This is a genomic window from Salinispora goodfellowii (genome assembly GCF_059570675.1).
In genome coordinates this window covers 56,924-102,864 of sequence record NZ_JCANTD010000009.1, presented here as the reverse complement: position 1 = coordinate 102,864, position 45,941 = coordinate 56,924, and the positions used below count along the sequence as shown (strand labels likewise).

Genomic DNA, 45,941 nt, shown 5'->3' with positions numbered 1-45,941 from the left:
GCTGCGCCCGGCCACCGCGTCGGGCGAGGATCGCAACACGGTCCCGCACGCCGACCTGCGTCTGCTGGGCCGTAGCTGCGCCCGGCTACCGCGTCGGGCGAGGATCGCAACGGCGAGACGCCAACCGAGGCCGCCGTGTGATCCGTGGCGCTGCGCCCGGCCGCACCGCGTCGGGCAAGGATCGCAACTCCCTGTGACGTGAGGCCATCGATGACATGCGTGGCGCTGCGCCCGGCCACCGCGTCGGGCGAGGATCGCAATCGTGCTGTGAAGCGATATGCGTCAGTGCTTCGGCACGCAGCCTTGAACGGGCAATCCGGGTGGCGGATCTTGGAGCCGGTGGCGAATGAAGCTTTCGGTTTCCCGCGTCGGGCCGCGCCAGCGGATGTAGGCGTCGGTCGCGGCTTCCTGCTCGGTGGGCGTGGTGGCCGGTGCGGGGAGGGCGAAGTGCCGATGGCGGCGAACTGGGTCTCGAAGTCAGGTACGCCTTCTGCGCGAGGCCGGGTGGGGTTGTTCACTGACCTCCTTCGAAAGTTTCGAGGTGTCAGGATCCATCCCGTGGTGACCCCGGCGCGCTCTCGGGAGGTCCGTTCGGTTCTCGACCTGGTCGTCGGATGGGCGGCTGAGCGTGAAGATGTACGCGGTGTGGTGGTGGTCGGCTCGTGGGCGCGTGGGGCCGCCCGGGTGGACTCCGATGTCGACATTGTGGTCCTGACGGACCAGGTCCGTTATTCCGTGGCGGGAGTGTGGACGGGTCTGCTCGGCGGTGAGGTGCTCCGATTGGCCGAGTGGGGCCCGCTCCGGGAGGTTCGCGTACGACGTCCATCGGGGTTGGTGGTGGAGATCGGTGTCGCGCCGGTGAGCTGGGCGGACACCGGCCCGGTTGACGCGGGCACCCGCCGGGTCGTCGGTGCGGGGCACTGCATTGTGCACGATCCGGCCGGTGTGCTGGCCCGGCTGTCGGTCGCGTGCGGGAGCTGAGCGGCGGCCACGATGCTCGGCTCTCTGCTAGCTCTCCTCCGGCGGTGGTGGCGAATTCAGGCAGGTAGACCGCTATCAGTCGAGATGGGGCTTGATGAATATTCATGTATGCGCAAGGATGAGATGACCTATCGCTCTTGCCCACTTTCAGGAGGTTTGGTCAGTGAAACCCTCAAGCTCCTCGCGTAAGCGGGCTGCTGCTGCCGTCGCCGCGGCCGGAACCCTGGTCGCCGGCGTGCTGCTCGGCGTGCCCAGTCAGGCCGCCCCCGCGCCCCCGTCTCCCGACGCCTCCGCACTCGCCGCGCCCTCGTCTCCGGAGGCCGCCGAGCGTCTGGTTGATCTCCTCGGGGACCGGGCCCCCGGCATGTACCTCGACGACGACGGCGAGTTTGTCGTCACGGTCACCGACGACGCGGCGGCCCAGCAGGTCAATGCGCAGGGGGTGCAGGCGAAGCGGGTGAACCGGGATGGGAGACAGCTCCGTGACATCCGGGCCACGCTGAAGGAGGTGGGGATCCCGGGCACCTCCTGGTGGGTCGACCCGGTCGCCAACCAGGTCGCGCTCGGTTACGACACGACTGTCACCGACGACGAGCTCGAGACGCTCCAGGGCGTGGCCGACGATGCCGATGGCGCGCTCCGCCTAGAGGCAATGAACGGTGACCTGAGCGCCCTGGCGCTGGGCGGGGAGGCGATTTACAGCTCCGACTTCAGGTGCAGTTTAGGGTTCAACGTCACCAATTCTGACCGGTCTGCTTTCTTCTCCCTCACTGCCGGCCACTGCACCAACGGAAACTTGGCCGGGTGGTACACCGACGTCCCGGACCCCTACAATCCCGTCAAGAATCTGCTGGGTATCGACCTCGACAGCAGCTTCCCAGGAAACGACTACGGCCTCATCTGGACCGGGAGGAAAGCGCAGGACTGGAGTATGGTCACCCTCGGTGACGGTGATGTTCGGCCCATCCACGACCACGGTGAAGCGTACGTTGGCCAGTCGGTTGAGCAGTTCGGCAGCACCTCGGGGCTGCTCAGCGGCGAGGTGACCCAGGTGGACGCCACCGCCGTCTACCGAGGTGCAGACGGCGAGGAAGATGTGGTGGAAGGTCTGATCGGCACGGACATCTGCAGCCAGAAGGGCGACAGCGGTGGCCCGCTCTTCGCCGGCAACACCGCACTCGGCATGACTTCCGGTGGCGTCCTGCTGTGCCTGTTCCCGACCGCCAGTTGGTCCTACTACCAGCCGATCGGAGAGGTGCTGGACGAGTACGGCGTGGAGTTCTACTGATCGGTGGAGCGGGCCGCCAGGACACCTGGCGGCCCGCTCCTCGCGCCGGCTACGGTCGCGAGATGGACCTGGTCGCCGTAGCGTGACCCCAGGTCAGTACGACTTCTCCTGGCCGAGGACGTGCTGGGCCACGAAGTTCAGGATCATCTCCCGGGTGACCGGGGCGATCCGCCCGGCCCGGGAAGCCCCGAGCAGCGTCGCCACCCCGTACTCGGTGGTCATGCCGGCCCCGCCGTGGGCCTGGATCGCCGTGTCCACGGCCAGCGCCGCCGCGTCCCCCGAGGCGTACTTGGCCATGTTGCCGGCGACCCCCGCCTCCAGGTCCCGCCCGGCGTCGTAGAGCACCGCCGCCTTCTGGACCATCAGCCGGGCCAACTCCACCTGCACCGCCGCGTGCGCCAGAGGATGCGACACCCCCTGGTGGGAGCCGATCGACCGCCCACCCCACACCTTCCGGGTCGCCGTGTACTCCGAGGCACGTTCGAGCGCGTACCGGCCGGAGCCGACACTCATCGCGCCGATCGTGATCCGCTCCGGGTTCAGCCCGGCGAAGAGCGCCGGCAGGCCGGCGTCCAGGGACTCGCCGACCAACGCCTCCGCCGGCACCCGTACGTCGTCGAGGTAGAGCAGGAACTGGTCCTCCGGGGAGAGGATCTCCATGTCCAGCTTGGAGTAGGTCAACCCCGCCGCGTCCCTCGGTACGAGGAACAGCGCTGGCTTCAGTTTGCCGGTCGTGGCGTCCTCGGACCGGGCCACCACAAGTACGTGCCCCGCCTGGTCGACGCCGGAGATGTAGCACTTGCGGCCGGAGATCAACCAGTCGTCGCCGTCCCGGCGGGCCACCGTGCCGAGCCGGTGGAAGTTCGACCCGGCCTCCGGCTCGGTGATCGCGAAGGCGATCCGCTGGGAGCCGTCGGCGATGCCGGGGAGGTGGCGTTTGCGCTGCTCCTCGGTGCCGTGCCGGTTGATGATCGTCGCGACGATAGCGGGGGAGACCACCAGCAGCAGCAGCGGGCAACCGGAGGCGGCGAACTCCTCGCAGACGATGGCGAGTTCGGTGATGCCGCCGCCCCCGCCGCCGTACTCGGTCGGGATGTTCACGCCGAGGTAGCCCAACCCGCCGGCTTCGTTCCACAGTTCGGTGGTGCGTTCGCCGGCCTTGGCCTTCTCGACGAAGTACCGGTGGCCGTACTGCTTGCCCAGCGCCCGTACGGCGTCGCGGAGCTGCTCCTGCTCGGGGGTGGGGTCGAAGTTCATGACTGTGTCTCCTCGTCGGGGTTGACCACGGCCAGTACGGCGCCGGTCTCGACCTGGCCGCCGGTGGACACCGGTAGCTCGGCGACGACGCCGTCGGTGGGGGCGAGCACGGGGTGTTCCAGCTTCATCGCTTCCAGGGTCAGCAGCAGGTCACCGGCGGCGACCCGCTGGCCGAGCTCGACCTGCACCCGGGTCACCGTGCCGGGCAGCGGCGCGAGCAGCGACCCGGCCGCCAACTCCGCGCCGGGTAGCGGGAAGCGGGGCAACTCGGTGAGGCTCACCGCCCCGTCCGGGCCGTCCACGAAGACCTCCGCGCCAACCCGGTGTACGCGGTAGGTCCGGCGTACCCCGGCGACCTCCAGCAGCACCCGGTCCGGGTGCGCCTCGACCAGGGTGAGGGCCGGCGTGACATCCGGCCCGGGCGGTGGTGCGTCCGGCCCGGCCGGGGCGGCGGCGCCGACGGTGGCCGGACAGCCATCCACCGTCCATTCGACGAGCGCCCCGCGGCGGTCCAGGCGGTAGCGCACCTCGATCTCGGCGCCGTCCGCGCTGGCGTAGCGGGTGACCTGCGCGAAGGCGGGCACGTTGCGCCAACCCGAGGGGAGCCCGGCCAGCACCGGGGCGGCGGCCCGGCGGTCAGCGGCCGAGGCGAGCGCCGCCGCCACCGCGACCACCGGCAGCTCCCCGGCGGAGACCAGCGGCGCGAGCACCTCGGGGTGCCGGTCCAGGAAGCCGGTGTCGAGCTCGATGGCGGCGAAGTCCGGGCTGCGCAGGATGCGGACCAGCTGATCCCGGTTGGTGGCGACCCCGTGCAGCTCGGCCCGGGCCAGCGCGCCGGCCAGCGCGCGCGCCGCCTCGCCCCGGGTGGGTGCCCAGGCCATCACCTTCGCGAGCATCGAGTCGTAGTGGACGCCCACCACCGAGCCATCCGTGACGCCGGAGTCCAGCCGCAGGCCGGCCCCGGTCAGCGGCCCGAACTCGGCCGACACCCCGGGGACCGTGAACCGGTGCAGGGTGCCTGTCGCCGGCCGGTACCCGTGGGCGGGCTCCTCGGCGCAGAGGCGTACCTCGATCGCGTGCCCGGTAGCCGGTGGGGTCGTGTCGATCGGCAGCGGGTTGCCCTCGGCGACGAGTAGTTGCAGGCGGACCAGGTCCAGGCCGGTGGTCAGCTCGGTCACCGGATGTTCCACCTGCAGGCGGGTGTTCATCTCCAGGAAGTAGATCTCCCCGTCCGAGGCGAGCAGGAATTCGACGGTGCCCGCACCGAGGTAGTCGACCGCCCGGCCGGCAGCCACCGCCGCCGCGTGGAGCCGCTGGCGTACCTCGGGCGCGAGTACGCCCGGCGCCTCCTCGACGATCTTCTGATGCCGGCGTTGGATCGAGCAGTCCCGCGCCCCCAGGGCCACCACCGTCCCGAACTGGTCGCCCAGGATCTGTACCTCGACGTGCCGGCCGCGTTCGACGTACCGCTCGATGAAGACGGTGCCGTCGCCGAACGCGGAGGCCGCCTCGCGGCGGGCGCTGGCGATCGCGTCGGCGAGACCGTCGGCGGCGCGGACCACCCGCATGCCCCGCCCGCCGCCTCCGGCGGCCGCCTTCACCAGTACCGGGAAGCCGTTGACCTGGTCGGCGTCGGTCCAGCTGGGCAGCATGGGGACGCCGGCCTCGGCGAGCAGCGTCTTCGCCGCCAGCTTGTCCCCCATCGCGGCGATAGCCTTGGCCGGTGGCCCGACCCAGGCCAGCCCGGCGTCGGTGACCGCCGTGGCGAACTCGGCGTTCTCGGCGAGGAAGCCGTAACCCGGATGGACGGCGTCGGCGCCGGCCCGCCGGGCCGCGGCCAGGACGAGGTCGATCCGCAGGTACGTCTCGGCGGGTGTGTTCCCGGGCAGCCGGACGGCGTGGTCGGCCTCGGCGACGAAGGGCGCCTCGGCGTCCGCGTCGGAGTGCACGGCGACCGTCTCGATCCCGAGTGCCCGGCAGGTGGTGAAGATCCGGCGGGCGATCTCGCCCCGGTTGGCGACCAGAAGTCTGCTGATCATCCGCGCTGCGTCTCCTTCGTTCGCGACTACGGACCGGCCTGACTGTGCTGTGTGGCTGTCACATTCGGAAGACACCGAAGCCGTCGGCGCCCCGCACCGGTGCGGTGTGGATCGCCGACAGGCAGAGCCCGAGGACGGTACGGGTGTCCCGCGGGTCGATGACGCCGTCGTCGTAGAGCCGGCCGGAGAGGAAGAGTGCCCCGGACTGGGACTCGATCTGCTGCTCGACCATCGTCCGCATGGCGGCGTCGGAATCCTCGTCGTACTCCCGGCCCCTCGCGGCGGCGGCCTGCCGGGCGACGATGGAGAGCACCCCGGCGAGCTGGGTTGGGCCCATCACCGCCGACTTCGCGTTCGGCCAGGTGAACAGGAACCTCGGCTCGTACGCCCGGCCGCACATGCCGTAGTTGCCGGCGCCGTAGGAGGCGCCGAGGTTCACCGTCAGGTGCGGCACCGTCGAGTTCGACACCGCGTTGATCATGAGGGCGCCGTGTTTGATGATGCCGCGCTGCTCGTACTCGGTGCCGACCATGTAGCCGGTGGTGTTCTGGAGAAAGATCAACGGGGTGTCGGCGGCGTTGGCGAGCTGGATGAACTGGGCCGCCTTCTGCGCCTCCGCGTTGAACAGCACCCCCCGGGCGTTGGCGAGTATCCCGACCGGGTAGCCGTGCAGCTCGCCCCAGCCGGTGACCAGCGCGGTGCCGTAGGTCGGCTTGAACTCGTCGAACTCGCTGCCGTCCAGTACCCGGGCGATGATCTCGCGTGGGTCGAACGGCACCTTCAGGTCGGCGCTGGCGATGCCGAGCAGCTCCTCCGGGTCGTACCGGGGTGGCCGGGGGTCGGCCGTACGGGGTGCGGGTCCCGCCTTGCGCCAGTTGAGCCGACGTACGCACTGCCGGGCCAGCCGGATGGCGTCGCGCTCGTCCTCGGCCAGGTAGTCGGCGAGCCCGGAGGTGGTGGCGTGCATGGCCGCGCCGCCCAGCGACTCGTCGTCGGCGTCCTCGCCGGTGGCCATCTTCACCAGCGGCGGACCGGCCAGGTAGACCTGCGACCGGTCCCGAATCATGATCACGTGATCGGACATTCCCGGCACGTACGCGCCGCCGGCCGTGGCGTTACCGAAGACCACAGCGACCGTGGGGATCCGCTCCGCCGAGAGCCGGGTCAGGTCGCGGAACACCCGCCCACCCGGGATGAAGATCTCCGCCTGGGTGGGGAGGTCCGCCCCGGCCGACTCGACCAGGTTGATCATCGGCAGTCGGTTGGCCAGGGCGATCTCCCCGGCCCGCCGGCTCTTCGCCAGCGACCACGGGTTGACCGCGCCGCCGCGTACCGTCGGATCGCTGGCAATGATCATGCACTCGACGCCCTCGACCGGGCCGATGCCGGTGACCACGCTGGCGCCGACCGGGAAGTCCGTGCCGTACGCGGCGACCGGTGACAGCTCCAGGAACGGGGCGTCCGCGTCGAGCAGCAGTTCGACGCGCTCGCGGGCGAGCAACTTGCCGCGCTTGTGCTGCCGGGCGCGATACTTCTCGCCGCCACCGTCGCGCGCCTGGTCCAGCGCGGAGTCCAGTTCGGTCAGTCGGGCCAGCAGCGCCTCCCGGTTCTCCCGGAACGTCGTCGCAGCGGGATCGATCACGCTGTCGAGTGTGGTCACAGCCCCATGCCCTTCGCGATGATCTCGTTCATGATCTCGGTGGCACCGCCGCCGATGCCGAGGATTCGTTGATCGCGGTAGTGCCGCTCCACCTCGGAGTCGCGCAGGTAGCCGAAGCCGCCGTGCAGCTGCAACGCGGCGTCGACCACCTCGGCGCAGGCGGCGACGGCGGTGTTCTTGGCCATCGCCACCTCGGTCATCACCATCTCCCCGGCGGCGACCCGGGCCGCCACGTCGAGCACGTGGGCGCGGGCCGACTCGGCGCGGGTGTGCATCTCGGCGAGCCGGTGCCGGACGAGCTGCCGGCTCGCCAGCGGGCGGCCGAAAGTCTCCCGGTCCCGGCACCAGCCCAGCGTCAGCTCCACGCAGCGCTGTGCCGTCGCGTACGCCTGGGTGGCCAGGGAGACCCGCTCGGCGGCGAAGTTCTGCATGATGGCGAGGAAGCCGGTGTTCTCCGCGCCGACCAGATTCGTCACCGGCACCCGGACATCGGCGAAGGAGAGCTCGGCGGTGTCCGAGCAGTGCCAGCCGAGCTTCTCCATCCGGCGGCCGACGGTGAACCCCGGTGTGCCCTTCTCGATCACCAGCAGGGAGACGCCCTCCGCGCCCGGCCCGCCGGTCCGCACCGCGGTGGTCACGAAGTCGGCCCGGTGCCCGCTGGTGATGTACGCCTTGGCCCCGTTCACCAGGTAGTGGTCACCGTCCCGGCGGGCCGTCGTGCGTAGCCCGGCCACGTCCGAGCCGCCCTCCGGTTCGGTGACCGCCAGTGCGCCGATCGCCGCCCCGGCGAGGGTCGGTCGAACGAAGCGCGCGATCAGGTCGGCGTCGTCGTCCGACGCGGTTGCCGCCCCGGAAGGGTCGCTGGCGGCCACCAGGTGCGGCAGGGCGATCCCGTGCGTGAAGAGCGCCGCCACCAGCCCGGAGGAGCCGCCGGAACGGATGATCTCCTCGGTGACGACGACCGAGTCCAGCAGGTCGCCGCCGCTGCCGCCGACCTCCTCGGTGAAGCCGATGCCGAGCAGACCGACCTTGGCGGCGGTGGCGTGTAGCTCGCGGGGGACCTCGCCGGCCCGCTCCCAGTCATCGAAGTGTGGTAGTACCTCTTTGTCCATGAACGCCCGGGTCAGCTCGCGGAGCTGCCGACGTTCCGGGGTGTCGAGGATGGTCATGATGCCTCCTCCGGGATCAACTCGGCCGGAATCTGAACCATGCGGGAGCGGAGTAACTCCCCCAGCGCCTTCGCCTGCGGATCGAAGCGGGTCGTGGCCGCCACCCCCAGCCCGAGCAACCCTCGGATCATGAAGTTGACCGCCCGCAGGTTCGGTAGCTCGTGCCGTTCGACGGTCAGCGGGGCGGTCTCCGGCAGCAACTCGGCGAGGCGCTCCACGGTCAGCCATCCCCGCAGCCACTCCCAGCTCGCGTCGGTTCGCGCCCAGACCCCCAGGTTGGCGTCGCCCCCCTTGTCCCCGGACCGCGCCCCCACCAGCTCCCCGAGGGGCCGGCGTCGGGTTGGGTACGCGGCGGGGCCCGCGCCCGACACCGCCGTCCCCGAGGAGGGCGGGGCCGGCCGGGTCCGCGGCGGCGGGGGGATCGGTACGCGGGTGCCGTCGGGCAGGACCGCCACGTGCTCGACGTCGTCCTGCGCGACCGTGTCGGCGGTGAAAACCCCGTACGGGGACGCGTCGCCGGGCAGCGTGGTCAGGGTGCATCCCGGGTACGAGGCCAGGGCCAGCTCCACCGCCGCGGCGGAGAAGGCCCGCCCGGCCCGCGCCTTGTCCCCGTCCCGCAGGTGGACGTGGAGCAGGGCGCTCGCCGCCTCGGTGTCCGCGGTGTCGGGGTGGTCGGTGCGGGCGAGGACGAACTCCAGCCCCTCCTTGCCGACCGTCTCCTCCAGCTGCCCGCGGACCAGGGCCGCCTTCGCCGGGATGTCCAGCCCACAGAGGACGAAGGTCATCGAGTTGCGGAAACCGCCGAGGTTGTTGACGCCGACCTTGAGCGTCTCCGGTGGTGGCGTCCCCCGGACCCCGGACACCCGGACCCGGTCCGGCCCGTCCGGGGTGAGGTGCACCGAGTCCAGGTGGGTGACCACATCCGGCCCGAGGTAGGCCGGCGCGCCCACCTCGTACAGGAGCTGGGCGGTGACCGTCTCGACGGTGACCGCACCCCCGGTGCCCGGGTGCTTCGTGAGCACCGACGAGCCGTCGGCGTGCAGCTCGGCGAGGGGGAAGCCGGGCCGGTGCCCGCCGTCCGGCAGCTCGGTGAAGAAGCTGAAGTTGCCCCCGGTCACCTGCGCGCCGCACTCGAGGAGATGCCCGGCGACGGTCGCACCGGCGAGGGCGTCCAGGTCGTCGCGGTCCCAGCCGAACCGGGCGATCGCCGGCCCGACCACCAGGGAGGCGTCGGTGACCCGCCCGGTGACCACCACGTCGGCGCCGGCGTCGAGTACGGCGGCGATCCCGAACGCCCCGAGGTACGCGTTCGCGGTCAGCGCGTCCGGCCGGGAAAGGGAGTCGCCCTCGACGTACCCGACCTTGAGGTCGAGCCCGAGCCGTTGGGCGAGGGAGCGGACGGCGGCGGCCAGCCCGGCGGGGTTCAGCCCCCCGGCGTTGGTGACGATCCGGACGCCGCGTTCCCGTGCGGTGCCGAGGGTTCCTTCGAGTTGACGCAGGAAGGTCCGCGCGTAGCCGAGGTCGGGGTCGCGCATCCGGTCCCGACCCAGGATGAGCAGGGTCAGTTCGGCGAGGTAGTCCCCGGTGAGTACGTCCAGCTCGCCACCGTCGAGCATCTCCTGCCAGGCGGAGAAGCGGTCGCCGTAGAAGCCGGAGGCGTTGCCGACCCGCAGCCGGGTGCGCGTGCGGTCGCCGGTGCCGGTGCTCGGGCTGTCGCCTGCGCTCACGCCGTCGCTGGTGCTCACGCCGTCGCTGGTGCTCACGCCGTCGCCGGTGCTCACGCCGTCGCCTGCGCTTGGGGCGTCCGGCCAGCACCGGGCGGGCCGGCGAAAGCCTGGGCCACGTCCAGCCAGGCGTCGGCAACCGGCCCGGTCGCGGTGAGGGTGAGATCGGCGCGGTGCCGGCGTTGGGTCACCAGCAGGCAGAAGTCCAGTGCCGGTCCGGTGACCCGGTCGGCGGCGTCCGCGGGACCGTAGGCCCAGGTCGCGCCGGCGGTGTCGGTGCTGGTCGGTGGTGCGGTCAGTTCTATTCGGACCGGTGCGGTCGGCAGTGGGCGACCGTGCGCGGCGAAGGAGTGCGGCAGTGTCCGGAAGCCGAGGTGCGCGATGTGCCGCAGCCGTGCCGTGGCCGGTCGGGTGGCCCCGAGCGCGTCTGCCACGTCCGCGCCGTGTGCCCAGGTTTCCATGATCCGCGCGGTAGCCATCGACGCGGGGGACATCCTGGTGCCGTACCAGGGGAGCTTCTCGCCGGCCGGGGTGGCCGTGAGGGCGGCGGCGAGCGCCGCCCGGCCGGAGCGCCAGCGGGGCAGCAGCTCGGCCGGTGGGGCGAGGAACTCCTCCGCGCCCGCGTCCACCAGCCGGGTCGGGTCGGGCGCGGTGGCGACGGAGGCATAGAACGCGTCGGCGTCCGTCGCGGCGAGCTGCGCGACGTGATCGGTCCAGGCCAGGTGCGCGATCTGGTGGCCGATCGTCCAACCGGGTGCGGGCGTGGCGCGGGCCCACTCGGCGGTCGACAGCGGTGCCACGAGCGCGTCCAGGTCGGCTGACTCGGCGGCCAGATCGGTCAGCAGGTCCGTCAGGTTGACCATGGTGCCTCCGGGGGAGTCGGCGGTGGTGCGGGACGGGTCAGGGGGCGAGGAGCTCGGTGAGTTGGCGTTTCCAGGCGGTGAGCAGTGTGGTGCGCCGGGCGGAGTCGTCGTTGAGCAGGTTCGCCACGCCGAGGCCGCGGAGCAGGTCGAGGGTGGCCTGCACCGCCTCCCGCACGCCGGGTTGGCGCTCGTCAACCTCGAGCAGGGCGACGGTCAGCCGGTGCATCTCCCGACCCAGGCGGGCCTCCAGCGGCACCAGCGCCGTCCGTAGTTCGTGGTCGGTGCGGGCGGCGACCCACAGCTCCAGGGCGGCGATGAAGAGCGGCCCGGTGAAGGCCGCGGCGAGCAGGTCCACCACCCGGTCCAACCGCTGTGGGCCGGCGGGCAGGGCCTTCGCCTCGATGCGCAGCTCCTCCGCGCGTCGTTCGGCGAGGTGCGCGACCGCGGCGGTGACCAGGGCTGCCTTGGTGGGGTAGTGGTGTAGCTGGGCGCCCCGGGACACCCCGGCCCGGTTCGCTATGACGGTCGTCGTGGTGCCGGACCAGCCATGCTCGACCAGGCACGCCACGGTGGCCTCGAGCAGTCGGGCCTGAGTGGCGCGGCTGCGTTCCTGTTGGGGGACGCGGGTCGATGTTCCGGACACGGCCTCAGCGTGCCGTCCCAAAAACAAACAGTCAAGCCTGACTTTTTTGGGCGAGCAAAACGGCGGCCGGCTCGCCGGCCGCCGTTGCAGCGGTAACACCATCCCCCGTGGATTCCGGATCGACGGGTGGGTGGGCGATCAGACGCGGGCGCGGCGAGCCAGGCGCTCCGGGTCGAGGATGATGATGCTCTTGCCGTCCAGGCGCAGCCAGCCCCGCGAGGCGAAGTCGGCGAGGGCCTTGTTGACCGTCTCCCGGGAGGCGCCGACGAGCTGGGCGATCTCCTCCTGGGTCAGGTCGTGGGTCACCCGCAGTACCCCGCCGTCCCGGGTGCCGAAGCGTCCCGCCAACTGGAGCAGGTTCTTTGCAACCCGACCGGGCACGTCGGTGAAGATCAGGTCGGCCAGCGAGTCGTTGGTCCGGCGCAGCCGGCGGGCGAGCACCCGCAGCAACTGCTCCGCGATCTCCGGCCGGTTGGTCAGCCAGGGGCGCAGCGCCTGCTTACGGAGCCGCACCAGGCGGGTGTCGGTCACCGCCGTCGCCGTCGCCGTCCGGGGCCCCGGGTCGAAGAGCGACAGCTCGCCGACCATGTCCGACGGGCCCATGACCGCGATCAGGTTCTGTCGCCCGTCGGCCGCCCGACGCCCGACCTTGATTTTGCCGGAGAGGAGGATGTACAGACTGTCACCGGGCTCGCCCTCGTTGAAGACGACATCGCCCTTGCGGACCTCGATCGTCTCCATCTCCTTGGCCAACGCCTCGGCAGCCTCCGGGTCGACCCCCTGGAAGATCCCACTCCGGGCCAGTACCTCGTCCATCGCGCACCTCCGCCTGCGCGTGCCGTCCGTCGGCGGGTCCGCCGTCCGCTTCTCCCTCGCGCTCGGTCAGTCTAGGCGCACGTGCGCAGATATTCCGAGGTGCACCCCGGGAAACGTGAGCGTTGGGCGTAACCCGCCGGCCGTCCTTGCCGTTACGTTACCGCGCCGCAGCAGGTGAGATGTGCCGGGCGCCAGATCGCGCCGTAGGGTCGCCCAGTGCTGAACGAACCGTCACTGTGTACCCGTCGCGAGGACGGGCGGAACCTCCCGGTGTTGGTCTGGTGGGCTGAGCGGCCGTTACTCAGCGCGAGTTCGGCGGCGCTCGGCGGCGGGCTGGGCGTCCGGAACTGGGTGATCAACGCGACCGTCCCGATGTCGTACGACCGGGACGACCCCGTCGAACACCTGGCCGAACTGGCCGCTGGGTTCGGCCTCGACAGCCCTGGAGTGGGGCTGCTGACCGGGGTGGACGTCGCGGAGGTGGTGGCCCGAACCGACACCGGGGTACGGGTCTGGGCGACCGTCGGGCTCGGCGTTCCGATCTGGGCCGCCGCTGCACCCGAGTGCGCCCCGGCCGTGCTCGCCCCGGCCGTGCCCGCCCCGGCCGGGCCCGCCCCGGCCGGTCATCCGGTCGGCACCGTCAACATCGTGGTGTACGTGCCGGCCCGGCTCGGTCCCGCCGCACTGATCAACGCGGTGGCGACCGCCACCGAGGCGAAGGCGCAGGCCATCGCCGAACTGGGCGTGCCCGGCACCGGCACCCCGACCGACGCGGTCACCGTCTGCTGCCCGACCGAGGGCCCCGAGGCGCCGTACGGTGGTCCCCGCTCCACCTGGGGCGCACCGCTGGCCCGGGCGGTGCACCGGGCGGTCCTGGCCGGTGGCGCCCGCCCGGTGCGGCCGTGGTCGCAGCAGTCAGTCGGCTGAGCGACCCCACCCGGAGCCGGCCAGGTGTTGACGCTGAGCGGTTGCCCAATCGGCCTCGTCGGCAGGACGCGGGCCCGGTAGGGTCTCGGGCGATGCGCGCCCACCCAAAGACATTCACGTTCGCGACCCGTGCGCGTCGGCTCCGGTCAGCCGGCGCGTTGCTCGCCGTGCTGGTTGTCGCCGCTTGCGGCGCGGTCGACTCCGATGCGGTCAGGTCCGGCGGGGCCTGGCAGCCCGGCCCCGACGACAGCGCACCCTCCGCCTCCCCGACCGAGGCTGCGGTGGTCTCTCTCAGCGCCACCGGCGACATCCTCCTGGGCAACGCCCCGGACCGGCTGCCCCCCAACGACGGCGAGGGTTTCTTCGACGAGGTGCGCCCGGAGCTCGATGCCGACCTGGTGATGGGCAACCTGGAGGAGCCGCTCACCGTCGACACCGGGACCGGCAAGTGCGGCGACTCCACCAACTGCTACCAGTTCCGGGCCCCACCGGAGTACGCGGCGCACCTGCGCGATGGCGGGTTCGACCTGCTCAACCTGGCCAACAACCACGGGAACGACTTCGGCGCGAAGGGCCTGGAGAACACCCGGCAGGCACTTGAACAGTACGAACTGGCGCACACCGGGGCGCCGGATCAGATCACCCTCATCGACGTACGTGGCGTCCAGGTGGCGGTGGCGGGCTTCTCGTCGTACGCGTGGTCGAACCCGCTGACCGACATCCCGGCGGCGGAACAGGTCATCACCAAGGCCGCGGAGCAGGCGGATCTGGTGGTGGTGCAGGTGCACATGGGCGCGGAGGGCGCCGACAAGACCCAGGTCAAACCGGGCACCGAGCAGTACCTGGGGGAGAACCGGGGCGACCCGGTCCGGTTCTCCCGGGCCATGATCGACGCCGGCGCGGATCTGGTCGTCGGGCACGGACCGCACGTCCTGCGCGGCATGGAGTTCTACCAGGGCCGGCTGATCGCCTACAGCCTGGGCAACTTCGCCGGTGGCGGCAACACGTTCAACCGCAGCGGCAAGCTCGGCTGGGGCGGCGTGCTCAAGGTTTCGCTGCAGCCCGACGGCACCTGGGCCGGTGGGTCGTTCGCCTCGACCTACCTGAACGAGTCGGGGCTGCCGGCAACGGACCCGGATGACCGGGGGCTGGGGCTGGTGCGGGAGCTCAGTGCCGCGGACTTCCCGGAGACCGGTGCGGTCTTCGACCACCTGGGACAGATCAGCCCGCCGTAGCCGGGTTGAGGGTCGGCTCCATCGCGCGGGCACGAATGGGGACCGCCGGCCGGCGACGTAGGCTGGCCAGCGTGACCATCAGCCTCAGGGAGACCGACCTCGGTCGGACGCGCCGCGCCCGGCGGATCGGGCGGGTGCTGGCCGACACCCACCCGGACGCGCACTGCGAACTCGACCACTCCAACCCGCTGGAGCTGGCGGTCGCGACGATCCTCTCCGCCCAGTGCACGGACAAGCGGGTCAACGAGGTCACCCCGAAGCTGTTCGCCCGCTACCCGCAGGCGGCCAGCTACGCCGGCGCCGACCGAGCCGAGTTGGAGGAGCTGATCCGCTCCACCGGCTTCTACCGCAACAAGGCCGATTCCCTGATCCGGTTGGGCCAAGGGCTGGTCGAACGACACGACGGTCAGGTTCCAGGGAAACTGACCGACCTGGTGTCCCTGCCCGGAATCGGCCGCAAGACGGCGAACGTCATCCTCGGCAACGCGTTTGACGTACCGGGAATCACCGTCGATACGCACTTCAGCCGGCTCGTACGGCGGTGGGGGCTGACCGTCGAGACCGACCCGGTCAAGATCGAGCACGCGATCGGGGCGCTCTATCCGAAGCGCGACTGGACGATGCTGTCGCACCGGATCATCTTCCACGGGCGCCGGGTCTGCGCGGCCCGAAAGCCGGCGTGCGGCGCCTGCACCCTGACGAAGCTCTGCCCGTCGTACGGGACCGGGCCGACCGATCCGGCGGTGGCCGCGCGGCTGCTCAAGGGCCCCCGGACCCGGGAACTCGCGGTGGCCGCCGGCGTCGATCCGGAGCTGGTGCCAGCCCAGGACGGGGCGGGGGAGGCGCCGTGAGGAAGCGGCTCGTCGCCCTACTCGTCCCGGCGTTGCTGGCGGTGGCCGGCTGCACCGACGCCGGGCCGGAGAACGCCTCCCGCACCCGGGACGAGGCGGCCCAGCGCCGGCCGTCCCCGTTCGCGGACTGCTCCGGTCTGACCACCGACCGGCCCAGTGCCCCGCCCGCTCCCCCGGCCGCCGCCGGCACGGCCTCCGCTCCCCCGGCCCCCGCCGGCACGCCCCTGCCGGAGCTGACGTTGGCCTGCTTCACCGGTGGCGCCCCGGTCGATCTGCACCAGATCCGGGGCCCAGCCGTGCTCAACCTATGGGCCTCGTGGTGTGCCCCCTGCCGGGCCGAGCTGCCCGCGTTCCAGCGGCTCAGCGAGCGGGCCGAAGGGCAGCTGACGGTCGTCGGGGTGAACATGCGGGACACCCGCAGCGGCGCCCAGTCGATCGGCGAGGACTTCGGGGTCCGCTTCCCCAGCCTGATCGACCAGGGCGAGGCGCTGCAACGGTCGTTGGGACGCAAGGCCATTCCGATGACCGTCCTCGTTGATGCGAACAGCCAGATCCGGCACGTCGATGTCTCCGGGGCGCTCGACGACGCCCGCCTCGCCGAGTTGGTCCGGGTACACCTGGGCGTGGCGGTGCCGGAATGATCCGCCCGCATCTCGGCCGCTGCCCGGGCGCGGCGGTGGTGGGATGAGTCGGCAGCCGCCATCCTGGCTCGACCCGCTGCGGACCCGGCTGGGCACCGCCCGGACGGAGGACTTCACCCGGCTGGCCACCCCGAGCAGCGGTGGGCGGGAGAGCGCCGTGCTGGTGCTGCTCGGCGAGGACCCCGGCACCGGTCCGGACGTGCTGATCCTTCAGCGAGCCGCCACCCTGCGTAACCATGCGGGGCAGCCGGCCTTTCCCGGTGGTGCCGCCGACCCAGAGGACGCGGACGCCCCCGCGACCGCGCTCCGCGAGGCGAACGAGGAGGTCGATCTCGATCCGAGAACCGTCACCGTCCTCGCCGAACTGCCGAAGTTGTGGATTCCGGTCAGCGACTTCGTGGTGACCCCGGTGCTGGGCTGGTGGCACGCCCCCCACCCGGTGCACCCCCGGGAGCCGGCCGAGGTGGCGCACGTGGCCCGGATGCCGATCACCGAACTGGTTGACCCGGAGAATCGGCTGCGGGTACGCCACCCGAGTGGCTGGATCGCCCCGGCCTTCTCCGTCCGCGGCATGTTGGTGTGGGGCTTCACCGCGGCGGTGCTCTCCACCCTGCTCGACATGGGGGGCTGGGCCCGCCCGTGGCGCCCGGGACGGGTGCTGGACCTTCCCGCGGTGGCCGCCGACCCGGCGCCCTCCGCCGGGACTGACGAGGCAGACGAGAGCGCCCTGCGCTGACTCCCGTGACCTTGCGTAGCGGCAGCAGCGGTCCGGTGGGACCGAGCCCCGTAGGCTGGACCCGTGTCCGCCGTGGATCTCGTACTGCTCCTGCTCATGCTCGTGTTCGCGATCAGTGGATACCGCCAGGGCTTCGTCACCGGCGTGCTGTCGTTCTCCGGGTTCTTTCTCGGAGCGCTGGCCGGCCTGCAACTCGGCCCCCGGCTCGCACAGCAGTTCCTGGACAGCGGCACCCGGGTGCTGGTCTCCCTGGTGGCGATCTTTGGGCTGGCGGTGGTGGGGCAGGCGCTCGCCGGCTGGCTCGGTACGCATCTGCGCCGCACGATCAGCAGTGACCTCGGGCGGCGGGCGGACGACATCGGCGGCGCCTTCGTCTCGCTCTTCGCCGTGCTCCTGGTCGCCTGGCTGGTCGCGGTCCCACTGGGCTCGTCGTCACTGCCCTGGCTGGCCTCCGCGGTACGCAACAGCGCGCTGCTCACCGTGGTGGACCGGGTTCTGCCCGACCAGGCGCAGGAGCTCTCCACCGCGCTGCGGGAGACCGTCGACACCAACGGCTTCCCGGACGTCTTCGGCGGTCTGGCACCCACCCGCGCCCGGCAGGTCGCCCCGCCCGACCCGGCCCTCGCCGGTTCGCAGGTGGTCGCCAACAGTGAGAAATCCGTGGTCAAGGTGCTCGGCTCCGCCCCGAGCTGCTCCCGCCGCCTGGAGGGCTCCGGCTTCGTCTACGCCGACGACCGGGTGATGACCAACGCGCACGTGGTGGCCGGAACCCGCTCCACCGTCGTCGAGCTCAACGGCGAGCGGTACGACGCCCAGGTGGTGGTGTACGACCCGGACCGGGACCTGGCAGTCCTGCACGTCCCGGGCCTGCCCGGCCCGTCGATGCGCTTCGCCGCCGGCAACGAGGACAGCGGCGCGGACGCGATCGTGCTGGGCTTCCCGCTCGACGGCCCGTACAACGCGCAGTCGGCCCGGGTCCGGGAGGTGGACGAGATCACCGGCCCGGACATCTACTCCAGCGGGAACGTGACCCGGGAGGTCTACACGATCCGGGCCCTGGTGCAGAGCGGGAACTCCGGCGGCCCGTTGGTTTCCACGAACGGCCTGGTGCTCGGGGTGATCTTCGCGGCGGCGGTCGACGACCCGAACACCGGCTTCGCGGTGACCGCGGCCGAGGCCCGCTCGGTCGCCCTGGCCGGGGCCGAACGCGTGCGCGGCGTCAGCACCGGTGAGTGCACCTGAGCGCCTCAACGACGGTGCGGTGGGGCAGCCCGCCAGATCGTGAAGACCGCGGCGGTCGCGGCCACCACGGCGGTACCCAGCAGCCACCCGGCAACCACGTCGCTGCTCCAGTGCACGCCCAGCGCCACCCGACTGAACCCGGTCACCACGGCGAGGAGAAACGCGGCTGCCCAGACCGCGTACCGTTTCGCGGCGCGGCCCGGTCGGGGTCGGCAGACCACCAGCAGCACGCCGGCGGCGAGCGCCGCGTTCAGCGCGTGCCCGGACGGAAAGGCGAGCCCGACCGCCTGGGCCAGCGGCTTCGGGAACTCCGGCCGGGGCCGCCCGACGAGCAACTTGAGCAGGGGGCTCAGCAGCCCGCCGACAGCCATGGTGACGGCGACCCAGAGTGCCAACTGCCGGGCCTGGCGTCGGGCCAGCCAGCCAACCACCACCAGCGCGGCCAACCGTAGCGGCATCGGCGCGAAGACCTCGGTCCACACGTTCAGCGCCCTGGCCCATTCCGGATGCCGTAGGCCGTAGTCGACGAGCGCCGCGGTCACCGCCCGATCCAGCCGGCGCAACGGCGACCAGGACGTCAACACCAGCAGCGCGAGCAGGAACGGCACCAACACCAGGAACGCGGAGACAACGGCGAGGGTCAGCCGCAACCCCAGCCCGTGGTCGCGGTGCAGGCGGCGGTGGCGCCACGATGGCCGGGCGGCCGTGCCGGGGCCGAGCGCGCACATGGCCTCCGGCTACCCGGATCGCGAGCGGGCATTCCGGTGCGGCGGACCGGCCCGGTGCGGCGTCCCTACCGGCGGAACCGGCGGTGGCGGGGAAGAGCGAGCGCACCGCTCACCCCTGGCGAACAGCGCGACGGGAAACGCCAGCCCGGACCGGGGCCGTTCCGACGTGGCGCCGCCCCCACCAGCTCCCGTCGACCACGGCTCCCACGGTGCCGACGGGACGGGGGCGGCCGGGAGGAATTCGAGCCCGGCACCCTCGGTAGGCGCGCCGGGGGTGGTCGGTGCCGGACCGAAGCCGACCACCCCCGGCGAGGACTGGTCGTCCAGCGGGTTGAGCCCGACCGGCTGCACCTCGGCGGTCAGCGCCGCGACCGGGTCGACCAGCCCGTATCCGAAGCTGTCGTCCCGGCCGGCGGGACCGATGTCCGAAGCGGTGCGCAGCATACGATTGATCACATCGCCGGCGGGCATCTCGGGATACCGGGCGCGAATCAGCGCGGCAGTGGCCGAGACCAGTGGCGCGCCGAAGCTGGTGCCCTGAACCCGCCAGTACCCGTCCGGCGGCCGTGCGCCCACCAGGCCGGTCGCGGGCGCGGTGAGCACCGTCTCCTGGCCGGTGATCGCGCCGGACCAGAGCTTCCTACCCTCCTGGTCCAGCCCGGAGACGGCGACCACCCCCGGCTCCCGGGCCGGGTACCAGACCGTGCTGGAGTTCGAGGCGGTCTGGTTGCCGGTGCAGGCGACGACCACCACGTCCCGGGCGAACGCGTAGTCCAACGCGGCGGCCAGCGCCGGGCTGGCGCTGCTGCCGCCGAGCGACAGGTTGATCACCCGGGCGCCATTGTCAACGGCCCACCGTACGCCGTTCGCCACGATCAACGCGTCGTCGTAACGGTTCTCCGCGTCCAGGACCCGGACCGGCAGGATCCGGGCGTCGGGCGCGAGGCCCACCACTCCGCTGCTGTCGTCGTGGCGACCCGCGATCAACCCGGCCACCGCCGTACCGTGGCCCACCGGATCCGGGCCGGCGGTGGGCAAGGGCTCGACCAGGTCGAGACCGGGTAGCACCCGTCCAGCCAGGTCCGGATGCGCGCCATCCACACCGGAGTCGATGACCGCCACCACCACCCCGGCCCCGGTCGAGTGGCGCCACGCCGTATCGGCGCGCAACACGTCCAGCTGCCACTGGTCATCGCGAACCTGGTCGGCGGAGCTCTCGGTCAGCTTCACCAGGGCCCTGCTGGCCGAGTGGCCGGGGCCCACGGCGGCGACCTGCCCCGGGCCGGGGAGGGCGGTGCTGACCGGCACGATGGCGGCGACCGGCACGACGAGGGCGACCGACGTCAGCGAGCGCAACACCCGCCCAGCAGGCCCCCGCCGGGCGGCGGACCTGCTATCACGCCGTACCCCGGTCACGTCCTTGATCCCTCGCGTTCGACCCACCTAGTCATAACGTTCGGAGATTACCGGTTCCGGCGGCCCCGATGGTGTATCCGGCACTTCTCGGACACCGCGGCGGCAGCTGGCGAGCTGAGGTGGTCAGATGATGCTGCCGGAGACGACGAGTACCACCGGCGACGACGGGCCGGAGCGCGCCGAGCTGGCCATTGCCGCCGCGGTGGTCTCGGTCGCCGGGTGGGTTCAACCGGTACGAACAGGACCGAGGGCTGCTCGGATGAGCGCCCCCGGCCCGCCGGGTGTGGGTCAGTGCGCGGAGTCGCCGTGTTCCGCGGCCTCCCGGCCGCGCCGGATCGACGCGACGATCTCCTCCTCCGCCTCCTGCCGGCCCACCCAGGTGGCGCCCTCGACGGACTTACCGGGCTCGAGGTCCTTGTACACCTCGAAGAAGTGCTGGATCTCCAGGCGGTCGAACTCGCCGAGGTGGTGGATGTCGCGGAGGTGTTCCTGACGCGGGTCCTCGTACGGGACGCAGAGAACCTTGTCGTCGCCACCCTTCTCGTCGGTCATCCGGAACATGCCGATGGTGCGGCACCGGATCAGGCAGCCCGGGAAGGTCGGCTCCGGGACCAGCACCAAGGCGTCCAGCGGGTCGCCGTCCTCGCCCAGGGTGCCCTCGATGAAGCCGTAGTCGGCGGGGTACTGCGTGGAGGTGAAGAGGGTACGGTCCAGCCGGATCCGACCGGTCACGTGGTCAACCTCGTACTTGTTGCGGTGACCCTTCGGGATCTCAACCGTGACGTCGAAATCCATCTGCACGCTCCTCGTCTGCCCACGCTGGCATTGACCGGCGGTATCCGTCGCCGGACAGGCGGAACTCCCGCCTGGCGGTCCGGTGGCCGCATAGTCTTCGGACCGAAGTAGTGTCACCCAAGCAGGTTCCGCGGGGCGAGGAGGGGGCCGTGGGGAGGGAAGATTCACACTACCGTCCGGAGCAGAGTACTGGACGGGAGACCGGCAGATCTGCTCGCGGCGGCGCGGTCGGGCGGGTGCCGGTACCGGACGCCCACCCTGATCATCGGCCTCCCGCCGGGCCGGCGCCGGGAACGCCGCCGGATCGACCCAGCCCGACCGGACAGCCATCGGTGGCTGCCGACAACGGCGGCACTCGCGCCCCCGTACCGGCCGGGTCGACCTCGCCCGGACGGCCCCGGCGTTGGCTGTTGCCGGCCGTACTGGCCGCGGTGCTGCTCCTCGCGCTGGCCGCGGTCGGGGTCGCCGTGACGCGGTCGGGCCCGGCGGCCGAGTGGCGCGCCGGTGACACCGCCGCGGAGCCGCCGCCGGCGGTGTTGGCCACAGCTGACGGGAACGCGCTCGAACCCGCCGCCGCCGGGGTGCGCGCCGCGCTCGACCCGCTGGTCAGCTCCGCCGCGTTGGGTGAGGTGGTCAACGTCTCGGTCTCGGATGTCGCGACCGGGTCGGTCCTGTATGACCGGGGTGCTGCCGACGGCACCGTGCCCGCCTCCGTGACCAAGCTGGTCACCGCCGCGACCGTGCTGGCGGCACGCGGCTCGGGGCACCGGATCCCCACCCGGGCTGTCGCCGGTGCGGCTCCCGGTGAGGTCGTGCTCATCGGCGGGGGCGACCCGACGCTTGCGGTGGACGGCACCGGTTTCTATCCGGGCGCGGCGCGCCTTGATGAGCTGGCCGCGCAGGTGAAGGCCGCGCTCGGCGACGTCGCGCCGGCGCGGGTCGTGGTCGACTCGTCGCTGTACTCCGGGCCGGTGCACGCGCCCGGCTGGGACGACGACATTCCCACCGGCGGGTACGGCTCAGCGATTACCGCGCTGATGACCGACGGCGCCCGCGGTGACCTGGAGCAGGCGAAGCGGGACCACGACGACGGCACCCACGCCGCCGAACGGGTGGCGGAGCCGGACCTGCACGCCGGCGAGGCGTTCGCCCGGCTGCTGGGGGTACCGGCGGACGCGGTCGAGCGGGGCCGGGCACCCGAGGCCGGAGCGGGTGCGACGGCGGGTACGCCAGGCGCCGAGCTGGGCGTGGTGCAGTCGCTGCCGATGGTGCGACTGGTCGACATCATGATCGCTGACAGCGACAACGTGGTGGCCGAGGCCCTGGCCCGGCAGGTAGCCCTGGCCCGGGGGCAGCCGGCGTCATTCTCCGGTGCGGGGGAGTCGCTGGAGGCGGTCGCGGGGGAGCTGGGGTTGCCGGTCGACGCGCTCACGCTCACCGACGGCAGCGGCCTGTCCCGTGCCAACCGGATCAGTCCGGCGCTGCTCACCGACCTGATTCGGCTCGCCGCCGACGGGAGCCGTCCGGAGCTGGCGACGCTCTTCGGCGGCCTGCCGGTCGCCGCCTGGTCGGGCACCCTCGCCGACCGCTACACCGATGTCGCGGCGCAGGCCGGTGCCGGAATGGTCCGTGCCAAGACCGGCACGCTGACCGGAGTGCACGCGATCGCCGGCTTGGTGACCACCGCCGACGGGCGCCTGCTCACCTTCGCGGTGCTCACCGACCAGGCGCCCGGCGACGGGCTGACGGCGGCCCGGATGACGTTGGATCGGATCGCCGCGGCCCTCGCCGCCTGTGGCTGCCGCTGAGCCCAGCTGGTGCGCTTCGAGGTGGAGGGCGGAGGGGCGCGGTGGGGATCGGGGCCCGGCCGGGACGTCGTGGCCCCGGCCGGCGGGCGACCGCGCGGGTACGGTGGGCCCATGGCGCAGTTCGTGGACTGGGATCTGGCCGCGGCGACCGCGGGGACGCTCGGCAAGACGGGCCCGCGCGTCTCCTATGTCGAGGCCACGGAGGTGGTCGGTGAGCTGCGACGGCTGACCGACGAGGCAGCCGAGCACGTCGGCGACTTCACCGGGCTCCGCTCGCAGGTGTCGCACCCGCCGGTGCAGGTGGTGGACCGGCGGGACTGGGCGGCGACCAACATCGCCGGTCTGCGCGAGGTCATTGGCCCCCTCGTCGGTCGCCTGGCAGGAGACAAACAGCCCGGTGTGTTGACCGAGGCGATCGGTTCGCGGATCACCGGCGTGCAGGCCGGCACGGTGTTGGCGTACCTCTCCGGCCGGGTCCTCGGCCAGTACGAGGTCTTCTCCGGCGAACCGGGCCAGCTACTGCTGATCGCGCCGAACATCGTCGAGGTGGAGCGGAAGCTGGCGGCCGATCCCCGCGACTTTCGGCTCTGGGTCTGTCTGCACGAGGTCACCCACCGCACCCAGTTCACCGCGGTGCCGTGGCTACGGGCGTACTTTCTCGGCGAGGTGCAGGCGTTCGTGGATGCCGCCAGCAGCGGCGCCGCCCCCCTGGTCGAGCGGCTGCGTCGCGGTGTCTCCCTCCTCGCCGACGCGGTACGGGAGCCGACCGGTCACACCAGCGTCCTGGACATCGTCCAGACCCCGGCCCAGAAGGCGGTGCTGGACCGGCTCACCGCGCTGATGACGTTGCTTGAGGGGCACGCCGAGTTCGTGATGGATGGCGTGGGGCCGCAGGTGATCCCGAGCGTGGAGCGGATCCGGGCGTCGTTCAACCGCCGTCGGGAGTCGGGCAACCCGGTGGAGAAGACGCTCCGTCGGCTGCTCGGGGTGGAGGTCAAGCTGCGCCAGTACGCCGAAGGACGGCGGTTCGTGCACGGTGTCGTCGAGCGGGTCGGCATGGCGGGTTTCAACCGGGTCTTCGCCTCACCGCTGACCCTGCCCCGGCTCGCCGAGCTCAGCGACCCGGACGCCTGGGTGGACCGGGTGCACGGGCCGGCCGGTTCGCTTCCGGCCGGCGACTGACCGGCGACCCGTGGCCGCACTCGCCCCACCGGTCGCCGCGATCCGCCGCGCGATCCGGCACGCGCTGGCCGAGCTGCCCGGTCGGGGGCCGGTCCTGGTGGCCTGTTCCGGGGGAGCCGACTCGCTCGCCCTCGCCGCCGCGACCGCCTTCGTGGCGCCCCGGCTCGGGCTCTCCGCCGGTCTGGTCACCGTTGACCATGGTCTGCAGGAGGGCTCCGCGCGGCGGGCGGCGGCGGTGGCCGCCTGGGCCCGGACGACCGGCCTCGCCCCCGTTGCGGCAGTCCGGGTTGACGTGTCCGGCCAGCCCGGTGGCCCGGAGGCCGCTGCCCGGGCAGCCCGCTACCGGGCCTTGACGGAGGTGGCCGAGGGGCTTGGGGCGGCGGCGCTGCTGACCGGACACACCCGCGACGACCAGGCGGAGACGGTGCTGCTGGCGTTGGCGCGCGGCGCCGGCCCGCGCGGGCTGTCCGGGATGCCGGCTCGGCGGCGGCTCGGCCCGGTGTTGCTGCTGCGTCCGCTGCTGGAGGTGAGTCGGGAGCAGACCGGGGCGGCCTGTACGGCGCTGGGGCTCGAACCCTGGGTGGACCCGCACAACGCTGACCCGGCGTACGCCCGGGCTCGGGTTCGGGCCGAGGTGCTGCCGGTGCTGGTGCGGGCGCTCGGGCCGGCGGTGCTGGACAATCTGGCCCGTACCGCCCGGCTGGTCGCCGTCGACACGGCGGCGCTGGACGAGCAGGCCGGCACCGCGCTGGACGGGGTGCGGCACCCCGATGGCGGGCTCCGCGTGGCTGGGCTCGCGGAGCTGTCGCCGGCGATCCGGGGACGGGTGTTGCATGCCTGGGCCCGGGAGTTGGGGGCTCGCCCCGCCGCCCTGTCGCACCGGCATGTGGGCGCGTTGGAGGCCCTGGTCACCGACTGGCGTGGGCAGGGGGCGGCGTACCTGCCGGGCGGGCTTCGGGTGTTCCGCCGGGCGGGTCGGCTCGCCGCCGTCAACTCGGACGCGCAGGTGTGCCCGGAGGAAGTGTCCTGGTAGCGGTGCGGGGATCGGTCCCGTTTGCTGGTCTTTGCGGAGAAACCCGGCCTGGGTCGGATAAAAGGAGCGGCCCCGCCGACGGAGACCATCGTGCGTACGGCAGGCTAGGAGTCATGGCTGACGGCTCCTGGTACGACGCCGATATCGACCACGTGATTATTTCGGAGGCGCAGATCCGCGACAAGACGGCGGAGTTGGCCAAGCAGATATCGGCGGACTACGCCGACGTCGAGGACGGGCTGCTGCTCGTCTGCGTCCTCAAGGGCGCGGTGATGTTCATGGCCGACTTCGCCCGGGCGCTGGGCCGGCAGGGCCCCCCGGCGGAGCTGGAGTTCATGGCGATCTCCTCGTACGGGCAGGGCACCACCTCCTCCGGCGTGGTGCGGATCCTCAAGGACCTGGACCGGGACATCGCCGGCCGGCATGTGGTCGTGGTGGAGGACATCGTCGACTCGGGGCTGACCCTCTCCTGGCTCCTGCGCTATCTGGAGTCCCGCTCGGCGGCGAGCGTCGAGGTGGTCGCGCTGTTCCGCAAGCCGGAGGCGGTGAAGGTGCCGGTCGCGGTCAAGTACGTCGGCTTCGACATCCCGACCGAGTTCGTCGTCGGCTACGGGCTCGACTTCGGTGAGCGCTACCGGGAGTTGCCCTTCGTCGGCGTACTCCGACCCGAGGTCTATGCCCGGTAGGAGCGCTTGCTTCGACGCTCAGCGGACTCTCAGCCGGACGGACTAGGGTTGAGGTCGGTGGCGTGGAGGTAATCTCCAGGCCTGACCTCCGTAACCGCGAGACCGGGCGGTTGGGTGGCCGGGTGCGGAGCTCGCGTCCCGCCGGCGGAAACCCGGTTCGCCCTACGCGTAAGTGCTGGGGCTGGCATGCTCGCATCCGGTACGAACGGTGTACCGTCGAGTGACCGTGGCGCGATGTGGTGCCCCGGGGGTCAGACCGACCCGCACGGCGGCTCAGCCGCCGCGCTGGCGGCGACACTATTCAGACGGTCCGGACGTCGATCAGGAGGATGCGAGCGTCTCGGCGCTCGACAATAGTATGGAACGTACGCGTTTCTTCCGCCGACCGTTGGTCTGGGTCCTCCTGGTCGGCCTCGGCGCCTTTTTGCTATACAACTTTGCCTTCAATGAGCCCGACTACCACCAGGTGGAAACCTCCGTTGCGCTGGAGCAGCTCAACGAAAAGGGCGGCATTGAGGAGGTCGTCTTCGCCGACAAGGAGCAGACGCTCCAGCTGAAGCTGGCCGAGCCGGCCAAGTTCGGAGACACCACCACCGACCAGATCGAGGCGCAGTTCCCGTACGAGGTTGGGGACCAGATCTGGAACGACGTCCGCGAGGCCGAGGCGAACAATCGCGTCACCGGCCCGGTCGACGCCGATGTCTCCCGCGACAGCATCTGGACGACCCTGCTGGTCAGTCTGCTTCCCATTCTGTTGCTGGTGGCCCTGCTGGTGTTCTTCATGTCGCAGATGCAGGGCGGCGGCTCCCGGGTGCTCAACTTCGGCAAGTCCAAGGCCAAGATGATCACCAAGGACACGCCGAAGACGACCTTCGCCGACGTGGCGGGCTCCGAGGAGGCCGTCGAGGAGCTGCACGAGATCAAGGACTTCCTGCAGAACCCGGCGAAGTACCAGGCGCTCGGCGCCAAGATCCCGAAGGGCGTGCTGCTCTTCGGCCCGCCCGGCACCGGTAAGACCCTGCTGGCCCGCGCGGTTGCCGGCGAGGCCGGGGTGCCCTTCTACTCCATCTCCGGCTCGGACTTCGTCGAGATGTTCGTCGGTGTCGGCGCCAGCCGGGTCCGGGACCTCTTCGAGCAGGCCAAGACGAACGCACCGGCGATCGTCTTCGTGGACGAGATCGACGCGGTCGGTCGGCACCGGGGCGCCGGCATGGGTGGCGGTCACGACGAGCGGGAGCAGACCCTCAACCAGCTCCTCGTCGAGATGGACGGCTTCGACACCAAGGGCGGGGTCATCCTGATCGCCGCCACCAACCGGCCGGACATCCTCGACCCGGCGCTGCTGCGGCCCGGCCGCTTCGACCGGCAGATCCCGGTGGACGCGCCGGACATGGAGGGCCGCAAGGCGATCCTGCGGGTGCACGCCAAGGGCAAGCCGTTCACCCCCGACGTTGACCTCGACGCGGTGGCGCGGCGTACCCCCGGCTTCAGCGGCGCCGACCTGGCCAACGTGATCAACGAGGCTGCGCTGCTCACCGCGCGCCGGGACAAGCGGGCGATCACCGACGAGTCGTTGGAAGAGTCCATCGACCGGGTGATCGCCGGTCCCCAGCGCCGTACCCGGGTGATGAGTGACAACGAAAAGAAGATCACGGCGTACCACGAGGGTGGGCACGCGCTGGTCGCCTGGGCGCTGCCGCACGCCGCTCCGGTGCACAAGGTGACGATCCTGTCCCGGGGCCGCTCGCTGGGGCACACCCTGGTCCTGCCGACCGAGGACAAGTACACCCAGACCCGGGCCGAGATGGTCGACACCCTGGCCTACGCGCTCGGTGGCCGGGCCGCCGAGGAACTGGTGTTCCACGAGCCGACCACCGGCGCCGGCAACGACATCGAGAAGGCCACCCAGCTGGCCCGCGCGATGATCACCCAGTACGGGATGAGCTCCAAGCTCGGTGCGCTCAAGTACGGCAGCAGCGGTGACGAGCCGTTCCTCGGCCGCAACATGGGCAACGAGCGGGGCTACTCCGACGCCGTCGCCGCCGAGATCGACGCCGAGATGCGGGCCCTGATCGAACTGGCCCACGACGAGGCATGGGAGATCCTGGTCGAGTACCGCGATGTCCTGGACAACATCGTGCTCGAGTTGATGGAGAAGGAAACCCTCTCCACGGCCGACATGGCCCGCATCTGCGACCGGGTGGCGAAGCGCCCGCCGATGGCCCCGTACAACGGGTTCGGCAAGCGTCAGCCCTCCACCGAGCCGCCGGTGCGCACCCCCGCCGAGAACGAGGCCCTCAAGGCGCAGGGCTCGGCCGACACCGCCGCCATCAGCGGCGCCGCCTCGAACAACTCGGACGGCTCGCACTGAACAGCGACGAGGCGACCAACCCCGTGCCAGGGGACCAGGCGGCCAACCTCCCGTCGGGGTTGGCCGCCTCCGCCACCGAGCTCGACGGCGACCTGGACCATGTCGCCGCGCGGCTGGTCAGCGGTCGGCTCGCCGGCCGTCCGGTCGAGGAGAGCGTTGACCTCGGCCGGCTGGAGAAGGCGGTCCGCGAGATCCTGATCGCGGTCGGCGAAGACCCGGACCGCGACGGGCTCCAGCAGACCCCGGCCCGGGTCGCCCGGGCTTACGCCGAGTTGTTCGCCGGGCTCCGGGTCGACCCGGCGCAGGTGCTCAGCACCACCTTCGAGGCCAGCCACGACGAGCTGGTGCTGGTCCGGGACATCGATGTGATGAGCCTCTGCGAGCACCACCTGCTGCCGTTTCGGGGCAGCGCTCACATCGGGTACGTTCCCGGCGCGGACGGCCGGATCACCGGGCTGTCCAAGCTGGCCCGGCTGGTAGAGGTCTTCGCGCGCCGTCCCCAGGTGCAGGAGCGGCTCACCGCGCAGGTCGCCGACCTGCTGATGGCGCAGCTCCAGCCGCGTGGCGTGATCGTCGTCCTGGAGTGCGAACACATGTGCATGGCGATGCGTGGCATCCAGAAGTCCGGGGCCCGCACGATCACCTCCGCCGTACGCGGCAGCCTGCAGGCGGATGCGAGGACCCGCGCCGAGGCGATGGCGTTGATCAACTCACGTTGACCTCGCCCGCCCGGCGGGTCACCAGCCACCCCGCGACACCGCTACGCCTCCGCCGAGCTCAGCCCAGCAGGGCGAGCAGGAGCACCGCACTGGCCAGGACCGCCGGGACCAGGCAGACCAACGCCCCGAGCCGGGGAGTGCGGTCCGGTTGCCCGCCCGCGTCCGGCGCGGCGAGGCGCCCCACCCACCACCAGCCCGCCGCGAACGCCGCCGCCGGTGTCGCCAGCCCGACGACCAGCGCGGCGGCGCTCACCGTGCCGGGGCCGGTGACGGTGAGTAGGATCAGCTGGACCAGCGGCATCAGCAGGGCCAGCGGGGCGTAGCAGAGCAGGTTACGGGCGACGACGGGCCAGCCGGCCAGGTTGACCAGCCCACGGGCGGCCAGCACGGCGTCCGCCGACTCCACCCGGTCGGCCGCCCCCCGCAGCGCGGCCAGCACCGGCGTCGGCCCACTCGCCATCGACCGGTTCGCCGCCGAGAGCTCCGGTGGCGTCGGCGCCAGCGAGATCGGCGGTACGCCGGCCTCGCGCAGCCGCGCCTCCTGCCCAGCCAGCCGGGCCCGGACCGTCGCCAGCTCCTCCCGGGCGGCCGCGACCGCGCGGGCCTGCTCGCCCGCGGCGGTGGCCGCACCGCGGCGTACCTCGTCGAGCTGCCGGGTCGCCGCGAGGTACTCGGCCCATGCCGCCTCGGCCGGCTCGTGGCCCGGCTCGAGCTCGAGCTCGGGCTCGGGGGTCGGCTCGGTCGCGTGGCCCGACTCGGGCTCGGGGGTCGCCTCGGGCGGCGCGGGGTCGGGTAGCGGCTGGCGGGCCGGACCCGGCGGAAGAACCGGCTGCGGTACGTGGATCGGCGGCGGCGGGGCAGCCGGGGGATGCTGCCGGTCCGGGTCCCGATCCTGGATGGGTATCCGGCTCACGTCAGGACCGGATTCGTGGCGAACGGAACCAGGACGACGCCCTGCTCGCTGTGCCCGTCCCAGAGCAGCGCCCGGTCCGGTCGAGGACGCCACTCCACCGGGCGGCCGAAGAGCGCCCCGAGCTGGGCTCCCGGTACGTCCACGACGGCGACCGTGGCGAGCTTGGCCAACTCGTCTCCTGGTTCGAGTAGGGACGCGAACGCGGGTACGGTGCCCCACCGGCCGAGCAGGTGCCGACCGGCCGGCGGCCCCTCCCGGAGCAGGGTGGCGAGCCGGTCCGGCGGCACCCGTCCCGAACCCGGCCCGTCCAGGTCGAAAACGATCAGGTAGGCCGGCTCGGCGGAGTCGAGGGCGGCCGGCAGGTCAGCCGGATCCACCACCGCGACCGAGTGTTGGGCGGCCAACTCGGCCGCGAGCGCCGCGGCGAGTGGCCCCGCCTCATCCGCGGAAGGCACCACCACGAACCGGGCGGAACCCGGCTGGTGGTGGGCGGCGAGACCGCGGGCCGCGGTGACCAGCAGGCCAGCGGCCGCCGTACCGGTGCCGAGCACCGCCAGATTGCGCCCCGGGCCGGGGCCGAGCGGCACCGCCACCGTCGACCGGGTCACATCCACCGCGCGGCCCAGCAGCGCCACCGGCCCGGTCGCCCCACCAGCCACCGCCGCGCGGTACCGGGGGTCGTTGCGGAGCTGCGGCTGGGCATAACCGGCGAAGACAACTGGTGGGGCGCTCCGCTCCGGGCGGGCCGCCCAGAGCCGGTGCCGCAGGTCCGCCACCACCTCGCCGTGCTCCAGCGGGTCGGGGAAGCGGACCACCCGTTCGTGTCCCCGGATGGCGCCACGCGGTCCCCCGAGACCACCAGCGGTGTTGACCACCACACTCCCCACCGCCAGCCCGGCCGCCGAGTCGTTGGTCGAGGCCAACACCGCGCCTCCACCGGGAAGCGCCACCCGCACCGGGAACTGCCCGAGCAGCGGATCCCGGTCACTGCGCGCCCGAAGGCCCAGGTCCCCCTCCCCGGCCAGGAGCAGATGCACGCCGTACGAACGGCCGGTGCGCGCCACGGCCTCGAGCAGGGCCCGGGCCTGGATGGTGATCCGGTCCCGGCCAGTGAGCAGTCGCGGTAGACCGTCCACCACGGCGACGATCCGCGGCAGCTCCCGGTGCTGCCGCAGCTCCTGATACCGCTGCCCGCCGGCTCGGGCACCGGCCTCCTCGCGGCGGCGAACCTCGGTGGCCAGGAGGTCGAACAGATCCAGCACATACTCCCGGTCCGCGGTGATGGCGGCGGCACGGACCTGCGGAATCCAGGAGCGGTCGCGTTCGGTCTGGAGGAACTCGGCGAAGGACTCCCCGGCGCCGAGGTCGGCCAGGTAGACGACGAGCTCCTCGGGACCGTAGCGGGCGGTCAGGCCGAGCAGGGCGGTGGCGAGGAACGTCGATCGGCTGGTTTCCGAGCGGCCACTCACCAACCAGTGCGGCGTCAGCTCGGAGAAGCCCAGGGAGACCGGCCGCCCCCCGGCGTCCCCCACCGTCGTCGCCATCCCGTCGCGGGAACTCGCCGTCCACACCGGCTCGCCCGGCTCCGGGAGCAGCTCGGCCAGGGCCAGCCGCGAGCCCGCCTCCACCTGCTCGGCGAGGCCCCGGCAGACCTCGTCCACGAGGTTCGCCGGGGGATCCGGCTCGAGAAAGACCGGCGAGTTCAAGCCGACGCCGTCGTTGGGGTGGGCGGCGCCGCCCGACGGGTCCGCCTCCGGCGTCCCGAAGTCCGTGCCGGGAGGGCCAGCCAGCAGCGCGTACGCACTGCGGATCGTCAGCGAGGCGGCGCGTGGCAGCGGAGCATGGCCAGCCGGCCACCCGGCCACCACCAGGTGCAGACCGCTCGCGCTGCCCTGCTCGGCGAGCGCGGCCAGGCGGGCCAGGTCGGTGTGATCGGTGGACTCGGGCAGCGCGGCGATGACCAGGAGCAGGGTCCGTTCGTGCCGGCGCCGGCCGTCGGCGACCGGGGCCATCCACCGCTCCGCCTCCGCCAGCACCGCCCGCAGGCCGGCGAGGTCCGTAGCCGGGGGCGGCAGGAGGCCGGCATCGGCGAGCGCCGCGAACGGGGCCAGCGCGGTACCCGTACCGTCGACCGCCCGGACCAGCAGCGCCCCGGCCGGCGTGGCCGCCAGCAGTCGGAACAGGACGGCCCGGACCAGGCCCGCCACCCGCGGATCCCCGGCGTCGGCGTCGATCGTCAGGTTCCCGGTGCCGATCAGCGGGACCAGTGCGGGGAAGCGCGCCTCGTCGAGGGGGGCGGCGGTGCCGACCCGGACGAAGCGCGGCGGCCCCTCCCCGGCGACGGTCCCCGCCGGCAGGGTCTCCAGCGCGGCTCCCGCCCAGCCGGGGGCGAGCTGACCGGCGGCGCTCCGCAGCCGGTCGGCGAGCGCGTACTGGCGGGCGTGGTCGGCGGGAGCGGGGCGGATGTCGTCGAGGACGTCGGCGGCGGCGAGCGCGGTGGCGGCAGCCTGCCGGTGTAGGGCGGCGGCCCGGTTCGCCCGCCTCCTCGGACCCACCCGTCCACCCCCTTTTCGCGAGGCCGGCGACCCACCTCGCGCCAAGACCGTAGCGCAGGACGAGCTGGTTCCGGCGGAGGCGCCGCGGTGCTGCGCCGGTGTTGTTGCCGACGTCACCGGCGGGGAGGAAGCCGTCACGATCCGCCTAATCTGGGCATTGGGCCAGGGGCCGGCAGCCGTTAGCCTCAGGGGGTGGAATCAGTGCAGCCCCCCGCCGGTTCCCAGGTGTCCCGCCTACCGGCGCAGCGGCCTCCCTCGGAGCAGCTGGCGGCCCCGCCCTCGGCGCCCGCGCCAGGAGCGGGGGCGCCGGTCCCGCCGCCGCGGCGACGACTGCGCACCATCCTCACCGTGACCGCCGCCGTGCTGACGGCGCTCGTGCTGGGCGGGATCGTCGGCGGCTACGTCCTCTACGCCCGGGCCACCACCCCCGACCGCAGCGCACCGGAGGTAGTCGTGGACAACTACCTGCGTGCATTTTTTGTCGACCGCGACGACACCCTCGCCGACCTGTTCCTCTGCGCCGAGGGAGCGTCCGTCGCGGAGCTGCGGGCGTTGCGCGAGGACCTGGTCGCGCGGGAGGCACGGTTCGCGGTGCCCATCTCCGTCAGTTGGGAAAGCCTCGCGGTCCAGCGGGACGGGGACGAGGCGGTCGTCGAGCTGGAGCTGGTGATCTCCGCCCATGTGGACGGCGTCAGCTACAGCGACCGGCAGCCGTGGCGCTTCACCACCCGGCTGGGTGAGGACTGGCGGGTCTGCGCCGGCGCGCGGACTGACTGACCCTATTCGATCCAGAGCAGGTGGACGGGGACCTCGAGTGTGGTCGGGGTCTGCCCGCGCCAGGCCCACCGGTACCACTCGACCTCGGGGGTGACCCGGACGCAGATGTCGCCCTCGGCGCTGGAGTAGGTCTCGGTGACCGCGCGTAGGTCCCGGTGCTCGACCGGGCCCACCACGTGCACGACCCGCCGGCCGGCGACGGCGTCGGCCTCGAAGACCGGCGTCGGTGCCCGGTGGGTGGGCGCGTCCAGGGAGACCAGTCGATCCGCCTCCGCGGGCGGTCGTTCCGATCGCAGCCCCACCGTCTCCACCCAGACCCGGTCGGCCGGAACGAGGGGGGCGAAGACCTCGACCTGATCGGCCTCGGCGCGGTACCACTCGTGCTCGGCGATGACCGGCACGTAGGTGCGGCTGCCCTGCACCACGCGGTCGTCCGCCCGGAGGTCACCGCGCCAGCCCAGCCCGGGTTGGCCGACCCGCACCCGACGCCCGCGCAGCTCGACCCGACCGGAGGCCGGCAGCACCGCGATCGGTCGGGGCGGCAGCGGCGCCCAGTCCGGCTGGTCCAGGAAGGGGTCGGGGAGGGGATCTGTCATCGCCGTCGGTGCCTCACTCCACGCTTCGCAGCGGGGCGCCCTGCTCCCGCATGAACAGCACCGGGTCCGTCGCGCCGTTGCTGCTCCGGTCGCCGTTGGTGTGCACCTCGAAGTGCAGGTGCGGGCCGGAGGAGTTGCCGCTGCTGCCGATCCTCCCGATCTGCTCCCCGGCGCGCACCGACTGACCCGCGCTGACCTCGGGTTTTTCCACCAGGTGGCAGTAGCGGGTGATGATCTTCCCGGGGTGTTCGATGTCGACGAACCAGCCGCAGCCGCCCTTGCCCGGCCAACCGTCCACGTCGCAGCTCAGCTCCCCGGCCCGGTCCGGATCACAGCGGGCGACCAGGACCCGTCCGCTGGCGGCGGCGCGGATCGGGGTGCCCTTCGGCGCGGCGATGTCTACCCCATGGTGCGCCGGCCGATCCCGGGTGCGGAAGCCGGAGCCGACGTCACCGGGGATCGGGGCGGTCCAGCCGGAGGCGGAGATCCGGCCATCCTCGGCGGCGTCGCAGGCGTGCCCGCCGTTGACCGGCACGGTCCGGGCCGCGCCGCCCGCCAGCGAGTTGACGATCTCTGACGCCAGCGCCTCATGTTTCGCGTAGGCGTCCGGGAAGGCGCTGACCTGCACGGCCTGCGCGGCCCGGGTCAGCGGCAGCTGCTGCCAACCGGGGACCTGCACCAGCTTCTCGTAAAACTTGCGGGCCGCGTACTCCGGCGTCATCCGCTCCTTGACCGAGCCCCAGCCCGCCCGCTGCTGGAACAGGCCCACCGAGTCGTGGTCCGAGCCGACCCCCTCGTTCGGGAGCTGCTCCGACCCGGGGACCGTGGGGTTGGCGAGATTGCGTAGCCGGGACTCCTGCATGGCGGTCGCCACGGCGATCACCCACCCGCGGGGCGGCACCGGCAGCTCCTGCCCGACCTGAATGATCCGGGCGGCGTTGCGGAGCTGGAGCTCACCGTACTGCGACATCTGCGGCATCGGCCCGGTGACCTCGACCTGGAAGTCGTCGGTGCACTCCTGGTTGGTGAGCCGGAGCCGGTCATCGCCGCCGAGCTCGGTGAGGAAGAAGGCGCCCGCGCCGCCGGCGCAGCAGAGCAGGGTCAGCGTCGCGGTGAGCGCGACGGCCAGCGCCCTGACGCGCGGCGGACGGCGTTTCGGCTCGGCTGCGCTGCTCATTCCTGCTCCCAGTCCACCGCGTCCACCCGCCACCGGCCGTCCGGCGCCACCAGCTCCAGCCGGAGTTGGCCGGTGTCGAAGGGCACCCGTGCCTCGACGACCGCGTCCGACCGGGCCGTGACCGTCGTGGCGCCCGCCACCTCGCCGGTCGGGACATCGACCGGGTCCACGTCGGCGAGCTGCTCGGCCAACGTTGGGGTGGTCAGGGGGCGCAGCCCGGCGTGCCAGCGCTCGGCGGTGATTCCGGGCTGCCCCCGCCAGGCGGTGACGAACCGGTCAGCGACCTGCTCCGGTGTCGCCGCCCCGGGCCGGGTCACCGGCGTGGGGGAGCGCGGGTCGAGCAGCCCGTCGTCGCCGGTCGTCGGGTGCACCGTGGTGATCGGCTGCTCCGGGCGGTTGCTGAGGCCGCTCCCCGGCTCCCCCGCCCCGACGACCAGCCGGGTGGTGCCGATGATGCCCACCACCACCACGGCGAGCGCCAGCGCGATCCCCACCCGGGACCGGAACATCCGGGTGAGGAGCTGTTCGACCGCCCGCCGCACCGCGATCACCGAGCCTCGGAGCGGACCCGGGGGGTGCTCCGTTCCGGCGCGGGCTTCGTCGCACCGGGTCGGTAGATGACGAAGGAGGGGCTCTCCGGCGGGCCCTCCGGCTCGGTCCAGCTGGCCGGCGTCCGCCGTTGCCGCGGTGCGGGGGTGGTGCGGTCCGGGGTGCCGCGCTCCCCGGACGTCGGCGCCCCGTCCGGCCGCTCGCGGCGCTCCGGCCGGGCCCCACCCTCGGTCGCGGGCGTCAGCTCCTCGTGCCGGGCCTCCGGCCGGAGCCGGCTCTGCGTCGCCACCACCACGCCGCGGCGACCCGAGCTCGGATCGCCGGCCCCGCGGGGCTCCGCGTCGAGGCGGGACGCCGTGCGCATGTCCCGGAAGAACCGGCGGTGCCAGGAGCCAGCCGAGCCGCCCGACTCACCACCGCCCTTGCCGCCGAGCTGGGTGACCCGCCGGTAGGGGCGCAGCAGCAGCCAGCCGACCAGGCCGCAGAGCCAGACCAGCACCACCTGGAGCCAGCCGGGCAGGGTCGGCGTGCTCATGATGAGATCCACGGCGAAGAGGTAGATCGCGGCGCCGGTGCCGAAGATGGCGATGTTGAAGACCGCCGCGACCACGGCGTTACCCAGCCGGCGCAGCCCGGCGCTCGCCGGGCGGAGCAGGCCGACGGTGCCGAGGATCGGCGCGGCGATCACCGCCCAGCGGAAGAGCAGGAAGCCCAGCAGCACCAGCACCGACGCGGTGAGATCAAACATCGCGAAGAGCAGCGCGGCGAGCACCGCGATGAAGCCGGCACCGACCCGGTCCATGTCCCGGATCCCCTGCAGGTACTCGTATGCCTCCGGATCCTCCTGCTTGATCTGCTGGGCGACCCGCGCCCACTGCTGTTGCTTGGCCCGGACGGTGGCCTCCCGGGTGGCGGGGAACTCCCGCAGCTTCTCCGTCTCCCCCCAGGAGAAGGACTTCGCGTCGTAGAGCGCCGGCCCGTACTTCTGCGCGGTCTCACTGTCGGCCGAGCCCAGCACCCCGCGCAGCCAGTTGCGGTAGAGCATCGTCTCGGTGGCCGTGTCGCTCGCCCGCACCGCCGGCGGGCGCTTGTCGGCGCAGGCATCCGGATTCGGGACCGGGCACTGGTCCGGCGGGGCGTCCCTGGTGGTTGGTCCGACCGCGTCGTGGACCACCCCCAGTGTGGTGACCAGGGTGCCGTCGGCGACGTTGGCGGACTTCACCGGCCAGGCGGCCAGCGCGGTCACCGCCACCATCACGAGCAGGGCCCAGCCGGCGGTCGTCATGGCGTTGCTCATGTCCGACTGGCGGGACCGCCAGAGCAGATAGAGCCCGACCACGCCGAGCGTGACGATCCCGAAGACGCTGAACACCTTCTGGTAGACCGCCGTGGTCGCCTGCTCCACCAGCGGATCGGCCCAGCCCCACATCGACCGCGGATCCCAGGCCCGCTCCCGCAGCGCGTTCGAGGCACCGATGATCGCGGTGGCGATCATGAATTCGCCGTTGGCGACCGTGTTCGTGAACTTGTAGTCCGGGTGCAGCACGGCGGTGGCGCAGCCGGTGTCGATGTCGTAGGTGGTGTAGCCGTATCCGGCGTAGCCGTAGTCGCTGTAGAACCCTTTCGGCCCGGGCTCCTTCGCGGACTCCGGGCGGGCCGCGAACCAGCCGGCGAGGCCGGAGTCCGGCGCCGTCGGCGTCGGGGCGTTGCGGCAGGTGACCTCGTCCTCGGCGACCTCGGCGAGCCGGGACACACAGGAGCGGAAGTCGGCCTGCCACTGCTCGACGGTGCAGGGGCCGGCTGGGGCCTGCGTGGACAGCTCCGGGGCCGGTGCCGCCGCCGCGCCGACCCCCGGCCAGCTGACCGTGGCCCCGGCGAGGACACCGAGGGCCAGCAACAGCGCCACCGTCCGAGCCCGGGCCCCGGCCATCTCACGCCTCCAGCTCGGCTACGACGGGCAGTACGCCCGCTGCGGCAGCGGCCGCCGCGGGTGTGGTGTCGAGGTGGTCGAGCAGCCCATCGACGTACGAGACGTCGACTCGGACCTTCTGCACCCGCCCGTCAACGTCGCGCATGACGAACTCGCGGTAGCCGAGGCGGGCGGCTGAGGTGCTGTCGGCGGCGGAGAGGGAGGCGAGGGTGGCCTCGTATCCGTCGTTGACCGGGACCCGCAGCAGGCGCAGCGCCTCGGAGGCGATCTCCTCGTCCTCGGCGATCCGCCCGACGAAGACCGTGGAGACCAGGTTCTGCACGTCGAGGCCGAGGATGTCCCTCGGGTTCTGTGAGGCGACCAGCGCGGCCAGGTTCCACTTGCGGGAGTCCCGGGCCAGCCGGACCAGGAACGACCGCCCCGACCGCCAGCCCTCCATGAAGTGCGCCTCATCCAGCCCGACCAGTTTGCGCGACGACATCGAGCCGCCGTAGCAGCGGCGGACGGCGAGTCGGTGCGCGGTGTGCAGCATGGGCAGGGCGAGCGCCTCCTCCGCCGACCAGTACTCTCGCTCGATCTTGAGGTCGGGGAGGCGGAGGCCGGCCATCGTGATCACGGTGAGGGTGGCGTCCGGCCCGAGCAGCCCCTCTGGGGGGCGACCGAAGAAGAGCATGGCCAGCGGCATCTCAGCGGTGTCCAGCAGGAGGTTGGCCAGCTCCCGGCCGGCGTCGTCGTCGAGCTTGCCCAGGATGGCGACCACATCGTCCAGGGTGGCTGTCTCCTCCGCCGGGACCTGGCGTACGGCGTGCCGGAAGAGCGTGGCGGTGGATGCCTCCCGCGCGACCTGTGGCGGCACCAGCATCATGCAGATGTCCTGGACCAGCATCCGGCGCTCGGCCCGGGCGTTGGAGACGGCGATCTCGAACTCCCGGTCGCCCGCGTCGCCGGCGCTGAACTCACTGCGCAGCGGCGTGGGGATCAGCGCGTACGGGGCGAGGGTGCCGGGCTCGGAGCCGGTCAGGTTCAGCACCCGCGCGTACGGGGCCAGCTCCGGCATGGCGCAGAGCCGGGCGAGCGGGCCGGAGGGGTCGAGCAGCGTTACCTGCACCCCGCGGCGGGCGGCCAGGTAGCCGAGGGCACCGAGCAGGGTGGACTTGCCGCCGCCGGGCTCGGCCACGAAGACCCCGAGCCCGGAGCGTTCCCGGACCTCCATCGGGAAGTGCAGGTCGAGGAAGACCGGCCGGCGGCAGGTGCCGGCGGTACGCCCGATCAGGTCGCCCCGGCGGTCGCCGACGGTCGAGGCGGCCTGCGGGAGTGCGGCGGCGAAGAGGTTGACCGGCATCCGGCGGACGTAGCCGGTGTTGGCGATCGGCTCCCCGGGGATGAACTCGCGGGCCAGCCAGTCCTGGTTCTTCGGGTGTTGGAGCGAGACCCGCAGCTCTCGGGAGTAGAGCTGGATCAGCCGGCGGGCGCGTTCCAGGCACTCCTCTCGGGTCCGACCGCCGACGGCGAGTCGGTGCCAGCCATGCGCGCGGGCCGATTCGACCGGCAGCCCGGTGGTCATCTCGTCGCCGATGACCAGGGCCCGCTCCGCGAGGCGCTCCAACTCGGGTGGGGCGTCGATGCCGTGCTCGGCGTAGTCGAGCTGCTGGGAGCGGATCATTCGCAGCCGGTGTTCCAGGTTGCGGAAGGAGTCGCCGGAGCCGAGGATGTCGACCCGGCTGGACAGCTCCATCGGCCAGGGCAGCCGCTCGTGAAAGTGCAGCCAGGGCTCGTGTCGTTCGGGGATCTCCAGCGGCTCCATCCGGCCCACGGCGAGGACGGCGACGTGCCCCTCCTCCCCGGTCATCCGGTTGACCAGCTTGACCGTGGACCCGTACGGGGTGCGGTAGCGCTCCACCTGTTCGGTCAGGGCGAGCAGGTCGCCGCGTTCCCAGTGCCCGTCGGTGACCGGGGAGAGTCGCCCGGGCGGGGCCATGCAGAGCGCCACCGAGCGGTAGAGGAGCCACTCCAGCTCCGGTGTGGTGACCCGGCGTCCACGCATACCGAAGGCGCCCAGCACCTCGTCGAACTGCTCGACGGCGCGGCCGAGCTTGCGCCGTTCGCCCTCGGCGACACCGCGACCGAAGCTGCGCCGTACCCGCTCCACCAGCGAGTCGCCCAGGGAGCGTCGGGCGAAGGTCACCCCCAGGTACGTCTGTCCCTCGGCGTGGTTGACCGAGAGTAGGTGCCGTTGCGCGGCGACCAGATGATCTGCCCAGGTCGGTGTCCCCGGGACATCGGGTAGCGGTGCCCGGGTCTGGGTGTCGATGGTGCGGGCCCATTCGTCGGCCGGGAAGGGGCGGGTGGTGCGTCGCAGGTGCAGGCGGAAGCCGGCCAGCCCGGCGTACTGCTCGGAGATCGCCGCGAGCAGCGCCTCCCGCTCGGCGTCGGGGCGGAAGGCCCAGCGCACCTCGGGTAGCCAGTACCAGGCGGTGACCGTGTTGGGGGTGAAGGTCAGGTGGCCGGCGATCTCGGTGATGGCCAGCTCCACCGACGGGTCCCGGTCCCTGAAATTGATCTTCGGTGGCCGGATTCGGGCCGGTTTGGTGGCGCGATCCCGCCGGTCGGTTTTGGTGGCGCGATCCCGCCGGTCGGTGGAGCGTCGAACGGGCGGGGGTACGTCTGGGGCGTCCGGCTCCGACCGCTCGCCGAGACGACGTCGCGGTGCCATCTCGGCTGGCCGCGGTGCCATCTCGGCTGGCCGCGGCGGCACCTCGGCTGCCGGTGGCGCCGCCTCCTCGGTCTCTGGCCGGGCGAGCCGCTCGCCGACCTGGTGGGGTACTCGGGTGGAGCGCCGGGCCGGTCCGGCGGGAGCGGCGGGTGCGGCCGGTATCGCGGGAGCGGCCGGAGCGGCGAGGGGATCCGCGGCGCCGAGCTGCTGCGGGATGGTCGGCTGCGGCTGCGGCTGCGGCTGCGGCTGCGGCTCGCGCGTCGCTGATCCGCCCGATGTGGACCGGGTCGGGCGGGTCGCGCCGAACAGGTCGAGAAAGGGGGAGTCGATGTCGATGTCGGTGCCGGCGGCCGGCGCCGGCTCGGTGGGCGTCCGCTGGTGCAGTGGGCGGTGCGCCGGGAAGACACCGACCCCACTGTGGCCCGGGGAGGTGGCCCGGGCGGAGTCGGGCCAGGCCTCATCGAACTCCGCGACGTAGTCAACAGGTTGCGCTGCGTCACCTGGAGCCGTGGCCGGCTGCCCGGCCGGAGACCCCGGCGCGTAGTGGGAACTCATGCCACCGCCTCACCCGCGTCGTTGCACTGCCCGGTCATGCCAGTTCCTCTCGGATCCTGATCCGGCTGCCGACCAGGCGGGGGTCGCGTTGCTCGGCGGCCGGCTCCCGGGTGCGTCGCCAGTCGGTCAGCGCGGTGTGGATCACCATGCGCGCGGGCCGATCCGGGTCGACGTACCGGAAGACGAACGAGGTGGTCACGATCGCGAGGGCGATCTCCCACGCCGGGAAGAGCTCGACCTGCAGCGTGAACAACCAGTGGACGAACATGTAGAGGGGAACGAGCAGCATGAAGAGCCCATACTGGGCGTACGGGAGGTGGACCGGGAGGGTGTAGCCGGGGGGCCCGAGGTAGACCAGACGAGCCCGGTAGATGTCGTCGTCGGTGCGCAGCCGCATGCTCGTGCCCGCGCCTATTCGAAGATCAGGCTGATCAGGTAGTCGCCGACGAAGAAGAGGGTGGCGGCCCCGGCGATGAAGGCCAGGCCGACGATCGCGATGGCCGAGCTCGTCAAGACCTTGGAGATCTCGCCCCGGCTCGCCCGCCCGATGAAGATGACGCCCAGCACGGCCAGCAGGATCGGGGCGATCTTGCTGGCGAAGAAGGCGACGATGTTGTCGGTGGCGATGCCGCTGGGTGCGGGCTCGGCGAGCGGTGTCGAGCTCAGGGTGGTGAGCGCGTGGGCGGCGGACGATGCCGCCTTCGTCAGCTCGATGGCGATCACTGGAAAACCTCCCCATTTCGCGGCCGGCGGCGCCGCGGCGGTGCAGCAGGCATGGCTGGCGGGAACGGTGCTCATGTTGCGGCTAGGCCGCCGCGGTCGTCACCCACCACGAGCGGGCAGGTCCTGGGCGGATTTTCCCGCTTCGGCCCTCCCTCCAGGCTTCGCCATCTCGATGCTCGGCAATTCCAAAGCGTACGGCCACCCACTGTCTGCGACAAGCCACGAAGAATGACCCCGATCCGACTCTGCCGTCCGACCCCACACCTGCACCGAACCGCATGTCAGCGCCCCCGGGCCGGGTGGCGCCGGAGCGCCAACGAGGACCGGTACGGTCTCCTTGTGACCGATCTGGTGCAGGCCGCGTCCCCGGTGGTGATGGGCATCCTGAACGTCACGCCGGACTCCTTCTCCGACGGCGGACGCTACGCCGATCTCGATGCCGCCATCGCACACGGCGTGCGGCTGCGCGGCGACGGTGCCCACCTGGTGGACGTGGGCGGCGAGTCCACCCGACCCGGGGCGGACCGGGTGGCCGCCGAGACCGAGGCGGACCGGGTGCGGCCGGTGATCCGCGAGCTGGCCGCCGCCGGCGTACCGGTCAGCATCGACACCACCCGGGCCCGGGTGGCCGAGCTGGCGCTCGCCGCCGGGGCGCAGGTGGTCAACGATGTCTCCGGTGGGCTCGCCGACCCGGACATGGCCCGGGTGGTCCGGGACGCCGGCTGCCCCTGGGTGCTCATGCACTGGCGCGGGCACTCCCGCGAGATGCGGGAGCTGGCCCGCTACGGCGACGTCGTCGCCGACGTCAAGGCCGAGCTGGCGCAGCGGGTCGAGGCGGCCCTCGCCGCCGGGGTGGCGGCCGACCGTATCGTCATCGACCCGGGGCTCGGCTTCGCGAAGACCGCCGCCCACAACTGGGAGCTGAGCGCCCGGCTGCCGGAGCTGCTGGCGCTCGGCTACCCGCTGCTCTTCGCCGCCAGCCGCAAGTCCCACCTGGGCGCGCTGCTCGCCGTTGACGGCACGCCACGGCCAACCGAGGACCGGGAGGTCGCCACCGTCGCCACCAGCGTGCTCGCGGTCGCGGCCGGCGCCTGGGGAGTGCGGGTGCACGACGTCCGGGCCACCGCGGACGCGCTGGCCGTCTGGCGGGCCACCGGATCACCCCGGCTGGCCACCATCGGATCGTCCGGTCCGGCCACCACCGGCGGTGCCCAGACCAGCGGAGAGCAGCGATGACCGACCGGATCGAGCTGGCCGGCCTGCGGGTGCACGGCCGGCACGGGGTGTACGACTTCGAGCGGGAACACGGGCAGGACTTCCTCGTGGACGCGCTGCTGGAGCTGGACCTCGCCCCGGCCGCCCGTTCGGACGAGGTGACCGACACCGTCCACTACGGCGAGTTGGCCGAGCGGCTGACGGCGGTGGTCGCCGGGGAGCCGGTCAACCTGATCGAGACCCTCGCCGACCGGCTTCTCACGGTCTGCCTGGCCGACGCCCGGGTCCATACCGCCACGGTGACGGTGCACAAGCCGCAGGCCCCGATCTCGGGTAGCTTCACCGACGTGGCTGTCACCATGACCAGGTCCGCCTCGTGACCCGCGCCCTGCTCTCGCTCGGCAGTAACCTCGGCGACCGGGCCGACCACCTGCGGTCGGCGGTTACCGCGCTGGGTGAGTCCGTGCTCCTGGTCTCCGGCGTCTACGAGACTCCGCCCTGGGGTGACCGTGACCAGCCCGCGTACCTGAATGCCGTGGTGCTGGCGGTAGATTCCGCAGCGGCGCCGGAGGACTGGCTGGCGCGGGCCCAGGCGGCCGAGCGGGCGGCCGGCCGGGAGCGCGATCCGGCCCGACGTTTCGGGCCCCGGACCCTCGACGTCGACGTCATCGCGGTCTGGGCGCAGGATGGCACGCCGGTGCTCCGGGACGATCCCGAGCTGACGCTGCCGCACCCCCGCGCCCACCTGCGCGCCTTCGTCCTGCGGCCCTGGCTCGACCTGCAACCGTACGGGCGGCTGCCGGGCCACGGCTGGCTGACCGACCTGCTGAACTCGGCGCCGGTCGGCGCGGACGCGTTGGAGCTGCGTCCCTGCCCCGAGGTGGGGTTAGAGTCAACGGCATGAGGCAGCGGAGCCGGCGGGCATGATGCGGGCGAGGTCATCACCTCCGGACGGCGCGGGCCCCGGCCGGATGGGCCCCACCCGGGGCTCCACACTGGTGGTCGCCGGCCTCGCCGCCGCCGGGGTGGCGTGGCTGCTGATCAGCTTTCTCTACTACGACTACCTCCCCGGCGACCTGCCCTGGCTGCCGGTGATCACCCTGGCCGGGCTCGCCGTGCTGGAGGCGTACGCCGCGGTGAACACCCGGGCCCGGATTGCGCGCCGGCCGGGGAAGGAATCGGTGAACCCGCTGCTGGTTGCCCGCTTCGTGGTGCTGGCCAAGGCGTCCGCGCTGGTGGGCGCAATCTTCGCCGGCTGCTACGCGGGCCTGACCGGGTGGCTGTTCGTGGAGCGCACCGAGGCTGCGGTGAGCGACCGGAACGTGGCGGGGAGTAGCCTGCTGGCCGCCCTGGCGCTGGTGGCCGCCGCGCTCTGGTTGGAGCGCTCCTGCCGGGTTCCCGAGCAGGAGGACGACCAGGATCGCGAGCCCGGCGACCGGGGAGGCCGCTCCGGCCCGGGCTGAGCCTGGGCTTCCGCCGTGCTTCCCGCGCGGGTACGGTGCCTGCCACCGGAGCGTAACGGCCGCCCCGGACCGCTCCGCGCGTTGGGACCCGGGACGGACGGCCAGGTGGAGGGCGGCTGCATGGGGCACGACGAATCGGCGCGAGGTAGCTCGGAGATCTCCCCCAGCGCCAACACCGTCGCCCCGGACCCGGACCCGGATCCGGACCAGGTCGACTCCGGTGGAGACCGGCTCGGCGTGCACGTCGTCTGGGAACTCCTGCTCCTGGTGGGCGCGGTCGGGGTCGCGTACCTGCTCTGGCGAGAAAACCCGGAGACGCTGCGGGGCGACGGCTTGCGGTCACTGCTCGTAGATGGAGCCGTCCTCGGGTTGTTGGCCCTCGCCGCCGGGCTGAGCCTGCGTACCTCGGCGGTGAATCTGGCGATCGGTCCGGCGGCCGTCGCGGCGGCGCTGCACATGGCGGAGCAGGGGGACCGGGGTGCCGCGGCCGCCCTCGGCCCGGCGATCGCCGCCGCGGTGCTCGGCGGGCTGCTCCTGGCCTTCGTGGTGACGGTGCTGCACGTCCCCGCCTGGGCGGCCAGCCTCGCCGCTGGCGCGGCGCTGGTCGGGTACATCGAGCGGCGAAGTGAGCCGGTTCTGCCGCAGGGTAGCTACGATCCGACGAGCGACGCGCTCTATCTGTTCGCCGGGTTCGCAGCGCTCGCCGTGCTCGGCGGGCTGTTCGGCGCGTTACGACCGATCCGTCGGCTGATCGGCCGGTTCCGACCGGTCACCGATCCGGCCCGCCGGCAGGGGGCGCTGGGCCCGGTGGTGGCCGGCGGGGCGCTGGTCGGCTCCAGCGTCCTGGCCGTGCTGGCCGGCTCCCTACTGGGGACTCCCGTCGCTGGTCCGGTCGCCGTGGGGTCGGGGCTGGACTGGACCGTTCTGGCGGTGGGGACGGCGCTGCTCGCCGGCACCAGTGCCTTCGGCCGCCGGGGTGGCATCCTCGGCACCCTGCTCGCCGTCTCGTTGGTCACGCTCGTCCGCACCGACCTGCAGGCGAGCGGCCTGACGGCGAGTCGCTGGGCGGTCGGGGCGGTGGCGCTCGGGGTGGGGCTGGTGGTGACCCGGATGGTCGAGGCGTACGGGGGCGCGCGGGACGACCGGGAGGCGGTTGACGACAGCCCCGATGCGGACGATCAGCTGCCTGCCGATTGGAGCATGCGGCGGCCCGAGCCGTTCCCGGACTGGGCCGCGACGCTGCCGCCCCCGCCCGCCGAGCGCCCAACCAATCAGTGGGATCTCCCGGACTGGGGGACCGGACGGCAGTGGGGCGCAGGTCGGCGCTGACTCGCGTCTCGCAGGTCGGCGCTGACTCGCGTCTCGCAGGTCGGCGGGGAGCAGGGCGGTTAGGCTCGGCCGCATGACCGACACACCTTCGACCTTCCCCGCCGGCCGGTCGTTCGAGGAGTTGGACGCACGCTCCACCGAGGAGCTGCGCAAGCAGGCGTTCGCGGTGGCGCGGGAGCGCCGTGACGTACGGTTCTTCTGGTCAGTTCTGCGGCACCTGCCGAATGCCGACGAGGCCGCTGCCCTGGACGGCGCGCCGAACTCGGTCGGGCCGACCATCGACGAGGCGGTGGCGCTGTGGCGGGAGCTGACCGGGCACGGCTACGAGGAGTTGGCGCCGGTGCTGCGGGCGGCCTTCATCGACTATCTACGGCGGTAGCCGCCCCGTTGGGAGCGGGCGGCCGGCGCTGGTCGGCGACGTGGCCCAGGCTGAGCAGGCGGGATCGGGTGAGGACACCCACGGGTTGCTCCTTGTCGGTCACCATGACCCGGTCCGCCATGGTGGTCAACAGGACCCCCAGCGCGTCGTACGCCGACGACCCGAGTGGCACCGTGGGGAACTCGGCGGAGATCGGGGTGGCGGGGACCGGCTCGACCGTCTCCCGGGTGACCGGGGTGACGGCCAGGCGTCGGATG

At 72.6% G+C, this 45,941-nt stretch carries 42 protein-coding genes (1 of these 42 cut by a window edge); 21 read left to right on the top strand and 21 right to left on the bottom strand.

Annotation, left to right across the window (positions count from 1 at the left end; genetic code table 11):
• Positions 1-558: 558 nt before the first annotated feature.
• Both T398_RS12380 and T398_RS12375 read left to right on the top strand, forming a co-directional pair.
• Positions 559-981 carry a nucleotidyltransferase domain-containing protein gene (locus T398_RS12380; RefSeq protein WP_496446770.1) on the top strand — a complete coding sequence of 141 codons (423 nt, stop codon included), beginning with the start codon at positions 559-561 and terminating at the stop codon, positions 979-981.
• A 163-nt stretch (positions 982-1,144) separates the two neighbouring features.
• A complete protein-coding gene (locus tag T398_RS12375) occupies positions 1,145-2,269 on the top strand; it encodes a S1 family peptidase (protein ID WP_496446768.1) in 1,125 nt (374 codons plus the stop codon).
• Between the two features lie 93 nt (positions 2,270-2,362).
• Here T398_RS12375 and T398_RS12370 read toward each other — a convergent pair whose 3' ends face one another.
• The 8 genes from T398_RS12370 to T398_RS12335 all read right to left on the bottom strand — a co-directional run bounded on the left by T398_RS12370 (position 2,363) and on the right by T398_RS12335 (position 12,440).
• Entirely contained in the window at positions 2,363-3,526 is a 1,164-nt protein-coding gene (locus T398_RS12370) for an acyl-CoA dehydrogenase family protein (RefSeq protein ID WP_496446767.1), read from the bottom strand.
• Complete coding sequence (locus T398_RS12365; protein ID WP_496446766.1) at positions 3,523-5,565, bottom strand: acetyl/propionyl/methylcrotonyl-CoA carboxylase subunit alpha; 2,043 nt, start codon at positions 5,563-5,565, stop codon at positions 3,523-3,525. Before T398_RS12365 ends, T398_RS12370 begins: the two co-directional genes overlap by 4 nt.
• Before the next feature lie 58 nt (positions 5,566-5,623).
• Positions 5,624-7,225, bottom strand: coding sequence for an acyl-CoA carboxylase subunit beta (locus T398_RS12360; protein WP_496446764.1), 1,602 nt, complete (start codon positions 7,223-7,225; stop codon positions 5,624-5,626).
• On the bottom strand, positions 7,222-8,394 hold the full coding sequence (locus tag T398_RS12355; protein ID WP_496446762.1) for an acyl-CoA dehydrogenase family protein: 1,173 nt from the start codon (positions 8,392-8,394) through the stop codon (positions 7,222-7,224). The genes T398_RS12360 and T398_RS12355 overlap by 4 nt, the downstream gene beginning before the upstream one ends.
• The gene (locus T398_RS12350; RefSeq protein ID WP_496446832.1) at positions 8,391-10,139 is read right to left on the bottom strand and encodes an acyclic terpene utilization AtuA family protein; all 1,749 of its coding nucleotides are present in this window, start codon (positions 10,137-10,139) and stop codon (positions 8,391-8,393) included. The genes T398_RS12355 and T398_RS12350 overlap by 4 nt, the downstream gene beginning before the upstream one ends.
• A 32-nt stretch (positions 10,140-10,171) precedes the next feature.
• A complete protein-coding gene (locus tag T398_RS12345) occupies positions 10,172-10,981 on the bottom strand; it encodes a TIGR03084 family metal-binding protein (RefSeq protein WP_496446760.1) in 810 nt (269 codons plus the stop codon).
• 37 nt (positions 10,982-11,018) lie between these two features.
• A complete protein-coding gene (locus T398_RS12340) occupies positions 11,019-11,624 on the bottom strand; it encodes a TetR/AcrR family transcriptional regulator (RefSeq protein WP_026322611.1) in 606 nt (201 codons plus the stop codon).
• A gap of 138 nt (positions 11,625-11,762) precedes the next feature.
• On the bottom strand, positions 11,763-12,440 hold the full coding sequence (locus T398_RS12335) for a Crp/Fnr family transcriptional regulator (RefSeq protein ID WP_018731377.1): 678 nt from the start codon (positions 12,438-12,440) through the stop codon (positions 11,763-11,765).
• Positions 12,441-12,656: 216 nt separating this feature from the next.
• Between T398_RS12335 and T398_RS12330 the strand changes: the two genes are divergently transcribed.
• From T398_RS12330 to T398_RS12305, 6 genes are all read left to right on the top strand, one after another.
• Positions 12,657-13,367 carry an adenosylcobinamide amidohydrolase gene (locus tag T398_RS12330; RefSeq protein WP_496446757.1) on the top strand — a complete coding sequence of 237 codons (711 nt, stop codon included), beginning with the start codon at positions 12,657-12,659 and terminating at the stop codon, positions 13,365-13,367.
• A 92-nt stretch (positions 13,368-13,459) separates the two neighbouring features.
• On the top strand, positions 13,460-14,602 hold the full coding sequence (locus T398_RS12325; RefSeq protein WP_496446756.1) for a CapA family protein: 1,143 nt from the start codon (positions 13,460-13,462) through the stop codon (positions 14,600-14,602).
• 35 nt (positions 14,603-14,637) lie between these two features.
• Complete coding sequence (gene nth, locus T398_RS12320) at positions 14,638-15,453, top strand: endonuclease III (RefSeq protein ID WP_496446754.1); 816 nt, start codon at positions 14,638-14,640, stop codon at positions 15,451-15,453.
• Entirely contained in the window at positions 15,450-16,094 is a 645-nt protein-coding gene (locus T398_RS12315) for a TlpA family protein disulfide reductase (protein WP_496446753.1), read from the top strand. The genes nth and T398_RS12315 overlap by 4 nt, the downstream gene beginning before the upstream one ends.
• Positions 16,095-16,137: 43 nt before the next feature.
• Positions 16,138-16,830 (top strand): NUDIX hydrolase, encoded by a 693-nt coding sequence (locus T398_RS12310; protein WP_496446751.1) that lies wholly within the window; start codon positions 16,138-16,140, stop codon positions 16,828-16,830.
• A 63-nt stretch (positions 16,831-16,893) separates the two neighbouring features.
• Positions 16,894-18,072, top strand: coding sequence for a MarP family serine protease (locus T398_RS12305; RefSeq protein WP_496446749.1), 1,179 nt, complete (start codon positions 16,894-16,896; stop codon positions 18,070-18,072).
• A gap of 5 nt (positions 18,073-18,077) precedes the next feature.
• On the opposite strand, the gene T398_RS12300 is transcribed toward T398_RS12305, so the two are convergent.
• The 3 genes from T398_RS12300 to T398_RS12290 form a co-directional block, all read right to left on the bottom strand.
• Positions 18,078-18,800 carry a phosphatase PAP2 family protein gene (locus T398_RS12300; RefSeq protein WP_496446747.1) on the bottom strand — a complete coding sequence of 241 codons (723 nt, stop codon included), beginning with the start codon at positions 18,798-18,800 and terminating at the stop codon, positions 18,078-18,080.
• A 9-nt stretch (positions 18,801-18,809) separates the two neighbouring features.
• The gene (mycP, locus tag T398_RS12295) at positions 18,810-20,216 is read right to left on the bottom strand and encodes a type VII secretion-associated serine protease mycosin (protein WP_496446831.1); all 1,407 of its coding nucleotides are present in this window, start codon (positions 20,214-20,216) and stop codon (positions 18,810-18,812) included.
• Positions 20,217-20,504: 288 nt separating this feature from the next.
• A complete protein-coding gene (locus tag T398_RS12290; RefSeq protein ID WP_018222215.1) occupies positions 20,505-21,011 on the bottom strand; it encodes an inorganic diphosphatase in 507 nt (168 codons plus the stop codon).
• A 407-nt stretch (positions 21,012-21,418) separates the two neighbouring features.
• On the opposite strand from T398_RS12290, the gene dacB reads away from it, so the two are divergent.
• The 6 genes from dacB to folE all read left to right on the top strand — a co-directional run bounded on the left by dacB (position 21,419) and on the right by folE (position 28,810).
• Positions 21,419-22,819 carry a D-alanyl-D-alanine carboxypeptidase/D-alanyl-D-alanine endopeptidase gene (dacB, locus tag T398_RS12285; RefSeq protein ID WP_496446829.1) on the top strand — a complete coding sequence of 467 codons (1,401 nt, stop codon included), beginning with the start codon at positions 21,419-21,421 and terminating at the stop codon, positions 22,817-22,819.
• Between the two features lie 111 nt (positions 22,820-22,930).
• Entirely contained in the window at positions 22,931-24,001 is a 1,071-nt protein-coding gene (locus T398_RS12280; protein ID WP_496446746.1) for a zinc-dependent metalloprotease, read from the top strand.
• A gap of 10 nt (positions 24,002-24,011) precedes the next feature.
• A complete protein-coding gene (gene tilS, locus T398_RS12275; RefSeq protein ID WP_496446744.1) occupies positions 24,012-25,034 on the top strand; it encodes a tRNA lysidine(34) synthetase TilS in 1,023 nt (340 codons plus the stop codon).
• Positions 25,035-25,147: 113 nt separating this feature from the next.
• Positions 25,148-25,720 carry a hypoxanthine phosphoribosyltransferase gene (gene hpt / locus T398_RS12270; RefSeq protein WP_018217488.1) on the top strand — a complete coding sequence of 191 codons (573 nt, stop codon included), beginning with the start codon at positions 25,148-25,150 and terminating at the stop codon, positions 25,718-25,720.
• Between the two features lie 358 nt (positions 25,721-26,078).
• Complete coding sequence (gene ftsH / locus T398_RS12265) at positions 26,079-28,091, top strand: ATP-dependent zinc metalloprotease FtsH (RefSeq protein WP_496446741.1); 2,013 nt, start codon at positions 26,079-26,081, stop codon at positions 28,089-28,091.
• 59 nt (positions 28,092-28,150) lie between these two features.
• Entirely contained in the window at positions 28,151-28,810 is a 660-nt protein-coding gene (folE, locus tag T398_RS12260; protein ID WP_018726572.1) for a GTP cyclohydrolase I FolE, read from the top strand.
• Positions 28,811-28,868: 58 nt separating this feature from the next.
• Here the strand turns inward: folE and T398_RS12255 are convergent, their stop codons facing one another.
• Positions 28,869-29,723: a hypothetical protein gene (locus T398_RS12255; protein ID WP_496446740.1), complete on the bottom strand. Its 855-nt coding sequence runs from the start codon at positions 29,721-29,723 to the stop codon at positions 28,869-28,871.
• Positions 29,720-32,278, bottom strand: a complete 2,559-nt coding sequence (locus T398_RS12250) for an FtsK/SpoIIIE domain-containing protein (RefSeq protein WP_496446738.1) — start codon at positions 32,276-32,278, stop codon at positions 29,720-29,722. Before T398_RS12250 ends, T398_RS12255 begins: the two co-directional genes overlap by 4 nt.
• Before the next feature lie 201 nt (positions 32,279-32,479).
• Here T398_RS12250 and T398_RS12245 point away from each other — a divergent pair, with 201 nt between their 5' ends.
• Positions 32,480-33,055: a hypothetical protein gene (locus T398_RS12245; protein ID WP_496446827.1), complete on the top strand. Its 576-nt coding sequence runs from the start codon at positions 32,480-32,482 to the stop codon at positions 33,053-33,055.
• A gap of 2 nt (positions 33,056-33,057) precedes the next feature.
• Here the strand turns inward: T398_RS12245 and T398_RS12240 are convergent, their stop codons facing one another.
• From T398_RS12240 to T398_RS12210, 7 genes are read right to left on the bottom strand one after another with little or no spacing between them, the layout of a single operon-like run.
• The gene (locus T398_RS12240; protein ID WP_496446736.1) at positions 33,058-33,651 is read right to left on the bottom strand and encodes a hypothetical protein; all 594 of its coding nucleotides are present in this window, start codon (positions 33,649-33,651) and stop codon (positions 33,058-33,060) included.
• Positions 33,652-33,664: 13 nt separating this feature from the next.
• Entirely contained in the window at positions 33,665-34,828 is a 1,164-nt protein-coding gene (locus T398_RS12235) for a M23 family metallopeptidase (protein WP_496446735.1), read from the bottom strand.
• The gene (locus T398_RS12230; RefSeq protein WP_496446734.1) at positions 34,825-35,379 is read right to left on the bottom strand and encodes a hypothetical protein; all 555 of its coding nucleotides are present in this window, start codon (positions 35,377-35,379) and stop codon (positions 34,825-34,827) included. The genes T398_RS12235 and T398_RS12230 overlap by 4 nt, the downstream gene beginning before the upstream one ends.
• On the bottom strand, positions 35,376-37,307 hold the full coding sequence (locus T398_RS12225; protein WP_496446732.1) for an MFS transporter: 1,932 nt from the start codon (positions 37,305-37,307) through the stop codon (positions 35,376-35,378). The genes T398_RS12230 and T398_RS12225 overlap by 4 nt, the downstream gene beginning before the upstream one ends.
• A 1-nt stretch (position 37,308) precedes the next feature.
• A complete protein-coding gene (locus tag T398_RS12220; RefSeq protein WP_496446730.1) occupies positions 37,309-40,575 on the bottom strand; it encodes an ATP-binding protein in 3,267 nt (1,088 codons plus the stop codon).
• A gap of 34 nt (positions 40,576-40,609) precedes the next feature.
• Positions 40,610-40,972, bottom strand: coding sequence for a hypothetical protein (locus T398_RS12215; protein ID WP_018217477.1), 363 nt, complete (start codon positions 40,970-40,972; stop codon positions 40,610-40,612).
• Positions 40,973-40,986: 14 nt separating this feature from the next.
• A complete protein-coding gene (locus tag T398_RS12210) occupies positions 40,987-41,298 on the bottom strand; it encodes a hypothetical protein (RefSeq protein WP_496446729.1) in 312 nt (103 codons plus the stop codon).
• Between the two features lie 339 nt (positions 41,299-41,637).
• On the opposite strand from T398_RS12210, the gene folP reads away from it, so the two are divergent.
• The 6 genes from folP (at position 41,638) to T398_RS12180 (ending at position 45,684) form a co-directional block, all read left to right on the top strand.
• Positions 41,638-42,534, top strand: a complete 897-nt coding sequence (gene folP, locus T398_RS12205; RefSeq protein ID WP_496446727.1) for a dihydropteroate synthase — start codon at positions 41,638-41,640, stop codon at positions 42,532-42,534.
• Positions 42,531-42,893, top strand: coding sequence for a dihydroneopterin aldolase (gene folB, locus T398_RS12200; RefSeq protein ID WP_496446726.1), 363 nt, complete (start codon positions 42,531-42,533; stop codon positions 42,891-42,893). Before folP ends, folB begins: the two co-directional genes overlap by 4 nt.
• Positions 42,890-43,417 carry a 2-amino-4-hydroxy-6-hydroxymethyldihydropteridine diphosphokinase gene (gene folK / locus T398_RS12195; protein ID WP_496446725.1) on the top strand — a complete coding sequence of 176 codons (528 nt, stop codon included), beginning with the start codon at positions 42,890-42,892 and terminating at the stop codon, positions 43,415-43,417. The genes folB and folK overlap by 4 nt, the downstream gene beginning before the upstream one ends.
• A gap of 67 nt (positions 43,418-43,484) precedes the next feature.
• Entirely contained in the window at positions 43,485-43,976 is a 492-nt protein-coding gene (locus T398_RS12190) for a DUF3180 domain-containing protein (RefSeq protein ID WP_496446826.1), read from the top strand.
• A 120-nt stretch (positions 43,977-44,096) separates the two neighbouring features.
• The gene (locus tag T398_RS12185) at positions 44,097-45,305 is read left to right on the top strand and encodes an ABC transporter permease (RefSeq protein ID WP_496446723.1); all 1,209 of its coding nucleotides are present in this window, start codon (positions 44,097-44,099) and stop codon (positions 45,303-45,305) included.
• A 73-nt stretch (positions 45,306-45,378) separates the two neighbouring features.
• Positions 45,379-45,684: a hypothetical protein gene (locus T398_RS12180; protein ID WP_496446721.1), complete on the top strand. Its 306-nt coding sequence runs from the start codon at positions 45,379-45,381 to the stop codon at positions 45,682-45,684.
• Here T398_RS12180 and T398_RS12175 read toward each other — a convergent pair.
• On the bottom strand, positions 45,662-45,941 hold the 3' portion of the coding sequence (locus T398_RS12175) for an ABC transporter ATP-binding protein (RefSeq protein ID WP_496446720.1). It continues 776 nt past the right edge of the window; 280 of the gene's 1,056 nt are visible here — the last part of the coding sequence; its start codon lies off the right edge, out of view; the stop codon is at positions 45,662-45,664. The two genes, T398_RS12180 and T398_RS12175, sit on opposite strands and share 23 nt — an antisense overlap.

Bases quoted from the DNA above. Each gene is read 5' to 3' on its own strand.
- hpt (WP_018217488.1), top strand. From the start codon at position 25,148: ATGGCTGACGGCTCCTGGTACGACGCCGATATCGACCACGTGATTATT.
- T398_RS12370 (WP_496446767.1), bottom strand. From the start codon at position 3,526: ATGAACTTCGACCCCACCCCCGAGCAGGAGCAGCTCCGCGACGCCGTA.
- ftsH (WP_496446741.1), top strand. From the start codon at position 26,079: ATGGAACGTACGCGTTTCTTCCGCCGACCGTTGGTCTGGGTCCTCCTG.
- T398_RS12185 (WP_496446723.1), top strand. From the start codon at position 44,097: ATGGGGCACGACGAATCGGCGCGAGGTAGCTCGGAGATCTCCCCCAGC.
- T398_RS12215 (WP_018217477.1), bottom strand. From the start codon at position 40,972: ATGCGGCTGCGCACCGACGACGACATCTACCGGGCTCGTCTGGTCTAC.
- T398_RS12365 (WP_496446766.1), bottom strand. From the start codon at position 5,565: ATGATCAGCAGACTTCTGGTCGCCAACCGGGGCGAGATCGCCCGCCGG.
- T398_RS12225 (WP_496446732.1), bottom strand. From the start codon at position 37,307: ATGGCCGGGGCCCGGGCTCGGACGGTGGCGCTGTTGCTGGCCCTCGGT.
- T398_RS12240 (WP_496446736.1), bottom strand. From the start codon at position 33,651: ATGACAGATCCCCTCCCCGACCCCTTCCTGGACCAGCCGGACTGGGCG.
- T398_RS12190 (WP_496446826.1), top strand. From the start codon at position 43,485: ATGGGCCCCACCCGGGGCTCCACACTGGTGGTCGCCGGCCTCGCCGCC.
- T398_RS12325 (WP_496446756.1), top strand. From the start codon at position 13,460: ATGCGCGCCCACCCAAAGACATTCACGTTCGCGACCCGTGCGCGTCGG.
- T398_RS12345 (WP_496446760.1), bottom strand. From the start codon at position 10,981: ATGGTCAACCTGACGGACCTGCTGACCGATCTGGCCGCCGAGTCAGCC.
- T398_RS12300 (WP_496446747.1), bottom strand. From the start codon at position 18,800: ATGTGCGCGCTCGGCCCCGGCACGGCCGCCCGGCCATCGTGGCGCCAC.
- T398_RS12220 (WP_496446730.1), bottom strand. From the start codon at position 40,575: ATGAGTTCCCACTACGCGCCGGGGTCTCCGGCCGGGCAGCCGGCCACG.
- folB (WP_496446726.1), top strand. From the start codon at position 42,531: ATGACCGACCGGATCGAGCTGGCCGGCCTGCGGGTGCACGGCCGGCAC.
- T398_RS12235 (WP_496446735.1), bottom strand. From the start codon at position 34,828: ATGAGCAGCGCAGCCGAGCCGAAACGCCGTCCGCCGCGCGTCAGGGCG.
- T398_RS12355 (WP_496446762.1), bottom strand. From the start codon at position 8,394: ATGACCATCCTCGACACCCCGGAACGTCGGCAGCTCCGCGAGCTGACC.
- T398_RS12310 (WP_496446751.1), top strand. From the start codon at position 16,138: ATGAGTCGGCAGCCGCCATCCTGGCTCGACCCGCTGCGGACCCGGCTG.
- T398_RS12280 (WP_496446746.1), top strand. From the start codon at position 22,931: ATGGCGCAGTTCGTGGACTGGGATCTGGCCGCGGCGACCGCGGGGACG.
- nth (WP_496446754.1), top strand. From the start codon at position 14,638: ATGGGGACCGCCGGCCGGCGACGTAGGCTGGCCAGCGTGACCATCAGC.
- T398_RS12180 (WP_496446721.1), top strand. From the start codon at position 45,379: ATGACCGACACACCTTCGACCTTCCCCGCCGGCCGGTCGTTCGAGGAG.
- T398_RS12335 (WP_018731377.1), bottom strand. From the start codon at position 12,440: ATGGACGAGGTACTGGCCCGGAGTGGGATCTTCCAGGGGGTCGACCCG.
- T398_RS12290 (WP_018222215.1), bottom strand. From the start codon at position 21,011: ATGGATTTCGACGTCACGGTTGAGATCCCGAAGGGTCACCGCAACAAG.